The 57,042-nt window shown below is 55.1% G+C and carries 52 protein-coding genes and 6 pseudogenes; 33 read left to right on the top strand and 25 right to left on the bottom strand.

Annotated features, from left to right (window positions below):
• Positions 1 to 98: 98 nt before the first annotated feature.
• Positions 99 to 875 carry a nitroreductase family protein gene (locus AAHB66_RS12425; protein WP_347113111.1) on the bottom strand — a complete coding sequence of 259 codons (777 nt, stop codon included), beginning with the start codon at positions 873 to 875 and terminating at the stop codon, positions 99 to 101.
• Between the two features lie 204 nt (positions 876 to 1,079).
• Here AAHB66_RS12425 and AAHB66_RS12420 point away from each other — a divergent pair, with 204 nt between their 5' ends.
• Together AAHB66_RS12420 and AAHB66_RS12415 are read left to right on the top strand one after the other, a co-directional pair.
• Positions 1,080 to 1,982 carry a LysR family transcriptional regulator gene (locus AAHB66_RS12420; protein WP_347113109.1) on the top strand — a complete coding sequence of 301 codons (903 nt, stop codon included), beginning with the start codon at positions 1,080 to 1,082 and terminating at the stop codon, positions 1,980 to 1,982.
• A 49-nt stretch (positions 1,983 to 2,031) separates the two neighbouring features.
• Positions 2,032 to 2,469 carry a GNAT family N-acetyltransferase gene (locus AAHB66_RS12415; RefSeq protein WP_347113108.1) on the top strand — a complete coding sequence of 146 codons (438 nt, stop codon included), beginning with the start codon at positions 2,032 to 2,034 and terminating at the stop codon, positions 2,467 to 2,469.
• A gap of 41 nt (positions 2,470 to 2,510) precedes the next feature.
• Here AAHB66_RS12415 and AAHB66_RS12410 read toward each other — a convergent pair.
• Positions 2,511 to 5,580 (bottom strand): annotated as a pseudogene (locus AAHB66_RS12410) (efflux RND transporter permease subunit).
• Positions 5,577 to 6,617, bottom strand: coding sequence for an efflux RND transporter periplasmic adaptor subunit (locus AAHB66_RS12405; RefSeq protein WP_347113106.1), 1,041 nt, complete (start codon positions 6,615 to 6,617; stop codon positions 5,577 to 5,579). Before AAHB66_RS12405 ends, AAHB66_RS12410 begins: the two are co-directional and overlap by 4 nt.
• A 292-nt stretch (positions 6,618 to 6,909) precedes the next feature.
• On the opposite strand from AAHB66_RS12405, the gene AAHB66_RS12400 reads away from it, so the two are divergent.
• Genes AAHB66_RS12400 through AAHB66_RS12390 form a run of 3 tightly spaced genes read left to right on the top strand, consistent with a single transcriptional unit; the run spans position 6,910 to position 9,249 of the window.
• The gene (locus tag AAHB66_RS12400) at positions 6,910 to 8,031 is read left to right on the top strand and encodes an efflux transporter outer membrane subunit (RefSeq protein WP_347113105.1); all 1,122 of its coding nucleotides are present in this window, start codon (positions 6,910 to 6,912) and stop codon (positions 8,029 to 8,031) included.
• A gap of 43 nt (positions 8,032 to 8,074) precedes the next feature.
• A complete protein-coding gene (locus AAHB66_RS12395; RefSeq protein WP_347113103.1) occupies positions 8,075 to 8,329 on the top strand; it encodes a TolC family protein in 255 nt (84 codons plus the stop codon).
• Between the two features lie 29 nt (positions 8,330 to 8,358).
• Positions 8,359 to 9,249 (top strand): Mig-14 family protein, encoded by an 891-nt coding sequence (locus tag AAHB66_RS12390; RefSeq protein ID WP_347113102.1) that lies wholly within the window; start codon positions 8,359 to 8,361, stop codon positions 9,247 to 9,249.
• A 262-nt stretch (positions 9,250 to 9,511) separates the two neighbouring features.
• On the opposite strand, the gene AAHB66_RS12385 is transcribed toward AAHB66_RS12390, so the two are convergent.
• Both AAHB66_RS12385 and AAHB66_RS12380 read right to left on the bottom strand, forming a co-directional pair.
• Positions 9,512 to 10,699, bottom strand: coding sequence for an ATP-binding protein (locus AAHB66_RS12385; RefSeq protein WP_347113100.1), 1,188 nt, complete (start codon positions 10,697 to 10,699; stop codon positions 9,512 to 9,514).
• The gene (locus AAHB66_RS12380) at positions 10,696 to 11,382 is read right to left on the bottom strand and encodes a response regulator (RefSeq protein WP_347116477.1); all 687 of its coding nucleotides are present in this window, start codon (positions 11,380 to 11,382) and stop codon (positions 10,696 to 10,698) included. Before AAHB66_RS12380 ends, AAHB66_RS12385 begins: the two co-directional genes overlap by 4 nt.
• Positions 11,383 to 11,485: 103 nt before the next feature.
• Here AAHB66_RS12380 and AAHB66_RS12375 point away from each other — a divergent pair, with 103 nt between their 5' ends.
• Positions 11,486 to 12,262 (top strand): MipA/OmpV family protein, encoded by a 777-nt coding sequence (locus AAHB66_RS12375; protein ID WP_347113099.1) that lies wholly within the window; start codon positions 11,486 to 11,488, stop codon positions 12,260 to 12,262.
• 52 nt (positions 12,263 to 12,314) lie between these two features.
• On the opposite strand, the gene AAHB66_RS12370 is transcribed toward AAHB66_RS12375, so the two are convergent.
• The 3 genes and pseudogenes from AAHB66_RS12370 to otnK all read right to left on the bottom strand — a co-directional run bounded on the left by AAHB66_RS12370 (position 12,315) and on the right by otnK (position 15,589).
• Complete coding sequence (locus tag AAHB66_RS12370; protein WP_347116476.1) at positions 12,315 to 13,628, bottom strand: SLC13 family permease; 1,314 nt, start codon at positions 13,626 to 13,628, stop codon at positions 12,315 to 12,317.
• Between the two features lie 69 nt (positions 13,629 to 13,697).
• A pseudogene (locus AAHB66_RS12365) lies at positions 13,698 to 14,337 on the bottom strand (aldolase).
• A complete protein-coding gene (otnK, locus tag AAHB66_RS12360; RefSeq protein ID WP_347113097.1) occupies positions 14,330 to 15,589 on the bottom strand; it encodes a 3-oxo-tetronate kinase in 1,260 nt (419 codons plus the stop codon). Before otnK ends, AAHB66_RS12365 begins: the two are co-directional and overlap by 8 nt.
• A 324-nt stretch (positions 15,590 to 15,913) precedes the next feature.
• Between otnK and AAHB66_RS12355 the strand changes: the two genes are divergently transcribed.
• From AAHB66_RS12355 to AAHB66_RS12320, 8 genes are all read left to right on the top strand, one after another.
• Complete coding sequence (locus tag AAHB66_RS12355) at positions 15,914 to 16,984, top strand: isocitrate/isopropylmalate dehydrogenase family protein (protein WP_347113095.1); 1,071 nt, start codon at positions 15,914 to 15,916, stop codon at positions 16,982 to 16,984.
• A 51-nt stretch (positions 16,985 to 17,035) separates the two neighbouring features.
• Entirely contained in the window at positions 17,036 to 17,689 is a 654-nt protein-coding gene (locus AAHB66_RS12350; RefSeq protein WP_347113094.1) for an arylsulfatase, read from the top strand.
• A 1-nt stretch (position 17,690) separates the two neighbouring features.
• Positions 17,691 to 18,530, top strand: a complete 840-nt coding sequence (locus AAHB66_RS12345; protein WP_347113093.1) for an amidohydrolase family protein — start codon at positions 17,691 to 17,693, stop codon at positions 18,528 to 18,530.
• A gap of 14 nt (positions 18,531 to 18,544) precedes the next feature.
• Positions 18,545 to 19,924 (top strand): MFS transporter, encoded by a 1,380-nt coding sequence (locus tag AAHB66_RS12340; protein ID WP_347113091.1) that lies wholly within the window; start codon positions 18,545 to 18,547, stop codon positions 19,922 to 19,924.
• Positions 19,911 to 20,588, top strand: coding sequence for a transporter substrate-binding domain-containing protein (locus AAHB66_RS12335; protein WP_347113090.1), 678 nt, complete (start codon positions 19,911 to 19,913; stop codon positions 20,586 to 20,588). Before AAHB66_RS12340 ends, AAHB66_RS12335 begins: the two co-directional genes overlap by 14 nt.
• A gap of 124 nt (positions 20,589 to 20,712) precedes the next feature.
• Positions 20,713 to 23,361 (top strand): aconitate hydratase AcnA, encoded by a 2,649-nt coding sequence (gene acnA / locus AAHB66_RS12330; protein WP_347113089.1) that lies wholly within the window; start codon positions 20,713 to 20,715, stop codon positions 23,359 to 23,361.
• A 2-nt stretch (positions 23,362 to 23,363) separates the two neighbouring features.
• Positions 23,364 to 23,948, top strand: a complete 585-nt coding sequence (locus AAHB66_RS12325) for a LysR family transcriptional regulator (protein WP_347113087.1) — start codon at positions 23,364 to 23,366, stop codon at positions 23,946 to 23,948.
• Complete coding sequence (locus AAHB66_RS12320) at positions 23,869 to 24,306, top strand: LysR substrate-binding domain-containing protein (protein WP_347116475.1); 438 nt, start codon at positions 23,869 to 23,871, stop codon at positions 24,304 to 24,306. The genes AAHB66_RS12325 and AAHB66_RS12320 overlap by 80 nt, the downstream gene beginning before the upstream one ends.
• Here AAHB66_RS12320 and AAHB66_RS12315 read toward each other — a convergent pair.
• Positions 24,274 to 25,365: a lactonase family protein gene (locus AAHB66_RS12315; protein ID WP_347113085.1), complete on the bottom strand. Its 1,092-nt coding sequence runs from the start codon at positions 25,363 to 25,365 to the stop codon at positions 24,274 to 24,276. The genes AAHB66_RS12320 and AAHB66_RS12315 overlap by 33 nt on opposite strands.
• Before the next feature lie 310 nt (positions 25,366 to 25,675).
• Here AAHB66_RS12315 and phbB point away from each other — a divergent pair, with 310 nt between their 5' ends.
• Both phbB and AAHB66_RS12305 read left to right on the top strand, forming a co-directional pair.
• Positions 25,676 to 26,419, top strand: coding sequence for an acetoacetyl-CoA reductase (gene phbB, locus AAHB66_RS12310; protein WP_347113083.1), 744 nt, complete (start codon positions 25,676 to 25,678; stop codon positions 26,417 to 26,419).
• A gap of 73 nt (positions 26,420 to 26,492) precedes the next feature.
• Positions 26,493 to 27,830, top strand: coding sequence for a CitMHS family transporter (locus AAHB66_RS12305; protein ID WP_347113082.1), 1,338 nt, complete (start codon positions 26,493 to 26,495; stop codon positions 27,828 to 27,830).
• Positions 27,831 to 27,875: 45 nt separating this feature from the next.
• Here AAHB66_RS12305 and AAHB66_RS12300 read toward each other — a convergent pair whose 3' ends face one another.
• Positions 27,876 to 28,769, bottom strand: a complete 894-nt coding sequence (locus AAHB66_RS12300) for a GntR family transcriptional regulator (protein ID WP_347113081.1) — start codon at positions 28,767 to 28,769, stop codon at positions 27,876 to 27,878.
• A 153-nt stretch (positions 28,770 to 28,922) separates the two neighbouring features.
• Complete coding sequence (bdcA, locus tag AAHB66_RS12295; protein ID WP_347113079.1) at positions 28,923 to 29,636, bottom strand: SDR family oxidoreductase; 714 nt, start codon at positions 29,634 to 29,636, stop codon at positions 28,923 to 28,925.
• Between the two features lie 73 nt (positions 29,637 to 29,709).
• Between bdcA and AAHB66_RS12290 the strand changes: the two genes are divergently transcribed.
• Positions 29,710 to 30,303 (top strand): TetR/AcrR family transcriptional regulator, encoded by a 594-nt coding sequence (locus AAHB66_RS12290; protein WP_347113078.1) that lies wholly within the window; start codon positions 29,710 to 29,712, stop codon positions 30,301 to 30,303.
• A pseudogene (locus tag AAHB66_RS12285) lies at positions 30,287 to 30,569 on the top strand (transcriptional regulator); the annotation flags it as partial. The gene AAHB66_RS12290 and the pseudogene AAHB66_RS12285, both read left to right, overlap by 17 nt.
• Before the next feature lie 252 nt (positions 30,570 to 30,821).
• Here AAHB66_RS12285 and AAHB66_RS12280 read toward each other — a convergent pair.
• On the bottom strand, positions 30,822 to 31,343 hold the full coding sequence (locus AAHB66_RS12280) for a hypothetical protein (protein WP_347113076.1): 522 nt from the start codon (positions 31,341 to 31,343) through the stop codon (positions 30,822 to 30,824).
• Between the two features lie 240 nt (positions 31,344 to 31,583).
• Here AAHB66_RS12280 and AAHB66_RS12275 point away from each other — a divergent pair, with 240 nt between their 5' ends.
• The gene (locus tag AAHB66_RS12275) at positions 31,584 to 31,820 is read left to right on the top strand and encodes a hypothetical protein (protein WP_347113075.1); all 237 of its coding nucleotides are present in this window, start codon (positions 31,584 to 31,586) and stop codon (positions 31,818 to 31,820) included.
• A 75-nt stretch (positions 31,821 to 31,895) separates the two neighbouring features.
• Here the strand turns inward: AAHB66_RS12275 and AAHB66_RS12270 are convergent, their stop codons facing one another.
• Positions 31,896 to 32,810, bottom strand: a complete 915-nt coding sequence (locus tag AAHB66_RS12270; RefSeq protein WP_347113074.1) for an AraC family transcriptional regulator — start codon at positions 32,808 to 32,810, stop codon at positions 31,896 to 31,898.
• Positions 32,811 to 32,908: 98 nt separating this feature from the next.
• On the opposite strand from AAHB66_RS12270, the gene AAHB66_RS12265 reads away from it, so the two are divergent.
• The 3 genes from AAHB66_RS12265 to AAHB66_RS12255 all read left to right on the top strand — a co-directional run bounded on the left by AAHB66_RS12265 (position 32,909) and on the right by AAHB66_RS12255 (position 34,928).
• Positions 32,909 to 33,655 carry an SDR family oxidoreductase gene (locus tag AAHB66_RS12265; protein ID WP_347113073.1) on the top strand — a complete coding sequence of 249 codons (747 nt, stop codon included), beginning with the start codon at positions 32,909 to 32,911 and terminating at the stop codon, positions 33,653 to 33,655.
• Between the two features lie 102 nt (positions 33,656 to 33,757).
• Positions 33,758 to 34,489, top strand: a complete 732-nt coding sequence (locus AAHB66_RS12260; RefSeq protein ID WP_347113072.1) for a DUF1571 domain-containing protein — start codon at positions 33,758 to 33,760, stop codon at positions 34,487 to 34,489.
• Positions 34,452 to 34,928 carry an SRPBCC family protein gene (locus AAHB66_RS12255; protein WP_347113071.1) on the top strand — a complete coding sequence of 159 codons (477 nt, stop codon included), beginning with the start codon at positions 34,452 to 34,454 and terminating at the stop codon, positions 34,926 to 34,928. Before AAHB66_RS12260 ends, AAHB66_RS12255 begins: the two co-directional genes overlap by 38 nt.
• A 5-nt stretch (positions 34,929 to 34,933) precedes the next feature.
• On the opposite strand, the gene AAHB66_RS12250 is transcribed toward AAHB66_RS12255, so the two are convergent.
• From AAHB66_RS12250 to AAHB66_RS12235, 4 genes and pseudogenes are all read right to left on the bottom strand, one after another.
• Positions 34,934 to 35,311, bottom strand: coding sequence for a RidA family protein (locus tag AAHB66_RS12250; RefSeq protein WP_347116474.1), 378 nt, complete (start codon positions 35,309 to 35,311; stop codon positions 34,934 to 34,936).
• A 104-nt stretch (positions 35,312 to 35,415) separates the two neighbouring features.
• Positions 35,416 to 35,931, bottom strand: coding sequence for a GNAT family N-acetyltransferase (locus AAHB66_RS12245; RefSeq protein ID WP_347113069.1), 516 nt, complete (start codon positions 35,929 to 35,931; stop codon positions 35,416 to 35,418).
• A gap of 23 nt (positions 35,932 to 35,954) precedes the next feature.
• Positions 35,955 to 36,581 (bottom strand): DUF2268 domain-containing putative Zn-dependent protease, encoded by a 627-nt coding sequence (locus AAHB66_RS12240; RefSeq protein WP_347116473.1) that lies wholly within the window; start codon positions 36,579 to 36,581, stop codon positions 35,955 to 35,957.
• 82 nt (positions 36,582 to 36,663) lie between these two features.
• Positions 36,664 to 37,583: pseudogene (locus AAHB66_RS12235) on the bottom strand (LysR family transcriptional regulator).
• 103 nt (positions 37,584 to 37,686) lie between these two features.
• Here AAHB66_RS12235 and AAHB66_RS12230 point away from each other — a divergent pair.
• A pseudogene (locus AAHB66_RS12230) lies at positions 37,687 to 38,896 on the top strand (MFS transporter).
• A 70-nt stretch (positions 38,897 to 38,966) separates the two neighbouring features.
• Here AAHB66_RS12230 and AAHB66_RS12225 read toward each other — a convergent pair.
• Entirely contained in the window at positions 38,967 to 40,016 is a 1,050-nt protein-coding gene (locus tag AAHB66_RS12225; protein WP_347113068.1) for an NAD(P)-dependent alcohol dehydrogenase, read from the bottom strand.
• Positions 40,017 to 40,129: 113 nt separating this feature from the next.
• On the opposite strand from AAHB66_RS12225, the gene AAHB66_RS12220 reads away from it, so the two are divergent.
• From AAHB66_RS12220 to AAHB66_RS12195, 6 genes are all read left to right on the top strand, one after another.
• Positions 40,130 to 40,552, top strand: coding sequence for a helix-turn-helix domain-containing protein (locus tag AAHB66_RS12220; RefSeq protein ID WP_347113067.1), 423 nt, complete (start codon positions 40,130 to 40,132; stop codon positions 40,550 to 40,552).
• A 133-nt stretch (positions 40,553 to 40,685) separates the two neighbouring features.
• Positions 40,686 to 41,075, top strand: coding sequence for a copper-binding protein (locus AAHB66_RS12215; RefSeq protein WP_347113065.1), 390 nt, complete (start codon positions 40,686 to 40,688; stop codon positions 41,073 to 41,075).
• Positions 41,076 to 41,121: 46 nt separating this feature from the next.
• Positions 41,122 to 43,140 (top strand): thioredoxin family protein, encoded by a 2,019-nt coding sequence (locus AAHB66_RS12210; RefSeq protein ID WP_347113064.1) that lies wholly within the window; start codon positions 41,122 to 41,124, stop codon positions 43,138 to 43,140.
• A gap of 32 nt (positions 43,141 to 43,172) precedes the next feature.
• Entirely contained in the window at positions 43,173 to 43,895 is a 723-nt protein-coding gene (dsbG, locus tag AAHB66_RS12205) for a thiol:disulfide interchange protein DsbG (protein ID WP_347116472.1), read from the top strand.
• A 120-nt stretch (positions 43,896 to 44,015) separates the two neighbouring features.
• Positions 44,016 to 44,987 (top strand): helix-turn-helix domain-containing protein, encoded by a 972-nt coding sequence (locus AAHB66_RS12200; RefSeq protein ID WP_347113062.1) that lies wholly within the window; start codon positions 44,016 to 44,018, stop codon positions 44,985 to 44,987.
• A 141-nt stretch (positions 44,988 to 45,128) separates the two neighbouring features.
• Positions 45,129 to 46,214, top strand: a complete 1,086-nt coding sequence (locus tag AAHB66_RS12195; RefSeq protein ID WP_347113060.1) for an LLM class flavin-dependent oxidoreductase — start codon at positions 45,129 to 45,131, stop codon at positions 46,212 to 46,214.
• Between the two features lie 46 nt (positions 46,215 to 46,260).
• On the opposite strand, the gene AAHB66_RS12190 is transcribed toward AAHB66_RS12195, so the two are convergent.
• Both AAHB66_RS12190 and AAHB66_RS12185 read right to left on the bottom strand, forming a co-directional pair.
• Entirely contained in the window at positions 46,261 to 46,809 is a 549-nt protein-coding gene (locus AAHB66_RS12190; protein WP_347113059.1) for a cysteine hydrolase family protein, read from the bottom strand.
• 102 nt (positions 46,810 to 46,911) lie between these two features.
• Positions 46,912 to 47,895, bottom strand: a complete 984-nt coding sequence (locus AAHB66_RS12185) for a GlxA family transcriptional regulator (protein WP_347113058.1) — start codon at positions 47,893 to 47,895, stop codon at positions 46,912 to 46,914.
• Between the two features lie 118 nt (positions 47,896 to 48,013).
• Between AAHB66_RS12185 and AAHB66_RS12180 the strand changes: the two genes are divergently transcribed.
• The 3 genes and pseudogenes from AAHB66_RS12180 (at position 48,014) to AAHB66_RS12170 (ending at position 49,858) form a co-directional block, all read left to right on the top strand.
• Positions 48,014 to 48,436, top strand: a complete 423-nt coding sequence (locus tag AAHB66_RS12180) for an OsmC family protein (protein WP_347113056.1) — start codon at positions 48,014 to 48,016, stop codon at positions 48,434 to 48,436.
• Positions 48,437 to 48,591: 155 nt separating this feature from the next.
• Positions 48,592 to 49,764: pseudogene (umuC, locus tag AAHB66_RS12175) on the top strand (translesion error-prone DNA polymerase V subunit UmuC); the annotation flags it as partial.
• Entirely contained in the window at positions 49,730 to 49,858 is a 129-nt protein-coding gene (locus AAHB66_RS12170) for a DUF4113 domain-containing protein (RefSeq protein ID WP_347116471.1), read from the top strand. The pseudogene umuC and the gene AAHB66_RS12170, both read left to right, overlap by 35 nt.
• Positions 49,859 to 50,297: 439 nt before the next feature.
• On the opposite strand, the gene AAHB66_RS12165 is transcribed toward AAHB66_RS12170, so the two are convergent.
• Positions 50,298 to 50,975 carry an SOS response-associated peptidase gene (locus tag AAHB66_RS12165; RefSeq protein WP_347113055.1) on the bottom strand — a complete coding sequence of 226 codons (678 nt, stop codon included), beginning with the start codon at positions 50,973 to 50,975 and terminating at the stop codon, positions 50,298 to 50,300.
• Positions 50,976 to 51,434: 459 nt separating this feature from the next.
• Here AAHB66_RS12165 and AAHB66_RS12160 point away from each other — a divergent pair, with 459 nt between their 5' ends.
• Positions 51,435 to 51,884, top strand: coding sequence for a DMT family transporter (locus AAHB66_RS12160; RefSeq protein WP_347113054.1), 450 nt, complete (start codon positions 51,435 to 51,437; stop codon positions 51,882 to 51,884).
• A gap of 5 nt (positions 51,885 to 51,889) precedes the next feature.
• Here AAHB66_RS12160 and AAHB66_RS12155 read toward each other — a convergent pair whose 3' ends face one another.
• The 4 genes from AAHB66_RS12155 to AAHB66_RS12140 form a co-directional block, all read right to left on the bottom strand.
• Positions 51,890 to 53,716, bottom strand: coding sequence for a glycoside hydrolase family 15 protein (locus tag AAHB66_RS12155; RefSeq protein ID WP_347113053.1), 1,827 nt, complete (start codon positions 53,714 to 53,716; stop codon positions 51,890 to 51,892).
• Between the two features lie 57 nt (positions 53,717 to 53,773).
• Positions 53,774 to 54,655 carry an SDR family oxidoreductase gene (locus AAHB66_RS12150; RefSeq protein WP_347113052.1) on the bottom strand — a complete coding sequence of 294 codons (882 nt, stop codon included), beginning with the start codon at positions 54,653 to 54,655 and terminating at the stop codon, positions 53,774 to 53,776.
• Positions 54,656 to 54,773: 118 nt separating this feature from the next.
• On the bottom strand, positions 54,774 to 56,186 hold the full coding sequence (locus AAHB66_RS12145; protein ID WP_347113051.1) for a hypothetical protein: 1,413 nt from the start codon (positions 56,184 to 56,186) through the stop codon (positions 54,774 to 54,776).
• Between the two features lie 201 nt (positions 56,187 to 56,387).
• Positions 56,388 to 56,975 carry a DUF4142 domain-containing protein gene (locus AAHB66_RS12140; RefSeq protein WP_347113050.1) on the bottom strand — a complete coding sequence of 196 codons (588 nt, stop codon included), beginning with the start codon at positions 56,973 to 56,975 and terminating at the stop codon, positions 56,388 to 56,390.
• Positions 56,976 to 57,042 lie beyond the last annotated feature (67 nt).

Genomic DNA, 57,042 nt, shown 5'->3' with positions numbered 1-57,042 from the left:
GGAGTTCAGGCGAGGATGGATAACAATAATGAGCAAATAAAGAGGAAAGAATAAATATACCGCCAGCCCTGTTCGGAACTGACGGTATAAGGAGAGAACTATTTTAACGAGAAACCTCGCTGGATAACCGTTTCACGCAACGCCTTTCTGCCGCCTAAATAATCCATGCTGGTCGCTGATTCAACCACGGCGCCCGCCCATGTTTTCTCACTCATATTCTGACGCTTACGGAACGTCTGATAAGCCGCTTCGTAATCGCTAAGCCAGGCACGATCAGGATCCTGTTGGTACTGGTTATAATGCAACACCGCAGGCTGAGCAGGCCGTGGGCGAATACTGCTGCTCCGTGCGGGATCGGGCACGCCTGCCGCCATGCCAAAGGTGATAAAGCTGTGCTGAGGCAGGTTTACCATCTCCGCCAGCTCTTTCGCAATGTTACGCATCACGCCGAGATAGACGATCCCAAGACCGAGCGATTCTGCTGCCACTGCGGCATTCTGGGCTGCAAGCGCGGCGTCAATGGAGGCCATCAGGAAGGAGTCGAGGTAGTCGAGCACCACCGGCTCTTTCCCGGCACCCTGTGTGATTTCGGCACCACGCGACAGGTCCGCCACCCAGAGTAATAACGCGGGGGCCTCTTCAATCCACGGAATACGCGCCACCGGTACCGAACGCGCTACCCGGTCTGCGATTTGCTGTTTTAGCGCCGGATCCGTTACTGCCACCAGGCTCCACTGGTTCAGGGAAGAGGAGTTGGATGCTGACTGCGCCGCAGCGACCATCGTCTCAATGGCTCCCTCGGGAAGCGCTTCAGGCAGAAATGACCTGACGGATTTGTGGCTCAGCAGGGCTTCGACCTGCGGCGTCCAGAGCATATTCTCGGGTTTCTGCTATTCTGCTCCGTAGCGTGCCTCGAGCAACGCCTGCTGTGTCGGGGTAGGGGTGGTCATCGTTTTGTGCTCCTGTTGCCTGATTGATGAGCGCAGGATAACGGGCTTATCGACTCAGATAATCTCCTGAATTGCGGCTTCAGTATTCATAGCTGTGCACAATCGGCTGGCATCTTATAGAATGGCTTTATGGATCATCTGTTAGCTATACGCACATTTCAGCGCATCGTTGAGACGCACTCTTTCACAAAGGCCGCAGCACACCTCGGATTGCCGCGCTCCACTGTCAGCAAAATGCTCAGGGAACTGGAAGCACATTTGGGCATAAAGCTTCTGCAACGTACGACCCGTTCGATCACCTTAACGACCGAGGGGGCCGAGTATTACCGCAAGGTCAGCAAAATTGTCGCGAAGCTGGATGAGACCGAGGGTGCCCTGCGGGATATGGGGGCCGCAGCGAAAGGCAGGCTGCGAATCGATCTTCACTCCTCATTGGCCAACTTTGTCCTGCTCCCCATCCTGGAGGAGTTTCGCGAGCGTTATCCCCGGATCCAGCTGGCGCTGGGGATAGGCGATCGCCCGGTAAACCTCATCGAGGAAGGTGTTGACTGCGTGATTCGTGCCGGTGAACTGGCGGATTCGTCATTGGTAGCGCGAACCTTATATAAAGATCGCTTACTGACCTGCGCCAGCCCCGGCTACCTTAAGCAGTATGGCGTCCCCGAAAACCTGTCTGAGCTTGAAAATGGGCACAGGATCGTCGGGTATTTCAGCGCCGCTACAGGTGAGGCCTGGCCTCTGCGTTTCCGCGGTCGGGGAGGGGATAGCCTGATCGCCCGCTTCGATATTGCCGCAAATGACAGCGCCACGCTGACAGGTATGCTGCTTCACGGCATGGGGATCGGACAAACACATGCTTCCGTCGCCAGGCGCTTTGTGGAATCAGGCGAGCTTGTACCCATTCTTGAAAACATAACCAGCACGCAATTTCCGGTCTCACTGATCTACCCCCCGACCAAACAGCTCAATGCGCGCCTGCGATTATTCATTGACTGGATGGTGGAGCGGTTCTCCGGCGATCGGCCCAACTAACCGCTAACGTTATGCGCGGTTAGCATTCATAACAGAGGAGTTAATGGCAATGGCCTTAACAAGGGCGGCAGCGTTAAACGATATTCCCTCTCTGCAAACGCTTTTTCTGCAGTTGGGCTACCAGACAGAGCCTGAGAACCTGAAACGACACATTACTGAAGCAAATACCGGTTTCAACGTGTTAGTGGCTGAAGCAGAACAGGGCGTTTGCGGCGTGATTGTGGTGAACTTTATCACCCCTGTGCATGAGAATGGCCTGTGGGCATTGATCTCCGCCCTGGTGATCGATGAGTCTGCAAGAGGAACAGGGATAGGCCAGAAACTCCTTATCGCCGCTGAGCAGCACGCCCTTGATAAAGGCTGTACGCAGATGGAGCTTTCGAGCAGTGAAAGACGCGTCAGGGCGCACCATTTTTATGAAAATAACGGTTATCAGGAGGTCAGGAAGCGCTTCGTTAAGCGCCTCGCCGATCCTCCTGCTGTGTGATAACTCTCGCCGGGGTTATATCATCTGCACCCAATTCCGTTTCAGCGGGTCTGTTTTCCCGGTTGTTTTGCACGTTCGTACTCAAGCAAATAGCTGAGCAGTGCCGGAAGCAGGGTGAGGGTAAAGAATGTCGCCGCAACCAGTCCGCCGATAATCGCAAACGCCATGGGGCCCCAGAACACCTGTCCCGCGATGGGGATCATGCCAAATATCGCCGCGCAGGCAGTAAGCATGATCGGCCTGGACCTGTGCAGAGTGGCACGTCGGATTGACTCGCTATCGCCCAGTCCTGCTTTGAGGTTTTCATCGACTTCGCTAATCAGGATGATGGCATTACGGATGATCATGCCACTCAGCGCAATAACGCCCAGCAGTGCCACAAAACCTAATGGCGTCCCGCTCGGAAGGAGCGCACCGACAACACCGATAAAGCCGAAAGGGGCCATCAGGGTGGCGAGGATGATGCGCGAATAGCTCTGGAGTTGGATCATCATCACCCCGAGCATGATAATGACGGTGACAGGCAGAACCGACATCAGCGAATCATTCCCCTTGTCAGACTCCTCAGACACACCACTTACGGCCAGCGAATAACCGGGAGGGAGTCGTTGTCTGAACTGCGCGATAACCGGGGTTAAATCTGACACCACGCTGTCCACATTTTGCCCACTCGTCACATCGCCTTGTACCGTCACTGAAGCTTCCCGATCGCGGCGCTGAATCACAGGATTTGTTAGCTCCCATGAGAAAGACGCCACCTGCGAGAGTGGGACTTTCGCGCCGGTCTGGGTGGTGAGCAGCGTGCCTTCCAGATTAAACAGATCGCGCCTGTCGGTATCATTGCCCTGCAACACCACCTCGGTCTGACGGTTCTGTTCGCGCAGCGCGGTCACCGGCAAACCGGTATAGAACATATTCAGGAGGTTTGCGATCTGTTCGTTGGTGAGGCCAGCCATGCTGGCTGAAGCCTGATTGACCTTCACATCGACAGTACGCTGCGGATCCCCGGCGGTCAGATTCAGTCCCGTGATGCGGCTATCCTTCGCCAGCAGAGCGGATAGCTGGCGGGCAGAGATTCGGGCCTGGTTGAAGTCAGGCCCGCTCACCCTGTACTTCAGCGGCCATCCTACGGGTGGCCCCAGCTCCAGAGGCGAAATGCGAGTCACGATATCGCTGAACCGATCGCGCAGAATAGCGGAGAGTTTCGTTTGCAGAGTATTACGGGCGTCCAGGTCTTTCGCGACGACAACCAGTTGGGCAATATTTTCGGCATCGGACAACAGATCCATCGGCAGGTAAAAACGCACGGCACCGGTCCCGATATAGCTGGAATACTGCTTCACGCCTTCTTCTTTGCTGAGGATCGCCTCAAGCCGGTGGGTTTCCTTTTCCGTTAACTGCTGGGTGCTGTTCTCCGGTAGCGTCAGGCTGATCAGCAGTTCCGGACGGTCAGAGGCCGGAAAGAATTCGCTTTTCAGCCACTGGCTGCCCCAGAGAGAGAGTCCCAGCAGCACGACGGATGAAAGCGTAACGGCCAGGCGGTATTGCAGCGTGAGCGTGATGATGTGCTCCCAGGCGCGGAAGAACCGACCCTGACTCTTCTCATGATGCTGCACCCTCGCGCCAGAAAGCAGCCAGACGCCACTCAGCGGCGAGAAAAGCACCGCCACAATCCAGGAGCTGATAAGCGAAATCAGGATCACCGCGAACAGGGAGTAGCAGTATTCCCCGGCCATCGATTTGGCAAACCCTACGGGGATAAAACCCGCAATCATCACCAGGGTTCCGGTCAACATGGGGAAGGCCGTTTTAACGAAGGCACTGGACGCCGCCTTGCGTAAAGGCTCTCCTTTTTCAAGGTGAGATATCATAGATTCGATGGTGATCATGGCATCATCCACCAGCAACCCCAGCGCAATGATCAAGGCCCCCAGAGAGATACGCTGAAGGCCGATTCCGGCGAGTTCCATCCCGGTGAAGGTGAGGGCCAGAACAATCGGGATCGCCACGGCAACCACCAGCCCGGCCCGTAGTCCAAGTGAGACAAATGACACTGCGAGAACAATCACAATCGCCTCCATCAGCACATGCAGAAAACCGTCAACGGCTTCATCCACAATGGCGGGCTGATTGGCAATTTTGGTGATGGTGATTCCATGCGGCAGGCCGGACTGGATCTTCGCCAGCTGCAGGTCGAGATCCTGACCAAACTGAAGCATATTCCCGCCGGGCAACATCGCGACGGCGATCCCCATCGCTGGCTGCCCGTTAACATGAAAGACCGGGGAAGGCGTGCTCTCCGGTTTTCTCTCAACGGTGACAATATCGCTAAGGGCCAGGGTTCGGTCGCCCTTACGCAGGGTGATATGTTTCAGCGTTTCTTCAGTCATTCGCGTCCCGGTGACATCCACACTCAGGCGATCGCGCTCCGTGCGCAGTGTCCCTGAGGGGGTGACGGCGTTGTTGCTCCGGATTGCGGCGATAATCTCATCAGGGGCGATCCCCATAGCGGCAAGCTGGCGGGCAGAGAAACTCAGCACCAGTTGTTCGGTCTGTATGCCAACCTGGATTGTTCTTCCGATATCCTTAACGCTTCTGAGCTAACGCTGAATATTATCAACTACATCCCGCGTTTCACTGAGAGAAAATCCCTCTGCGGTAATACCGTAAATTGTCCCGTAGGTCGCATCGTATTCATCGTTCACCACCGGCGGGCTGACCTGCTCAGGCAGCAAAGCCGTGATGTCCTGCATCTTCTTTCTTAACTGCTGCCAGACAGGTTTGACCTGGTCTGGCGGGGTATCATCCCGCAGATTCAGCGTGACTTCAGTGGAACCCTTTCGGGTCTGGCTTTCCACGCTGTCGAACCAGGGGGAGCTCCTGAACAGCCTTCTCAATGGGATCGGTGACCAGACTCACCATCTCCTCCGGTGTTGCCCCCGGCCATTGCGCAGAGATAACCGCCGTTTTGATGGTGAAGGCCGGATCTTCATCGCGTGACAGTGAGGTGAATGAGAGGTAGCCGCCAGCCATAATAATGAGCAACAGGAAGCTGACCAGCTGCTGGTGGGCGATTGCCCATGACGAGAGGTTGAATTTAACGCTACTCATTTTGTCTCTCCAGCGATAATCGCCACGTTCTCGCCGCTTTCCAGGGTACTCACACCCGCAGTGACAACGCGCTCGCCTGAAGCCAGCCCCTGAGAAATCCACACCCTGTCTGCTGAATAACGGTCGATAACAACCTGTCGAAATTCAAGTTTGCCGGTCTGAGGGTTAACGACAAAAACGGCAGGGTGGTTCCCTGAGCGCGTCAGGGACGAGGCCGGGACGGGGAAATAGAGTTTGCCTGAGGTCTTCAACCCGATCGTTACCGCCCGGCCAAATACTGGCGCATCATCGGAGGAGTCCAGCTTCGCCCTGACCAGGCTGGTGCGGGTGACGTTATCGAGTTGCGGGGAGACATAGCGAACCCGGGCTTCAGACCAGACGCCATCCGTATTAACTGACAAAACATCGCCCGGATGCAGGTGAGTGCTCACATGCGCCGGAACGCTAAACTCGACTTCCGCCGTATCAGAGGCAATTTTGACCACATCCTGCCCGGCGGCGATATTTTGCCCGGGAGAGAAGAAATAACGCGTCACGACACCTGCGAATGGCGAGGTCAAGGCGCTGAATCCCGACTCATTGAGTGCGCCTGATTTTTGCGCCTGCGCCCGGATTTTGCGGGCAGAAAGCGTGGCCATCGATGCCCGGGCTTCCTCCAGCTGCGCACGCGAAGCGGTGCCAATGGTATAGAGCTTTTGTACCCGCTCCAGCGCCAGTCGGCCGCTATGCTCAGCGGCCAGTGCCTCCTGATATTCCGCAAGGATAGCGGCCGTATCCTCTTTGCTCTGCGAACCGGTAAGCGTGGCCACCACCTGGTCCTTTGTTACTCTGCTGCCCACATCCACGGGCCGGGTCGCCAACCGGCCATCCAGACGGAACTGCAGCGTCACTTCCTCTGCAGGCTCAATGGTGCCCGTCCATGTTGTCGCGGGCAGGTGCTGCTGTGTGGCAACCCAGGTCCTGACCTGACGCTGTGGCGGTGTCTCACGGACAGGTTCGTCGCATCCCGTGAGAACCAGACCTGTGACAATCAGCAAGGCTACAGGGGCCCGGCTTAATAATGCGTAACATCTTTTGCGGGCGTGAGTTGGGTATGGCATTGAGGGGCTCTCTGTAAATTTAATCTCCGCATCTAACCGCATAAAGAACAAGGAACCTTTCAGGGATTATCAAGAAATGGTCAACCTGGGCCCGTTTCCTCAAAAATTCGCCGCATATTGCATCCCCCCTTGTATGGCTCTTGATTGTTCATTGACAGAGTTCGGGATAATTATCCCGGCGGGCGCATCGGGTTGTCTGCAGAACATTTAACGGACAACAGGAGTGGAAATGGTGGTTCCGGTAGCGATAAAGCTTCATGTATCAGCCATTGTGGCAATGACCTCTTTATTACTTTCTGGCTGTACGATGGTACCGGCCTATGAGAGGCCGCACGCCCCGTTACCGCTATCCTGGTCAGCGGGAGAGACGTCTGTCGAAGAGGGCAGTACGCAGGCTTTAGCCGGGCCTTTTTTCAGGGACAGCAAGCTACAGCAGCTGATAACGCTGACCATCGCCAACAACAAGGATCTCGAACTCTCGGCGCTGAACCTGCAAAAATACGGCGTACAGTACGGGGTTGAGAAACTGTCCGGGCTGCCGGGTATCACTTTGACGGCAGAAGAAACCGCCGCACATGAGCCCGCAGGTATTTTTGATACCCTTGATACCGGGTCGGTGACTTACCATCAGTACGACGTGAAGCTGGTCTCCGCTTCCTGGGAGATCGATTTCTGGGGCCGTTTGCGCAGCCTCCGGGAAGCCTCCCTTAATAACTATCTGGCGGCTGATGCGTCATCCCGAGCCCTGAAAATCAGCCTTATTGAGCAGGTGGTCAGCGCTTATCTGATCTATCTTGCCGATCGGGAAAACATCGATATTGCTCGCCAGAAGCTGAACAATGTTCTGCAACTGCGTCACATGGAACAACGGGCCTTCGCGGCCGGTGGCCTGACCCAAAATAACCTGATGGATGCCGACAGTGCCGTGAACGACGCACGCATAGGTTTGTATCAGATGCAGTTGCAGGCGCAGCAGGATCTTAACGCGCTTCAGCTACTGGTCGGCTCCCCGCTGCCCGATTCGCTGCTCATTGTCTCCCCGGAGCATGACTGGGCGTTTCCGCTACTGAAAGCCGGGATCCCGTCCGAGGTGTTGCTTAAACGCCCCGATATTATTGCCGCGGAGTATCAGTTAAAAGCGGCCAATGCACGTATCGGCGCGGCGAGAGCAGCGTTTTTCCCTTCTGTTTCCCTTTCCGCCGAAGGCGGTTCGTCTACAGCTGACCTGAGCAAACTGCTTTCCGCTGGCACCGCTAACTGGATCTTTGTCCCCACGATCGCGCTACCTATTTTCGATGGCGGTAAGAATCAGGCCAACCTCAGCATGGCTGAACTCAATAAAAAAGAGTGAGATCGTCAGTTATCAAAAAGCGATACAGCAGGCGTTCAGAGATGTGTCTGACGCTCTGGCGGGGCAGTTATCCCTGAAAAAACAGACCCTCCAGGCAGCAGCGTCTTTTGATACTGCCCGGGAGCAGTACCGGATGGCTGAAGCCACGCGGGATGCCGGCCAGATCAGCAACGAAGCGGTACTGCAAAAAAACAACGAGCTGCTTGCGGTGCGGCAACAGATGCTGGATGCGCGGCTGAAATACCTGATTCAGGGTATAAAACTTTTTTCCGTCCTCGGCGGGGATAATTCAATTTAAACCGTTAATCTCACTATCAGGTTATTATTATGAGTCTGAAGCACGCCATTACAGGGTGGGAGTCCTGTGGTTTTGATGTTTATGCTGAAACATACCAGAAGTATGGCGGTAGCGTTAATATGCACCCCGGCATTGTTGAGTTTTTTATGAGAAAAGGTCAGCGTGATTTTTCCTTCTGGCAATACCGTAAAAATGGTGCAGTCTGCGCAGCGTATTTTACAGTTAATAATAAAGAGGTGGGGCTGAACGTCTGGCGGGAATATCCGGTATCCTTCGATGAAGTCATGCTTCCTGTTTCGGCAGAACAGAAAATCTGGTTGCCTGATAAGACTAACCGTTTGTCATCCCGTCATCGTGACAACATCATTAATTCAACTTTCTTCTACAGAACAAAACGGCGGATATGTCGGGTGAAAACCGCGTTTTCAGGCAAAACCAGCAAGAAACGAAACGGAGAGTTGAGAAAGTTTATGGGCATGGGCGGGCAGTGCTATCGCCTGTCAGATATGTCACCAAAAGAGATAGCCGGGCTGTATGTACGACTGTTTAAGCTGCGGTTTGCGGACAGGGTGCGCTGCTATGAAGAGGAGAAGATTGAGGCACTGCTATCCGCCGTACCGCAGCTAATTTTTGGTAATGTGTTGTTCTATGCCGATGCGCCATGTGCGATTGATCTGGTGCTCAGTGCGGGTAGTGATAGCCTGGTCTATTTTGACGTGCCAAACGGCGGCGTTGATCCGAAATATTCGACATTCAGCCCGGGAAGCATGCTGATGTGGGCCAATATTTCAGATGCGCGTAACCTGTGCTCTGCTCAGGAAAAAGAGATGGTGTTCTCTATAGGGCTGTATGAGCAAGAGTGGGAATATAAATTACGGTGGGCCGATACCGCGAAGACAGGTAAAGTGATTGGCTTTTAATGAGTACTACGCTGTTGCCCTTTATTCTCTGTCATGTCTGCTCAATCGCGCCTCCAGTACGGCGACGATAATAAGTTGAAAGACGAAACCTGATAGGGCGCCTGCAATAATATAGACGTTTTCATCGTTAATTCGATTAATCGCCGCACTGATACAGTCGAAAAATAACCACATGGTAAACTCCCGTTTACCATGTATTTAATCAGCGGATTATCAAGATTCCGTGTGCCTGCTGTGAAGGAACCCTCAAAGGTCAGGAAGATTACGCTTTTCTCAACGATACCCTGAAGACCAGTCCACCTTTTTCATGCTTCTCAACCTCCAGCCTTCCTCCGTGGGCTTCACAGATTGCCCGCGCAATAGAAAGCCCCAGCCCTGAACCCCCTGAATGCCTCGAGCGGGAGACCTCTTCCCGAACAAAGGGTGTGAAGATATCGTCAAGCAGTTCATCCGGTACGGCGGGACCTTTGTCCCTGAAAATAACCGATACGGTGTCAGGCGTAGCCTCATAGCTAATTTCAAGCACGCCACCCTCTGCGGCATACCGTAGTGCGTTATCCATCAGGATCAGGAAGACCTGCCCGATACGATAAGGGTCTACCATGCCGCTAAGCATCAGGTTCTGAGTGTGTTGGATAGACATCCCAGCGCGCCCGGCAGAAGGCGCAATCCAGGCCATTTTCTCCCTGACAATCTCACTCAGACCGGCAGGAACAATGTTCAGATTCAACTGGCCGGCATCAGCAAGCTTCAATAAGTGCAGATCTTCAACCAGCCGGTTTAGCTCGTTAAGCTGTCGCATAACCATTTTTAACTGGGTTTCGTTGGGCTCAAATACGCCGTCGAGCATCCCCTGGAGCCTGCCTGTTGCGGCGGTCAGCGGAGAACGGAGTTCATGAGCCATGGCAACATGGGATTTTTTGAGCTCCTTTTCATATCGTTCAAGCTGCATCGACATGCCGTTAAAACTTTCACTAAGGCTGCGTAATTCCAGAGGCAGGTGCTCCGGGATGGTGACGTTATTGCCAAAACTGCCCTGGGCAACCGATTTAGCGGCATTTGCCAGCGCGCTTATCTGCACGGAAAGCGGGCGGGCGGTTCTCAGCGTCAGCGTAAAAATGACAGGCATGACAATAAGGACCAGCACCGCGAGGATTAGCCAGTCAGTGATCCCCATCCCCGGTGGCCAGTAATCAACCCCGTACCAGCGATCGATGATCGCGTGATAGCGATTGATGTTCTGTTCAGGATCCTTAACCAGCCTGGCCAGTTCTGCCCTGACGTCAGCTGGCATCCGATACTCATGCCACTTGCTGTCGATATAAAAGCGCAGCCACATACAGAACGCGATCAGGATAATACTGCCGACGGCCAGCGAAATCACCTTGCGGCAAATCCAGTTCCACAGGGAGCTATTTTCACTTTTTGAGGCAAAGCGTGTGCGGTTCATGCGTTGGCAAACCTGTAACCGATTCCGCGGACGTTGATCAGCAGGTCTGGCTGACCCGCTGCATCGAGCTTTTTACGCAGGTTATAAATATGGGTATCCACTACCCGCTCGAGGGCATCACTTTCCGGCAGGCAGGCTTCCAGCAATGCCTGGCGGGTAAAAGCTTTGGAGGGCGATTTCAGGAACGTCATCAGCAGCGACAGCTCTGTGGGGGTCAGCTCCAGTGGCAGCGGGGGAACGCCCTCTTTTTCCACGGTGACAATCATGGAGTCCATATCGGCTTTAATGTTTCTGAACTGGAGAATATCCCCGCTGCGCTGGCCAGAATAACGCCTGAGGACCGCATGAACACGGGCAACAACCTCGCCTGGATTATAGGGCTTAACCACATAGTCATCGGCGCCGTAACGGAGCGCGCTGATTTTATCTGCTCCGTCACTAATGGCGGTGATCATGATCACCGGAGTGTCGCTGCGGCGCCTGACCGCAAGCAGGACATCCGTTCCGCTCATGGAGGGCAACATCACATCAAGGAGGATGAGATCGGGCTTCCAGCTGAAAATCAGATCCAGACCACGCTGCCCGTCACTGGCAATCGATGTCTGGAACTGTTCACGTTTGAGATAAGCCTCAAGTACATTGGCTGCATCCAGATCGTCTTCAATGATTAAGACACGTTTCACATAAGCACCTTGATTAAACCTTGATAAAGTCTTGCAGAGTTCTTGATTATTAGTGGGCATACTCCCGTTCCTGTTACGCAGCATAATTCATTCCGGGAGTTTTATGAAGGAATTAAATACCATCCTGTCCACGCTATTTTTATTGCCCTCTGTAACTTACGCCGCTTCTGAAATAAATAAATCCGAGATTACCGTTGGTATTGGAACGCAATATGCACCGCAATATATCGGGGCGGATAAATATGATGCTACGGTGGCGCCTTATTTTGACTGGACTAACGGAACCTGGTTCGTCAATTCAGAAAAAGGTGTTGGGATAACGCACTCCTTCGATAATGGCTTATACCTGGGGCAGGCGCTGGGCTACACATGGGGACGCACGGATGATGATGATTCATGGTTGCAGGATGGATCGAAACATCTTAAAGGCATGGGGAAAATTAAAACAGCGTTAAACTCAACAACCACCATGGGGTGGTGGATGGCTCCCTGGATTGGATTTGAAGGGAATATTATTGCACCGCTGACGGAAAGTCAGGGGGTGCTGTATAACATCGGTTTGAATGTGGTTTTGTTTAATGATGACAGCGACACCCTCACCGTCAGTACCATCAGAAATTATGGCGATGCGCGGTATAATAATACCTGGTTTGGTGTCAGTGAAAAGCAAAGTGCGAATACAGGGTTCAGGCAATTTAATGCCGACTGGGGATTAACCAGCGTCGATTATGGTATTAACTGGCAGCATTCATTTAGTCAAAACTGGTCTGGTTACGCAGACCTGCGATACACCACTCTGGCAAACCGCGTAAGCCATAGTCCTGTCGTGGATAAAGAGGATTATTTTGTGCTTACGGTAGGGGCGTTTTATACCTTCTGATTTAACCCGCACGCGGGGGCAGATCGTCCTCTGCCCCTTTTTAGTGCTGTCTTTACAGCGGAATAATCCCGAACGCCAAAGCAGCGAGAAGGGCGCAGACACTCATTACCCACACCTTAGCCATAGAGTGACGGATATGTTCATCAACGCGCAGGTTAAGCAGGCTCAGCCCGAGATGCGTGGCCGGTATCACCGGGCTCAGCAGCAAGCCAATCTGCTCGGTGATAAGCATGGCAATGGTCACGTGCAGAGGTGATACGCCGAAGCTCTGGCCCAGGCCGACCGCGAGAGGTAACAGCGCAAAGTAGAACGCATCGGAACCTATCAGAATAACGATTGGCACGCTGAAGGCCGCGAGAATAAGGTACAGATAGGGCCCCAGGCTGGTGGGGAAAATTTCGGCAATCTCGTTAACCAGCACTTTAATAATGCCGGTGTTTTGCAGAATGCCAACGAATACGCCGATGGTCAGGAAGATGACGATCACCGGGAATATTGTCAGCGCATACTCTTTAATTTTCTGCTGGGCTTTCTTCGCGTCAGGATAATTAATAATGACCGCCAGCGAGAAAGCGATCATAAACAGATAATTCCCGGCTACCAGGCCTGATACCAGAATAACGATGGTGGCGATGACTAAGGAAAAATTCAGCTTCAACAGCCAGGGGTTATGATCGGTTTTGCAGGTGAGCATATCGGCGCGCATAAGGTGAAACTCATCCGGGGAAATACCCGAGCCGCTTCTGTTTTCAATCTTTGCCATAAACCAGCAAAGTATCACGCCCAACACAAAAAGAATGGCCTGCAGCGGGATCAGCCGGTAATAGACGTCGAGAATATCCAGATGCGTCACCGCGATCGCTCTGTTGAGCGAGCCGCCCCAGGGGGTGATCCCTGTTACGCCCACACCCACGGTGATCAGCAGTAACAGCGTCTTTTTACTGATGTTCATCTTCTCATAAATGGGCAGCAGGGCAGGCACCGTCACCAGCAGAGTGGCGTAGGCATTACCGTCAAGACTGCAAATGGAAGCAATCACCAGCGTCGCGAGTAGCACCGAAAAGGTGGACGGGGTAATGAAGCGCAGGATGAAGCGAACAATCACGTCAAACACCCCGGCTTCTTTCATCAGGGTGAAAAACATGGCGCTGAAAGCAACGAGCGTCGCCGTTCCCACCACCGATTTCAGCCCCTGGGCAACATAGTCGCCTAACTCTTTAAAACCGAAACCACACACTAAGGCGGCAGCGGTAGGCAGGAGAATAAATAAGATACTGGGGGGAAATATGTTTTTCAGAAGACACCAGGTTAATATGACAAACATAACTATCCCGGTGATAAGCATAAGAGACATAAGCGACCTTATTATAATTTGGGTGACACAGGCAGGGCTAACCCTGCGTCATAATTTAACGCAGGGGCTTCTCGTTATTATTTATTTCATATTAAATGTGGCGTTGAGTTCGTCGACGTTTTCCTGAGTCAGGGTATTCATGCCAAAAGGCTTGAGCATAAAATAAAGTTTTGCCGTCTCCTCTAACTCTTCGGCATTAAATACCGCCTCGCGGATATTTTTGCCAGAAATAATCGGGCCGTGATTAGCTAATAGAATAGCATTATGTTCCGCTGCCAGCTTTTCAACGTGCTCAGCAATCAGCGGCGAGCCCGGACGAATATAAGGCACCACGGGCAGTTTACCCACGCGCATCACGTAATAAGGGGTGATTGGCGGCAGGGCATTTTCAGGGTCGATACCCGGCAGGCACGACAGGGCGGTAAGCCAGGGAGAGTGCAGATGGACGATGCCGCCGCAGTGCGGGCGCTGGCGGTACATCGCCAGGTGCATCAGCACCTCTTTTGAGGCTTTCTCCCCGGACAGGAGCTCCCCCCTGCATGGTGACTTTACTCAGCGCGTCCGCATCGAGATCGCCGAAGCTGGAGTTCGTCGGCGTCGCCAGAATATGACCGTCCGGGAGTTTCAGGCTGATATTGCCCGCGCCGCCGCTGCTGTATCCGCGTTCAAACATGGAGCGTGCATAGCGAACCATATCCTCTCTTAACTGTTTTTCACTCATGATAATGTTCCTGTGCTTTCTGGAAGAAATCCTGGCTGCCGAAGTTCCCGGATTTGAGAATGACCCACTGCGGTTTGTTGAGGACCTGAGTCCAGGGCACGCCAGGCGCGACCGGCTCACCGATTACCATCCCCTCAATGTTCAACCCCTGCGTCACCGCACCGGAGGTTTCGCCTCCTGCGACAATGAACTTGTTAAAGCCTGCCAGGGTCAGCGACCGGGCCAGCGTCGAGAAGAAGGTTTCAATCCTGTCGCTGACGAATTCAGCACCGTAGTGTTTCTGGATAAGTTCAATAATTTGCGGCGGCTGGGTGGCGTAGACCATCGGTGCCAGCGGTTCCGCGGCATGGGCGACAACCCATTGCGAGACGGTTTCCAGGTAAGCGGGATCGTGGATGATTTTTTCCACATCCAGTGCCAGGGAGGAGGCGCGTTGTTGATAGAAATCCACCTGCTGATTGGTCATAGCGGAACAACTGCCTGAGAGCACCACCCCGGCCCCGCGGGCATCAATGTGCATCAACTGCTTCCCGGACGACGCGCGTTGTTCATCCAGGGTGGCAATGGCGTAGCCCAGCCCGGCGGCGCCGGTGACAAGCGGGAAGTTCGCCGTGGCCCGGGCGACAGTCAGCAGATCCTGATTATCGAGCACGTCCAGGATGAAATAACGGGCCTTGTTTGCCAGCTGTTTTTCAATCTCAGACGCTATTTCTTCCGGGTGGTTTTTCACCTTATCCAGATTAATCATTCCGCACAGCCCCACCGACTGCGCCTCCATCAGCTTTTTCAGAGAGGAGTGCATCATCGGCGTGACGGGATGGTGCTCCATGCCGCTCTCATTAAGCAGTTCCCCTTTAACGAACAGATGGCCATGCACAATGGTGCGGCCATTATCCGGAACCGCCGGGCAAACAAGCGTCGCCGGGGTATTGAGGAACTTCATCAGGGCATCGGTCACCGGGCCAATATTGCCCTGAGCGGTCGAGTCAAAAGTTGAACAGTACTTAAAAAGCTGTCGCTGGCACCCCTGGGCCTGCAGCCACGTCGAGGCTGATAATGACAGCTCCACCGCCTCGTTGACCGGGATCGAACGGCTCTTCAGAGCAATCACAATAGCGTCGGTATCCTGCGCGTCGAATGCGCCCGTAGGCACGCCATTAAAAAGCACCACTTTCCAGCCGGCATTGACCATAAAGCTGGCTATGTCGGTAGCCCCGGTAAAGTCATCGGCGATAACGCCTAACTTGGTCATGTTCATTCCTCATACACCCGTTAATGTCGCTATACTGCTTTTATGTATTTATAAATGCAAATACGATGATTGTTAAAGCGTGGTTAAGATCACACTTTTCACCTTATTTGAGACATCAGAGCACTTGTGGCCCAATGGAAGGGATGTTCAGAGAAGACAGGCGCTTGGTGCGGTAAAAATTTACGGTACGCAAGTGCATGAAAGGTAAACAAAATGCTAAATCAAAAAAGATTAATCAGATAAATGTGATCGCCATCACCTTGTGCTATATGCATTTATTGATATAAAAATGCAATCGAAAGCAAACAACCTATTGGAGTTTTTATGCGCATTCTGGTTCTGCCATGTGACGGTATCGGCCCTGAAATCACCTCAGCAGCAGTAACAGTGCTGAATTCACTGGATAAAGCCTTCGGCCTGGGTTTTGAGTTTGATTACGAAGACGTAGGCTTTAAGAGCCTGGAAAAATATGGCACCACGCTCCGCCAGGACTCTCTGGATAAAGCAAAAACTTACGATGGCATCATCCTTGGTACCCAGTCACACGCGGACTATCCCGCGCCTGAAAAGGGTGGACGTAACGTCTCGGCGGGCTTCCGTATCGGTCTGGATCTCTATGCGAACGTGCGTCCAGCACGCACACGTCCGTTCCTGACGTCGAACATGAAAGAGGGCAAAACCATGGATCTGGTGATCATGCGTGAGGCCACGGAAGGTTTTTATCCGGATCGTAATATGACCCGCGGCTGGGGAGAGGTCATGCCGAGCCCGGATATGGCGCTGTCCACCCGCAAAATCACCCGCCATTGCTCTGAACGTATCGCGCGTAAAGCCTTTGAACTGGCAATGCAGCGCAGGAAAAAAGTGACGGCTATCCACAAAGCCAACAGTTTCCATATGACGGATGGTCTGTTCCTCGAAGCCGTGCGCACCGTAGCAAAAGAGTTCCCGGAAGTGCAGCTGGATGACCTGCTGGTGGACGCCTCCACCGCACACCTGGTGCGTAACCCGGAACGCTTCGACGTGCTGGTGGCGACCAACTTCTACGGCGACATTATTAGCGATCTGGCCAGCGAACTCTCTGGCAGCCTGGGCCTGGCGGGTTCCATTATGGCCAGCGACACCCACTGCTGTGCTCAGGCACAACACGGTTCCGCGCCGGATATTCAAAATCAGGACAAAGCCAACCCGGTTTCAATGATCCTCTCTGCGGCGATGATGCTGGCCTGGTATGCCGAGAAGCATAACCAGCCGAAGTTCCTGAAAGCGGCGGACGAAATCAGCCGTGCAGTGGACGAAGTGCTGGAGAACCCGGCGACCCGCACCCCGGATCTGGGCGGCACATGCGGCACCAAAGCCTTTGCGGAAAAAGTGGCAGCGGCTATTCGCTCCTGAGTAGGGGTTGTGGCTGCCCGAACCCGGGCAGCCTGTTAACTGGAGAGAGCCATGAGTCAACGTATTGTCCTGATCCACGCTACCCCTCTGGCCGTAACGCCGATCAATGACACCTTTAAACAGCTGTGGCCGGAAGCCGAAATCAGCAATCTGCTGGACGACGCCCTGAGCGTCGATCGCTCAAAAGAATCCATACTCACCCCGCGCCTGTATCAGCGTATTGATGCCCTGGTGAACTATGCCACCAGCATTGATGCCGCCGCGGTGCTGTTTACCTGTTCGGCCTTTGGCGCTGCCATTGAGGCCTGCGCGAAGGTAAAAGACTTACCCGTGCTAAAGCCTAACGAAGCCATGTTCGAGGATGCGCTGGGGAAAGGGCGGAATATCGTCATGCTCGCCACCTTCGGGCCTGCGGTTAAAGGGATGGAAGAGGAGTTCAGGGAGCTGGCGGCGGCGCGTCAGGTAGATGCCACGCTGAGCAGTTATGTGGTGCCGGGGGCGCGAGATGCTCTGAATGCTGGCAATGCCCCTCTTCATAACCAGCTGATTGTCGAGGCGGCCCTGCAGCATCAGGACGCCGACGCCATTCTGCTGGCGCATTTCTCGATGGAGATCGCTTACCCGCAGGTCAGTTCTGCCGTTTCCTGCGCGGTATTAAGTAGCCCGCAGTCCGCGGTAAATAAATTAAAACGGGTGATGAATTAACGTGCTGCCCGATGTCGTATTACCCGCGAACAGCTGTGACTGCCACCATCATATTTTTGACCGGCGTTTTCCGTATGCGCCGGACGATAAGCGCAATTTACCCGACGCCACCGTCAGCGATTATCGCGCGTTTAAGCAGTGGCTGGGTTTTACGCGTCATGTGCTGGTTCAGCCTTCCTCTTATGGGGCAGATAACCGCTGTTTGCTCGATGCGCTTCGTGCATTTGGGGCGGCGGCGCGAGGCGAAGCCGTGGTCACCGATACCGTCAGCGACGCTGAACTGGACGGCCTTGCTGCCGCCGGGGTGACCGGGATCCGCTTCAACTTTGGTGCGGGCTGTATCACCACGCCAGAGATGCTGCTGCCGCTGGCGTCCCGGGTGGCCGAACGCGGCTGGCACGTGCAGATCCACGCCACCGCTGACCAGCTATGGGCACTGCGTTCTTTGCTTAAACAGGTCCCCGGCAGGCTGGTGGTAGACCATTTCTTTCGGCTGCCGCAGCCCGAACCGATGTCGCATCCGGCCTGGAAACTTGCCTGGGACTTAATCGGGACGGGGCGCTGCTGGGTAAAACTGTCGGCGCTTTACCATCAGTCGCAACGGGATGACGTGGCTGATATGGCGGGGGTGATCAAAGGATTTTTACATGAAGCCACCGAGCGCGTGCTCTGGGGAAGCGACTGGCCACACCCGAACCTCATCAGTGCCAATAAGAACATGCCCGATGATGCCCTGATCCTCTCAAGGATTTTTCACTGGGCAAGTCATGACCGGGTGCGGCAGAGATTATTTGTCGACAACCCGGCTGAACTTTACGGATTTAACGCTTCGTCTTCCTGATAAGGCCGAAAAGAATGACAACTCCTGACTCTGTTTCTGCAAAAAAGAGACCCACACACTATCGCTATATGATTTTGCTGATGGTGTTCTTAAGTATCGCCTTAAACCACGACGATCGCGCCACCTTCTCCATTGCCGGGACCGATATGGTCATAGCCGCTGGCCTGGATATTGTGGCGCTGGGTTATCTGATCTCCACCTTTACCTGGGCTTACGTCCTTGGGCAGTATCCGGGCGGCTGGTTACTCGACCGTTTTGGATCAAAACGGGTGCTGGTCACCGGGGTCTTTACCTGGTCGCTATTCGTTTTCCTGGTGGGGTTCAGCACCTCGTTTGACAACGTCTGGGTTACCCGAGTGATGATGTTCGGCTTTATTTTTATGATGGGGTTAATTGAAGCCCCGACGCTTCCGGCCAACTCGCGCTTTCTGGCAGCCTGGTTCCCGGCGCGCGAACGCGGCAAAGCCTCCGGTTTTACCACCGCTGCGCAGTACTTCGCGCTGGTGGTCTTTTTACCCCTGATGGGCTGGTTCTCGTACCGCTTCGGCTGGGAGTCGGTGTTCTGGTTTATGGGCGGGCTGGGGATCCTGGTCTCCCTGCTTATGCACCGGGTACTGGCCGATACCCCAAAGGTCCATCCGCTGGTCAACAGTGAAGAGCTGGATTACATCCAGTCTGGCGGGGGGCTGACCAACCTGAAAGCCAGCAAAAAGGGTGACACAGCGGGCAAGGGCTATACCCGTAAACTGCTGACCAACCGACTGGCGCTTGGGGTCTATATGGGGCAGTTCTTCTTTACCGTGCTCTCGTATTTCTTCCTGACCTGGTTCCCGGTTTATCTGGTTCACGATCGCGGGATGACCATTCTGAAAGCCGGGTTCGTCGCCTCGTTACCCGCGCTGTGCGGTTGCGCCGGTGCGCTGTTGGGGGGCGTACTGTCGGATTACATGCTCTCCCGCGGCTTTAGCCTCTCCGCGGCCCGTAAAACGCCGATTGTGATCGGTATGCTGTTGGCCGTCAGCATGGTGATTTGCAACTACGTGGACTCTGCGTGGATTGTGGTGGCCATCATGTCCCTGGCCTTCTTCGGTAAAGGATTCGGGGCGATGGGGTGGTGTGTGGTCTCCGACTTCTCTCCGAAAGAGGCGATCGGCTTAAGCGGCGGGCTGTTTAATATGATCGGTAATATTTCGGGGATCTTCACGCCGATTATCATTGCCTACATTATTAAAGACACCGGCTCATTTAACGGCGCGCTGATTTTCGTGGGCGTCTGCGCTTTCCTGAATTTGTGCTGTTATTTATTCGTCGCCGGCAAAATTCAGCGCCTGAGTTTTGACACCGAAAATCATGACCGCAACCGTCTTCCGGAGGAACCCCATGTCAGCCATTGAACCCCTGCGTTTTGCCATTAATCTGGGTAATGCCGTACTTGCAAAGGAACTGCCGGACGGCAATCCAGGCGGGATCACGGTGGAACTGGCGCATAAAATCGCCGCGGAGTGGGGCAGAACGGCGCAGTTCAAAACCTATCCGACCGCCGGAAAGGTGGTGGACGACGCGCAGAAGGGGCTCTGGGATATCGCGTTTCTGGCGGTCGACCCTCAGCGCGAAGAGGTGCTGCACTTTACCCAGCCCTATATCCAGATTCAGGGAACCGTTTTGGTTAACGACAGTAGTCCGTGGCACAGCGTGGCGCAGATGGATAAAACCGGGGTGGTGATTAACGTCGGTAAAGGTGCGGCCTACGATCTTCATCTGACGCGCGAGCTGAAAAACGCCACGTTGAACCGGCTCGCCTCATCTCAGGCCGCCATCGATGCGTTTCTTAACGGCGAAGGGGATATGGCGGCCGGCATTCGCCAGCCGCTGGCGCGCGCCGCCGTGGAACACCCCGGATACCGGGTCTTGCCGGACAATTTCGGTCAGATAAACCAGGCTATCTGCGTTCCGCGGGGTAACGATGAACGCTTTCAGGACCTCGTTGCGCTCCTGACCCGATGGCAGGCGGAGGGCAGCGTGCAGCAGATTATCGACAGAGAATTAGCCGTTTCGTGACTCTCCTCTTAGCGTTCTCCATCGGAGAACGCTATCTTATCAAAAGTTCAATTTTCACCGCATCCCGGGCATGGCAACGTTATCCCCATACGAACATAACAATACTGCTGTGACGGAAGATCCTATGACATCAACCCTGCCTCTCGAACGTTCAGATCTGGTGATTGATCATCAGCGCTATCACTTTGTGGATCTCACGCAGCTGCTGCCCCTGGCGCAGCTGGAGACAATCCCTTTCAGCCTGCGTGTGCTGCTGGAAAACGTCGCGCTGCGCTCCCCGAACGCACTCCCGCGGTTTTTACAGATGCTGGCCGGGGCGGCAGACAAAGGCGAGGTGGAGTTCTATCCCGATCGGCTGATGTTCCACGACACCACCTGTCTACCGGCGCTGGCGGATTTCGCGGCGATGCGCGATCTTACGACCGAGTTGGGCGGCGACGCCACGGCGATAAACCCGCGTATTCCGGCGGTGCTGACCATCGACCACTCGGTGATTGTCGAAAGCTATGCCTCCACTTCGGCGCTGGAAGAGAACCTGCAGTTCGATTTTCGCCGCAACGCGGAGCGCTACCGCTTCATCCGCTGGGCTGAAAAGAGTCTGGATAATTTCCGCGTCATTCCGCCGGGCACCGGGATCATCCATCTGATGAACCTTGAGGCCATTGCCGAGGTGGTCACGGTGGATACCACCGCGCCGGTGCCGCTCCTGCATGCGGACTGCATGATCGCCACTGATAGCCATACTCCGATGATCAACGCCCTCGGTATTCTGGGGTGGGGCGTGGGCGGGCTTGAAGGGCAGGCCGCGCTGGTGGGGGAACCCGTCACCCTGAGCTTCCCCGAGGTGATCGGCATTTCGGTATCAGGCACGCTGTCACCGGATGTCAGCGACAGCGATTTGGCCCTGCATATTACCCGTCTGCTGCGCGAAACCGGCGTGGTCGGTAAATTTGTTGAGTTCACCGGGCCTGCGTTAGCCAGCATGTCCGTTGAATCCCGGGCCACCATCGCCAACATGGCCCCGGAGTACGGCGCGACGGTGGTGTTCTTTCCCTTTGACGAACGCAGCGAGGAATACGTGGCCTTAACCGGGCGTAGCGAAGAGAAACAGGCCCTCATCAGGACTTACATGCAGGCGCAACACCTTTGGCGCACGGCGGATGGGCCGCAGCCTGAATTCAGCCAGCTGATTGCGCTCGACCTGTCGACCATCGAACCCTGCATGGCCGGGCCGGTTAATCCTCATCAACAGATCCCGCTGGGCCAGGCGGCCAGCAGCTTCGCCGACACGCTTAGCCCGAACGCGAAGGATCGCCACTGGGCTCGGCCTGAATACCCGGAGCCGATCCGTCAGGGCGCGGTGGCCATCGCCGCCATTACCACTTGCACCACCACCGCAAACCCCTGGCTGATCGTTCAGGCGGCACTCTTTGCCCGCAACGCAGCGAAACACGGGCTCAGACCAAAGCCGTGGGTCAAAACCTCATTCTCGCCGGGCTCCCGGGCGGTCACCGACTATCTCAGCGCGTCGGGTTTGTTGTCTGAACTGGAGAAGGTGGGCTTTGACGTCACTGGCTACGGGTGCATGACCTGCATTGGCAGTTCGGGGGCCCTGCAACCGGCGATGGAGACGCTGGTCAGCGAGGGGCTGCAGGCGGTGTGCGTTCTGTCCGGCAACCGTAACTTTCCCCGCCGCGTGAACCCTTCACTCGGGCACGGCTATCTCACCTCCCCGGCGCTGGTGATTGCCTGGGCGATCGCCGGGCATATCTCCCACGACATGGTGAACGACCCGCTGGGCGTTGACGATGCCGGGCGCCCATTGACCATGCGCGATTTAATGCCCTCCCGGGAGGAGATCGAAATGTGGCTTGGACGGATCATGACGCCGGAGCACTACGTAAAACGCCGGGACATTATCTGGCAGGGAACTCCGCACTGGCAGCAGATTGAAGCCCACGGCAGCGTGCACTATCCCTGGGAGGCGACCTCCACCTATCTGCGTCGTCCGGGTTATCTGGAACGCTTACCCCGGGATCCCGCCGCGCCCCTGACCCTCTCCGGCGCGCATCCTTTCCTGTGGTTAGGCGATGATGTCACCACCGATCATATCTCACCGGCCGGGGCGATCCCGCTTGCGAGTCTGGCAGGGCAATGGCTGGTTGACCATCATGAGGATCCGCAGGACCTGAACCTTTACTCCACGCGGCGCAGCAATCACGAGGTGATGGTTCGCGGCGCGTTCACCAATACCGCCCTGGTCAACCGCCTGCTCCCGCCGGCGCAGCGCAGCGGCGGCGGCAAGGCCTGGGATGCGCAGCATCAGCAGATCCTGCCGGCGTATGACGCGGCGCAAAGCTGGCTCCAGCGTGAGACGCCGCTGGTGATCTTTGCCGGGGAGCGTTATGGCGCGGGCTCCAGCCGGGACTGGGCGGCTAAAGCCCAGGCGCTGCTCGGCGTGAAAGCGGTGGTGGCGCACAGTTTTGAGCGTATCCATCGTACCAACCTGATCGGAATGGGGATTTTGCCTTTGCATATCGCCCCTGACGAGGCGGCGGGTTTACCGGAGATGGACGGGCGAGAGGAGATTGACGTTGACGGGCTGGATAATCTACAGACGGGTTGCATGCCCCTGAGAATGCGTATCCGGCGCGGCACAGACCTGCTGGGCGAATTCAGGCTGACGCTGACCCTGGATTCGCAGCAGGAGTTGCGCTATCTCCGGCACGGGGGCATTTTGCCTTACGTCATTCAGCAAACACTGAAGCATTAACTATGGATAAAACGATGCGCTTTGATCTGGTCTCTTTATCACTCTTCGTGGCGGTCGCGGAGACGCAAAACCTCACCCATGCAGCCCGCAGGAAGCACACGGCGGTATCCGCGGTGAGCAAGCGTATCGCCGAGCTGGAGCAGCAGGTGGGCACCCAGCTGATGCTGCGTCTGCCGAGGGGTATCACCCTGACCCCGGCGGGTCACTCCCTGCTCTATCATGCGCGTCAGGTGTTCCGCAATCTTGAGAAGATGGAGGAGGAGCTGAGTGATTATGCCGCCGGTATCCGCGGGCATATCCGTATTTACACCATCTCTGCGGCGCTGATGAACCATCTGCCACGGGTGGTGAGTGACTATCTGTCGCTCTATCCGCAGACCGACATTGAGATCGAAGAGCAAACCGGGATGAACGTGGTGCAGGGGTTACTGGCAGGAGAGGCCGATGTCGGCTTCTTCTCAAGCTGGACGCCCGCGGCAGGGATCGTGTTCTGGCCCTGGCAGCACGATCTCCTCTCGGTGCTGGTGTGGCCCGATCACCCCCCTGGCCGCGCGCAGCGAGCTGACCTTTGCCGACATCGTCAATGAGAAACTGATCGGTTCGCACCGCAACAGCGCCGTGAGCCATATCCTTGAACGGCAGGCGCGCGCCTTGGGTAAAACCCTCAACGTTGGGCTGCGCGTGAGCAGCTTTGTCTCGATGGCCGAGCTGGTGGCGCAGCAGCTGGGGATTGCCGTGCTGCCGGTAAATGAAGTGGCATCCTCAACCCTGCACAGTGGCGTCAGGGTCATTCCATTAGCGGAGCCCTGGGCGAAACGGGAGCTGCTTGTTGGTGTCCGGGACTACGGGCAGGCTTCTCCGTCGGTAAAAACGCTTATCGGTAGCCTGCTCCCGACGGAGCAGGCTGCGGGATCAGACAAAACAGACGCAGGTTGGGCTGGCTGAAGGAACTGAAATCTCTGTTGCTGACAGCATCCCGGTTTCCCCGTCGACATCGAACACCTGAAGGGTGTCGGAATCTTCATTGGCGCTGAAGAAGCGTGCGCCATCGGGTGACAAGGTGGTGAAGCGGGGCGTTTTCCCGCCGCACGGCACCCATCCAGTGGGCGTCAGCGAGCCATCCTGCTGATTGATGCTGAACACGGCGATGGAGTCGTGGCCCCGATTGGCGGCATAGACAAAACGCCCGGACGGATGCACCTCTATCTCACTGGCATCGCTCCGGCTGGCATAGCCCGCAGGCAGTGCGCTGAGAGTTTGCTGGAGCGAAAGCGTCCCCTTTTCCCGGTCAACATGACAAACCGTGACGGTGCTGCTCAGCTCGCTGATGCCATACAGCCACTTGCCGTTAGGATGAAAATCAACGTGACGCGGCCAGCTACCTTCCGGGAGCTGAACCTCATCGGCCAAACAGGAGCGGGTCCGCTCCCAGTGATAGAGGCGGATCATGTCGATGCCGCTCCCGGCCTTTCGGCCCTGAACCGGCACGGCAAAAAGCGCGCTTCCTGGGGCAAAAACGATTTCATGCGGACGCGACAGGGTGGCATGCGCGGCGGTATGGCCTTCGATGGCGGTAAGATGCACTGGCGGCTCCAGGCCCCGATCGCTGACGGGCAGGGCGGCAATGTTGCCTCCTTCATGATTGGCGATCAGCAGGGTGTTGCCGTCGGGCGTCAGCGAGGCTCCGACCGGATTGTTTCTGCGGGCGGGATCCAGATCCGGGTTGCTGTGGCGGGGGCCGGTGGTTTGATCCTGATACAGGCTCAGCAGGCCGGTGTCAGGATCGCGGTTAAATACCGCGACGCGGTCGCCATCGCCGTGCAACACGTAGAGACGGTTACGCGGCAGATCGAGCGTCAGCCAGGAGGGGTTATCCTGCACGGAGGCAACGCATTGCAGCAGTTCCCAATGACCCGAATCTGCAATCCGGTACACGCTGATCCCCTTTCCGCGCGCGCCGCGCCATGCCGAGGTCCGGCAGCCAACATAAGCATAGGTTGTCATGATTACTCCCATTCTGTTTGCATTTTTTATATAACAAATGCATTTAACATGTTGTGATATTTCTCTCACTTCTCTGCCGGTCCTCCCTTTGCTCGTGGCTTAAAGCGTTATTCAGCCTTGTTCAGAGAAACCAAAAGCGCAGGTGCAGTTTTTGGCACCTCGCTTAAATTGCATTTGAATGATGATAAATGCAGAATTTGAACGATCCTGCTCACATTTCCAACAAGGTCAGGTTGCGGAATCACACGGTGCCCCGCTTAATGTTAATAAGAAGTGAGCGAATGTTAATAAACTGCAACGGGAGAGGGGTATGACCCAACGTATCGCGTATGTCACATCTGGAATGGGTAGTCTCGGTACGGCTATTTGTCGTCGGTTAGCGCAGGATGGCTTTATTGTCGTGGCCGGTTGCGGGCCCAATTCAAAAAGAAAGGATGCCTGGCTGGAAGATAACAGGAAGTTAGGTTTTGATTTTATTGCCTCTGAGGGCAACGTTGCAGACTGGAATTCAACGGTGAAAGCCTTTGAAAAAATCCGCGCCGAGGTGGGTGAGGTGGATGTGCTGATTAATAATTCCGGGACCGCGCGCAATGTGTTATTTCGCGATATGCAGCCTCAGGAGTGGCAGGCGGTTATTGATACCAACATGAACTCTTTATTTAACGTGACGCGTCAGGTGGTGGACAGCATGATGGCGCGCGGCTGGGGGCGCATTATTAATATCTCCTCCCTCAATGCGCAGATTGGCACCGTCGGACAGGTTAACTACTCCACTGCAAAATATGCCGTGCGTGGCTTCACGCGGGCCCTGGCGCGCGAGGTTTCGGCGCGCGGCGTGACGGTAAATACCGTCTCCCCCGGGTATCTGGCCACCAGCAAACTGAAAACGGTCACCCCCGTTCAGGTCATCGATAAAATTGTTCAGGAAATACCGGTCAGGCGTCTGGGCTCGCCAAAAGAGATCGCCTCCATTTGCGCCTGGCTGGCTTCTGATGAGGCGGGTTATGCCACCGGGGCTAATTTCTCCGTCAATGGCGGCATGCACATGAGTTAATTGCTTCCCCAAAAAATTTAATAACGTAAATTCCTTCATTACGCAGTTAGCAATATCTGCGTCGGAGACCCTTATGCTCTCGTTACTGGGTTACGGCATGATTGTGGTCTTTATGATCCTGATCATGACCAAAAAATTATCCGCTCTGACCGCCCTGACTATTATTCCTATCCTGTTTGCGCTTATTGCCGGTTTCGGTGGCGAAATGGGCGATATGATGATTGAGGGATTAAAGAAGGTCGCGCCCACCGCGATTATGGTTATTTTCGCGATTCTCTATTTTTGTACCATGTTCGACACGGGTTTATTCGATCCGATAATTCGTTTCTTCCTGCGCATTATTGATGGCGATCCGGTCAAAGCGGTGATGTGTACGGCGCTGCTGGCGGCGATGGTCTCTCTCGACGGGGACGGTTCCACCACCTACATGATTTGTGTTACGGCGATGCTTCCGCTGTTTAAACGTATTCGTCTCGACCCGCTGGCCCTGACCTGTGTGGTGTTTCTCTCCGGGAGCGTCACCAACCTGCTGCCGTGGGGCGGCCCGCTGGCGCGCGTCTCAGCGTCATTAAAGGTGGAATCCAGCGAGCTGTTTATACCGCTGATCCCCTCGATGATCTGCGGCCTGGTGGGGGTGCTGGTACTCTCCTGGTATATCGGCATCCGCGAACGTCGTCGGCTGGGCAAACTGAGTATTCAGACCAATGGGCATGGTTCGGTGACTGAAGAAGATGCCGAAAGCTATCTGCCGGCCATCAATGAGGTGAATGATGAGCTGCGTCGGCCGAAAATGTTCTGGTTAAATGCCGCCTTAACGCTGGCGCTGATGGCCTCGCTGGTAATGGAACTGCTCCCGCTCTCCGTGCTGTTCATGGTAGCCTTTGCCATCGCGCTGCTGATTAACTATCCGCATCTGGATGCACAGCGCCAGCGCATTGCGGCACACGCGCCCGCCGCGCTGAATCAGACCTCTATTTTCCTCGCGGCGGGGATCTTCGCGGGGATCCTGTCGGGAACGGGTATGGTTACCGCCATGTCCAACACGCTGCTGGACGTTCTGCCGCAGTCCTGGGGTCCGTATCTGGCACCGATTACCGCGCTGATCAGCCTTCCGGGCACCTTCTTTATGTCCAACGACGCCTTCTATTATGGCGTGTTGCCGGTCCTGGCCGAGGCGGCAAAAGCCTACGGCATCGATCCGGTGGAGATTGGGCGGGCATCGCTGGTGGGGCAGCCGGTACATTTGTTAAGCCCGCTGGTGGCCTCGACCTATCTGCTGGTGGGGCTGGCAGGGGTTGAGTTCAGCGACCATCAAAAATACACCTTCAAGTGGGCATTCCTGCTGTGCATGGTCTTCCTGGGATCGGGATTATTGCTGGGGCTTTACCCCGTCTATTCGGTCGCCAGTTAACAGAAAACCGGCTCACAGAGTGAGCCGTTTTTTTTTGGGGAGGGTTTAACTTTCCGCGCTGATTCGGCGCATTTTCTTATTATCGAGGGCGACGGAGAGGTGCTGCTTCATGGTATAGGAGGCCTCGATGCGCTGCCCGGTTTCGATCAGAGCCAGGATCCGCATATGGTCTTTCACCTCAGCGTAATAACGGTTGCGGTCATCCATGATGCGATAGTCCATCAGCCGACGCATACGGTTAACGTTGCGCAGCGAGATCTCAAAAAAGGGATTGTTGGAAAAGGCGATAATGGTTTCGTGGAAGCGGTACCCGGCCAGCTGCAGCTGGGTAGGGGAGAGACGTTCAATCCCGCTCTCCAGCAGCATCTCCAGCTCGCGGCGGATCTCATTGATCTTCTCCTGGGGCGCATTAAAGGTGGGCTCCAGGATGGCCATCGGCTCAATAACCATACGGAAGCTGAAAATCTGTTCCAGCGCGGTTTTGGTTTTTGCCACCGGTAAAAAACGCCAGCCGTAGCCCTGTTTACGCTCAACCCAGCCCTCGCTGATCCCGCGCGCGAGCACGGTGGACAGCTGGCTCTTGGTGAGGTTATAACGCTTCATCAGGAACAGCTCGGTCACTTCCGACTCGATTTCGTCCCGCAGCCAGTCTTCGGCAAGCTGGTAATACTCTGGCAGATCAAGTTCCTCGGACAGCTCTTGCTTCGTATCCGCCTGCGGGGCGTAATCCTCTTTGACGAAAAACCCGCGGTTTTGCTTTTGCAGCAGGACCCCTTTCTGTTCCAGATACACTAAGGCTTCGCGGACCGGGGAGCGGGAGACATCGAAGGTATCGGCCAGCTTCGGCACGCTGAGATGCGATCCCGGAGCAATATCACCGTTGTCGATTAAGCCCATGATTTTCTGTGAAATACGTTCAGTGAGTGCACTAATTTTCATGCAGGCGCCCTGAGTCAGGAGAGATAAATGCAAATTTAAAAAATATTATTGCATTTATTTTTATTTAAAAGCAATGTGCGGCGCGCCAGCTTTAGCGGGGCGTCACAACTATAGCCGGTACGCCCCGTTACACTTCACTTCAACGTTTAACCATTACGCGCCAAACGCGCCGTCGATGGTGTGCATTGCTCCGGTCACGAAGGAGGCTTCCGGGCCAGCCAGCCAGGCGACCATGCCCGCCACCTCTTCCGGACGCCCGTGCCGTTTGATGGCCATAAAGCTGTGCATCAGCTCCTTCATGGGACCACTCTCCGGATTTGCATCGGTGTCGATGGGGCCAGGCTGCACGACGTTAACCGTAATGCCGCGTGGACCGAAGTCACGTGCCAGGCCGCGCGCCAGCCCCTGGAGTGCGGATTTGCTGACCGCATAGGAGGCCATGCCCGGGACGGGCATGCGATCGCCGTTCACGGAACCGATGACAATAATCCGTCCGCCGTCCGGCATCTGCCGGGCAGCCTCGACCGCAGCATGGTAAGGCGCGTGGATGTTGATACGGAACAGACGATCGACGGCATCGCTGTCCAGCTCCAGGGCATCACCGAACAGAGCGATCCCCGCATTGACGATCAGCACATCCAGCGGCCCGCGGTCACGCACCAGTTTGATCACCGCATCCCGGTCGGCGCTATCGGCCTGTACCGCAACGCTTGCGGTTTCAGCGGCCAGCTGCGCGGCGGCGTCTGGCGAGCCGGCGTAGCTGAAGACCACCGATGCGCCATCTGCCGCAAAGCGCCGGACGATAGCCGCGCCGATCCCACGACTCCCGCCCAAAACCAGTACCGATCTCTTTTGTAATGCAGCCATAACCTGTGCCTCATGATATTGTAGTGAGGGTTACAATATTCGTCGGCAACGCGTGCCGTCAAGGAGTAATGTAGTGGTCACTACAAAAAATAGTCGTACCCCAGGGCGGCCTCGCCGGTTTGATCCTGAGCAGGCCATTGAAACTGCACAATATCTCTTTCATTCCCGCGGGTATGACGCGGTCAGTATTGCGGACCTGACAAAGGCGTTCGGCATCAATCCGCCCAGCTTCTATGCGGCCTTTGGCAGTAAATTCGGGCTCTATACCCGCGTCCTTGAGCGTTATAACCACACCGGCGCGATCCCCTTAACGTCGCTTTTGCGTCACGATCGTCCGGTAGCTGACTGCCTGATGGACGTTCTGAACGAGGCGGCCAGACGCTATGTTGCCGATCCGACGGCGGCCGGGTGTCTGGTGCTGGAAGGCACCCACTGCAACGATCCCGAAGCGCGCGAGGCGGCGTGCGGTTTGCATACGGCTGCTGAAAATAGCATTCGGGCTTATATCGCCGAACAGCACCCGCAGGAGGCCGTTCGGCTGACGGACTTTATCAGTACGCTGATGTCGGGTCTGTCCGCGAAAGCCCGGGCCGGAGATAGCCTGGCGCGTCTGCAGGAGACCGTGCGGCTGGCAGGTCTGGCAATGGAGCAGTTACTTCCGCGCTGACGTGGCGCGAGCAGGAACATCGCCGGAGACCGACAACCTGATTGCCGGGCTGTCCCGCCAGAGCCCTGAGTTCGATGCCTGGTGGCGCAACAATGATGTCGGCAGTCATGGTTCCACAGGTCGGGGCGATAGACCTTGAGTTTTCGACCTTTACGGTGGAGGGGCGACCGGATCTGGCGATGCTGGTGTTTAACCCGGCAACAGAAGAGAGCCGGCAAAAAATTGAGGCTCAGGTTGTACTGACCGGTAAAAAAGACGGAAATTAAGGCGGCCGGTTCGCCAATCAACGTGCGAGAGTTTGTGCCTGCTGCAAGACTGAGCTAACTAACGTGAGAAGAAGGTAAAAGGCCGGAATGTCCGCTTTGTGCCAGAAGCGGACATGATATACCCCATGATATGGTTATTGATGAGTGAGTCAGTCCAGTTGATGTCATGCTCCCGACAAAATGGTAAGCCATAAACTGGATTGTTAGCGCTCTCTGAACTGGAAGTTACCCATTGAGAATAATGGGTTTTAATTAGCCGATCTTCCAGAATGGTCGGCTACAAATTTTTTTAACATTCCAGTATCTGACCGGGTTCATGCCATATTTTTTGACTACTTCATCGGAGTTTATTGACGCGTCAGGAACGAAGTCGGTAGGAACCTCAACAGCCTTGGTTCCCGAGGCTACATAGTAATATTTTCCCGCTTCTGGAATGAGTGAGGAGTGAGTGCTTTGAACGAAATGTCCGGAACTTTCGAGCTGCGACACTGAGTACAGGACATCAGGTTTGACCTTACTTATCACTATGTTCCCTTTAGCTTGAAAAACATTTGAGTCAAGTTCATAGCGATCGGACATATCGTAGCAATTATCTTTGCTGTTCCAGATGTAAGACCCCAGATAGATGGTGCCTACATTTCCCTGCCGGTTAAGAACATACAATGTCGCTGCGTCACTTCCATTGTAATTATCATAATCAAGAGGTAATACCTTGGCACATCCTGTAAGGCCAATAAAGATAACGCCTAAGATTAGGATTTTATTAAATTTCATATCGTCCTTAATTCAGTGGATTATTTATCCGTATTTAATACAATAATTTTCCAGTAATTTCAAAGGGTAATTCTCAGGATTCATGGGTGTGTAGCCTGAAGATTTTGTTAATTTTAGGATTATCCTCAGGGGTGTTTATGGTCCAGGATTCAGTGAGGAGAATATATCTGGTCGTATCATAGTTAAATTTTTTATTATGCTTACGCAAAGCATTCTTTCGCTGAAAAAAGGTATTCGTATATGTCCAGAATTAAATTTGAAATGAGTCGTGGAAGTGACGTGTTACGCGATGGTATGTACCTGGAACTCTCTGTTAGTGATACAACCCCTTTACGGCAAGTTGCTGAAGTCTTTTATTCTGACATTACCCATGAATTCTTTTTGACCTGCTACGAAGAGAACATCCCTCTTGCAGCAGTGGAAAAATTGATTTCGGAGGCCAGGCGATCTCTCCCGCCAGTGAAGATGGAGCAATAATAATCCCCATAGCGCTGCTTACATAACAAGGACCGCTTCTCGCTCACAGTAGACCTGTACCCCGGCATGACGAACCTACCCGCTGTTTGTTACCGCCGCGCGATGCTGCGCGTATTTCCCCGGGGGAACACCGACATAGCGGGTAAAGGCCACGCTGAAGGCACTGGCAGAGCCGTAACCCGTGCGCTCTGCCACCTCCGCGACCGTGACGCCGGTCTGGCAAAGCTGCTGCATGGCGAGCGTCATGCGCCAGGAGAGGAGGTAGCCCATCGGCGTAACGCCGGTCAGCTCCGTAAAGCGCTCAAACAGCGTCGAGCGCGATAACGCGCAGCTGCTGGCCAGCGCGTTCACCGTCCACCGCCGGGAAGGATCCTGATGTATCAGCCGTATCGCCTGGCCGATACGCGGATCGGCCAGGCCGCGCACCAGCCCGGGCGTGGCGAGGGGCGTGGCAGAGCGGATGGCCTCAATAAACAGCAGCTCAATGATGCGCGCCAGAACGAACGCTTTTCCGGCGCGCTGCGCCTGGGCTTCATCTTTCAGTAACCCCACAAACAGCGAAAGACGCTTTTCATCACGCACAACAACAAACTCCGGCAACAGAGATACCAGCAGCCCCGCATCGGGCGATTCAGACATGCAGTGGCCGACCAGCGCCAGCATTTCCGGGGCAGCTTGCGTATCGCCAAGCCTGAAATGCCGGTCTGCGATTTCGACGGGCGTGGTGTTTACCTCCGGCGACGCAGGCGGAACTAAGCTCGTCAATGCAAAGTGATACGCAGCGGGGATCAAAATGAAATCACCGGCATGAAGCGTGAGGGGATCGTGGCCTTCCAGCTCAAGCCGACACGCCCCTTCAAGCACCGCGCAGTAGAATGACAGCCCGGCGTCTGAACGGCGCACTCGCCAACTGCCCGCGCCAGTCACCGTTTTGGTCAGCACGGCTTTAAGCTTCAACATGGCGATGGCTTCGGCTAACGGGTCGTTCATTTCCGGACTCCTGCTAATGAATAATGGATTTTTGAATATAGTTCGTCCGGAGAAAGCTGTCTATTATTTGCTCAGGTCAACCCCCATCAGGAGTGAATATGAAAACGGTTATGATTACTGGCTGTTCATCCGGTTTTGGTCTGGAAACTGCGCGTTACTTTCTTGAGCAGGGCTGGAAAGTGATTGCGACAATGCGCACCCCGCAGGAGGGGCTCATCCCGCAAAGCGATCGTTTGCGCCTCCTGGCGCTCGACGTCACCTCTCAGCAGAGTATCGATCGGGCTGTCTCAGACGCTGGCGATATCGATGTTCTGGTAAACAATGCTGGCGTCGGCATGTTAAACGCGCTGGAAGGCGTCTCCCCGGAGGCGGTGAGGGAGGTTTTCGAAACCAACACCCTTGGCACCATCGCCATGACCCGGGCAGTACTCCCGCAGTTCAGGCAACGACGTTCTGGCACGATCGTCAATGTCACGTCCGCTGTCACCCTGAAACCGCTGCCGCTGCTGGCGGTTTATAGCGCCAGTAAGGTGGCGGTTAATGCGTTCACCGAATCGCTGGCGCTTGAGCTTGCGCCCTTTAATATCCGCGTGGGCCTGGTTCTGCCCGGACGCTCGCCCGAGACCCGTTTCGGCGAAAATGCGCAACGCGTCATGGGGGCGATCCCCGAGGCGTATGCCGCGTTTAGCCAGCAAATCTTCCGCGGCATGCAGGATGAGCGCGCGAAGGTGACCCGCTCCGGGGAGGTGGCACAGGCCATCTGGCAGATGGCAAACGATCCGGATACGCCAATCCGTTTACCCGCCGGAGAGGATGCGTGGGAGATGGCAGGGAACCGCGTTTAACGACCTGCCCGGCACATTCAATGGTTATCCGACATACTGATCCTATTCCCGGTCATGTTATTGCAGGAGACCATCATCAGCGGCTTTCTCTCTGTGGCAGTCATGCTGACAACATTACTGCTCTTTAGCGTTCACGAGCCTGCGCACGCCGCGGACAGGATGGTGGTGGCCGCAGCTTTTTTGCAGGGCTCGACCGCCGCCGATCCCGTTGCGCGCGGCCTGCAACGTTTTGCCCAACTCCACTCTTACCAGGTGATGGTGCGTTCCGTCTCCTCGCAGGATGAAACCAAAGTCATCCGCTATAGCTACCGAAAACCGGGCTATGTGCGGATGGATTTTTCCACTCCCCATGCCGGGGCGGTGCTTATCTATAATCCGGCCAACGGCAAAGTGAAGCTGTGGCCCTTTGGCGCGGGGACATTCCCGATGTTGAACCTGTCGCCCACGGATTCACTGATCACGGATGAAAATGGTCATCGGGTGGATCAATCCGACATTGGCGTACTGCTGAATAACATTCGTCGACTGCAGCAGGGGGGCACCACCGCTCTTCCCGGTGAAGAGACGGTCGCCGGGAAACCGGCCATACATCTGTCGGTGGTCGGCCCGGAAGGTAAGGCCGTCGATGCGGTTCATCGCTATGAGGTGTGGTTCGATAAACAATCCGGATTGCCTGCCAAAGTGGTCAGCTATGGGCTGGGGGGGCAAATTACTGGAAACCGTGCTGATGGAGGCCATGACGATCAACGTGCGTTTCCCTCCGGATTTCTTCGCACCCTGACAGGAGAGGTGGGCTATGGCGGACTATCGGTTTTCCACCGTCTGGCGGGTTGAAGCATCGGTTCAGGAGGTCTGGGAGATCCTGTCCCATCCGGATGATTGGCCCGAATGGTGGGGCAGCCTGGTGCAGGTTATCGAAATCAGGAAAGGCGATGTGCGGGGGATTGGCGCCCTGCATCGCTATACCTGGAAGGGCGCGCTCCCGTATCGCATCACCTTTGATATTCACGTCTTAACGATCCAGCCGTTATGCCTGCTGGAAGGGGAAGCCAGCGGCGAGGTGGAAGGGCGTGGCCTGTGGTCGTTGACCGAACGGGGGCGGGAGACCCTCGTCCGCTATGACTGGGATATCCGCACCAATACCCGCTGGATGAACCTTGTTGCGCCGCTGGCAGGGCCCGTTTTTCGCTGGAACCACGACAGGGTGATGCGCGACGGCGCGAAAGGGTTAGCCCGGCGATTAGGTCGGCGGGTAGAGGTGGATGAAGGGTAAAAGAATCAAAGGCCGAATACAGCCTCAATTTCAATTAAAAGATCGGGTGAGAAGAGACGGCTCACTTCCACGAGCGAACTGGCTGGCAAGTGTTCGCCGTAATTCTGGAACAACACCTTACGTAGCGCGTCGATCTCCGCAAAAGAGGTGATGAATATGGTCACTTTAATCAGGGCGGAAAAATCAGTGCCTTCTGCGCTGGCGATTTTTCTGATTTGGCTGAATATCTCTTCAGCCTGCTCAGTAATACCCTTATGCTGAGCCGCGGTGCCAAAGGCAGTAAGACCGGAAATATAGAGCGTGTTGCCATGCTTTACTGAATGGACGTACGGTGCCTTGACTTCACCTAATTCAGGATAGTTCGTTCTTATTACATTACTCATGTCGCAGGCCTTCTTTAAAGTGAATAAGCCACCAACTGAAATAGTGACGATTCGGTTGCAATATGGAAATGGCATAACCCTCGTTTGTACGGGGTAGCCAATACTTAAGCAGGCCTGCGTATATTAAGCTCATATACCACACATGGCACATCGTAATGCTGCTCTATTGCTTTGTAAGTCATACCTAACCTCTGCATCACACGCTGCGAGGGGATATTTTCAGGATCGGCAACAGCAACCAGATACGTTGCTCCTACCTGTTCCGCCGCGTAATTAACGATCGCTTTAGCTGCCTCTGTTGCATACCCCTTGCCATTGTGTTCCGGGACGAGACGCCAGCCAATCTCTAATGGTGCGCCATCCACGTTTGCCAGGTGCTGGAGGCATGCTGCACCAACGATCGCGCCAGAGGACTTCTCTCTGATAGCCCACCATGAGAAGTTGTACTTATCCCAACGAGCCTGGACTCTTCTGATACCTTCCCAGGTTTCTTCAGGCGTTTTAACGATACCTCCGGTGATATAACGCATCACACCGGCATCACTATCCATTACCCTCAAGCCTTCGTAATGAGAGTCATCATAAGGTTCAAGTTTTAAACGGGGTGTTTCTAAATCCATCTGCTGTTCCTCTTACGTGAAGATTAAAGAAATGCTTTCAACTCATCTGCATTTACATTCGAGAGCATTGAAGAGCGCAGATGGGGTGTCGTTGCAAAATACCTGGAAACCAGATTAAACCCTGCGGTATACCCTAACCACTGTGGCAAATCACCCGTACCGAAAAACCACCTGTTGTGATCGTAATCGGTACGGTCCCAGAATGCTTTGAATTGTGAATTGTAGGTTTGAACAATATCTGAATTAATGCTTTCCCAGGGTTCCGGTTCACCGCCAAAAAGCTCAAGAACAAAATGTCCTGCCAGGCCCTCAGAGACCATAGCCTCGCCTAAGGTTACGCCATATCCAGGCCCAGCCCATCTTGCCGCATGGTGCAGTTCATGAGCAAACATGCGTTCAAAAGACTTAGCGGCATTTTTTCTCAAGGCAGGGTTTTCAGGATCAACAGTTAAATACACCAGTCCGGGCTCGGGACAATATCCAAGATGCCCTTTTTCCGGAATGACAAATTTTCCCGTTTTTACCACCACATCAAGTGGAGGGATGTGCATTACTCTTTTTGCTTGTTCGTGAGTAGCAGTCAGGCAGGTATGAAGCCATTGACTGTGAGCGGTGAGTTTCTTCTGAGCATCCAGAATATGCAGGATCATTTGAGACAAAAGCTTCCTCCCGACGTGTAAGAAAATAACATCATTGTAACACTGGGTCTCTCTGTGGCTGTTTAATGTATCCTTAGGTTGCTAAGGATGTATTGCTCAAATTCTGCTTGATGTATTCAATAAGCGCTCGTGTTTTAGCTGGCAAATAACGCCTGTCTGAATAAAGTGCGAACAATTGAAGTGGGGCTGGCGGTTGTTCCAACTTAGTCTCGATCAGCCGTCCATCGTCGATGTAGGGTTGACAGGCCTGTTTCGAAAGAATAGCGAAACCAACACCCGCTACCGCTGCGCGTCCTGCCATCTCTCCACTGTTTACCCGGTAATGGCTTTTAACCTTTATAGTCTCGAATCCCCCCCTTTTTATTCACAAACTGCCAGGGAGCACCTTTAAGTGCATTCACCGTGGTAATACAGGGTAATTCTTCAAATTGCTGTATACGAGAAGGTATGCCATAACGCTGAATGACGGAGGGGGGCTGCAACGATAGTGCAAGGGATCGTCACCAGGTGACGGGCTATGTAATCACCGTCATCCATCTGGCCACGGCTCACGATGATGGCTAAATCCAGATCGTCTCTCAGGGATTCAAGACCAGACAAATTTGTGACACAGTTTATTTCCAGATCCGGGTGCTGGCAGGCGAAATCGGCGATCACAGAACCCAGCAGTGCAGGACCTATTTCATTGGGAATACAGATACGGAGTGGCCCCTTGAGCTGCATCTGCTGCAACGTTAATTCTGTTTCAGTCTGCTCAAGTGCATCCATTAATGGCTTCGCCCGGGAATAGAGCAGGTGCCCCGCTTGTGTGAGCTTCATATGTCGGGTGCTGCGCTCAATGAGCTGAAGATTCAGTCTGTCCTCTAACTGAGAAATACAACGACTCACGTTTGATGTCGGCATTTCAAGGACTTTAGATGCCCCAATAAAACTTTCTCTTTCAACCACCGCAATGAAAACTTTCAGGGTATTAAAATCAAGAGCTGGCCGCATCGACTGTCCCACAAATGATAACAATAAATGCCATTTTTACCATCTACTGAACAAGATTGATAGCAATTAAACTCGGATATCTTTTATCCACAGGTCGCTTGCTATGTCATTAGTCACAACAACGTTTAATCATAAAGCCCTCATCCGGATAGCGTTTGTCATGGCTTTTATCCAGTTCACAAATGCACTGGAATATATGATGTTCAATCCTGTTTTTGCTTTTATGGCAGCAGACTTCGCCGTTCCCGTATCATTCTCAGGCTACGTATCCGGCATGTACACCTCCGGGGCGGTCCTGTCGGGAATTATCGCCTTTTACTGGATTGGTCGTTTCAATAAGAAACGTTTTTTAATCGCCAATATGGCACTACTCGGCCTACTGACACTTTTGACGACATTTAACTCCAGCTTTAGCCTTCTGCTTACATTACGATTCTGTGCCGGATTGGTTGGAGGCACAACGATGGGGGTGAGTATCAGTATATTGATAAATCTCGCACCAACTAACTTGCGAGGAAAAATGTTGGCGACGGTAATTGCATCATTTTCGATGGTAAGCATTGTCGGAATGCCCACGATACTATTTTTGTGTGCTCATTACGGCTGGCATGTCGCTTCGTGGCTAATCAGTACGCTGTGTTTGTTGGCATTGCCACTGATTGTTTCCATCATCCCTCAGGATCCAGTCTCTTTCGACACACCCCACGCACTGCCTCTCGACGTTAATACTTTACTGTTCGCTTCCAGTAATGCGCTGGTACAGTTTAGCCCGATGCTGGTCATTCCTGTTTTGGTACCATTAATGACCCAACAGCTGGGGGGGCTCTCAATACCTGCTGCCATGGCTGTTTTTCGCCGGGGGCGTTGCAGGATACCTGTCAACAAAAATGACAGGCGCGTTAATTCCGCATTTTTCTGCTGTGAGTCTGGCTACAGCGTCAACTTTCGTTTTTTTACTCGCTTTGCTAATACCTGTTATGGGCTATTCGAATCCGGCGATATTTATTATTTTATTTCTCGGTGCATCTTACAGTCGTCTGGTTTCCTCTTCGGCGGTGAGCATTCAGTTTCCTGATGACATGCAACGAGCGGGATTCTCTTCATTGCAGTCATCAATAATGTACCTGATCACAACAGTCGCATTTTTTCTGTCTGCTTTTCTATTACGTGGGCACGCCATAGCACCACAAAATATGAACACGTTGCTGGGGATATGTGCAATTTCCGCATCAGGGTTCCCCATCATCGTTATTATTCTGCAAAAGAAACTGGCTAAGCGTACGCTCCAACCAAATCATCTCATCGATGATTAGCATAACGTCCGCTTCTGGCACAAAGCGGCCTGAAATGGCCGCCCGGAACGTCTACGAGTCTGTCGCGTCACTACCAGCTCGTTGCCTGCATATCAATAACAAAGCGATACTTAACGTCTCCTTTAAGCATGCGGGCGAAGGCAGCCTCGATCTCCTCGCCAGCAATCATTTCAATATCGGCGGTAATATTGTGCTCGCCGCAGAAGTTCAGCATCTCCTGGGTTTCCTGAATGCTGCCAATCGACGAACCGCTGATGCTTAAACGTCGGAACACCATCGGCGTAATATCCGGTGCGTTGTGCGGCTGGTCCGGAATGCCCACCAGCACCAGGCGGCCATTGGTTTTCAGCGTGGCCAGATAAGGATCCAGATCGTGCGGTGCAGCTACGCAGTCAATGATAAAATCCAGCGAGGTCTGGCAGGCAGCCATTTGCGCGGCATCGCGCGATACCACGACCTGTTTTGCCCCCATTCGACGGGCATCTTTTCCCTTCTCCGGGGAGGTCGTAAACAGCGTCACTTCCGCTCCCATCGCACTGGCAAGCTTCACTGCCATATGGCCTAATCCACCCAGCCCCACAACACCCACACGGTCGCCTGCTTTGACGTTGAAATGGCGCAGCGGCGACCAGACAGTGACGCCCGCACACAACAGCGGTGCCACCCCGGCAAGCGGCAGGTTTTGCGGTACAGAAACAACAAAATCTTGATCGACAATCACGCTCTGCGCATAGCCGCCCCGGGTTCTTTCGCCGGTATATTTATCCATGCCGTTGTAGGTCGCCGTAAAACCCGACTCACAGTACTGCTCTTCGTGATGCTTGCAGAAATGGCACTCGCGGCAGGAGTCGACCATCACGCCCACTCCGACGATATCACCGGGCTTAAAACGGGTGGCTTCGTCCCCAACGTCCACGACGCGTCCGACGATTTCATGTCCCGGCACCAGGGGATACTGGCTCACCGCCCATTCGTTACGCGCCATATGAAGATCGGAGTGGCACACGCCGCAAAAGGGGATCTCGATTTTGATATCCTGCTTTTGTAACGCGCGCAGCGAAACCTGGCCTGATGTTAAGGGTTGTGCCGCGTCATGGGCGACTAATGCGTTGATTTTCATCTTACCTCAGGAATGTGCTGGTTCTTGCTAACTCAAGGGGGGCAGACTATAGTCAACAGGATCCCATATTGATAGTAGTTACCATTTGGTGACCATAAGCAGAGGACAGAACAGTGCCAGCCTGGGTTGAGGGTAAACTCTTTTTCTATGCGGACTCGCCGCCGCGCCGCCTGATGGAACTCTTTTCAGTTAAGTGGAGCACGATGGTGCTGCACGCGCTGTATCACTGGCCGGATGAACGCGCCCGCACGGGTGAGTTACAGCGTAGCCTGCAGGGGATTTCCAAAAAAATGCTGTTCCAGACGCTCAAAGAGCTGGAGATGCGGGGTTTGATTGCCCGCCATGTGTATGACGTGATCCCACCCAAAGTCGATTACCGTCTGACCCCACTTGGCAGAACCTTCGCCGAACCCATTGAGCAAATGTACCAGTGGGGATTAGATAATCAATCCGCACTGGATGAAATGGAGGCCTGTTATCAGGCGGCGTCGTCTGAATCCGCTGTGGATCCCAGCCTGCAACCAAAAAAGCCGTAAGCAGTTTCCCACTTACGGCGACAGTAGCGGTTGAAAGAGAACCTGTGACAGGGGGGAATCAACCACTCTGGTTGGCATTACTTTACAAATTGCCGCTTGCCCGTAGCCGGGTCGCTCACTATTCTCATTGCCCATGACTATCCTGACAGGTCCGGCTCATCATAAAAACAGGCAACTGAAAGCGATCGTGCTTCTGGTGGTTGCCTGTTTTGTCATGCTGATCTGTCTGACCCAGCGGGCCAGTATTTTGCATCATATGCAGGTCAAAGCCGCCACGCTCTCTTTGACTGCTGATAACAGCCCCCAGGAACTTACGTCGCCAGGGTTGTCCCCCTGTGAGCTCAGTGCCCACTCGCTGCTTACCGCGCAGCCCCTTCATTTCGATACCGTCCTGCTTTTACCCGGTCTGCTGGTTCTGCTGTTAGCGGTGCTGATCAACATCAGCGTCCTGCCGAGACCGGTGATCCTTTTTCGACCCCCTTTACTGCGAATACACCTCAAAAACTGCGTTTTCCGTGAATGACTGAACAGGACGTTCCTGTTTAGTTAATTTTTCACGGAGAAAATATATGAAAACCTTTTTCAGGAGCCTGTGGTTCCTGTTATTCAGCCTGTCTGCGGCCTCAGCTGCGGTACCGGGCTGGTCGATGAAACCTGAAAATTTCCATGCTCAGGTTCATGTCTGGCATGATGCGCCCGCAGAGGGGAAAGTTCGCCTGCTGCTGGACGTGACCCCCAATGAAGGGTGGAAAACCTACTGGCGAACCCCCGGTGACGGCGGCTTTCGGCCAACCATCGCGTGGGAACCGCAGGCAAAAACGCAGTGGCACTGGCCCCGGCCGGTCCGGTTTGATTCCGCCGGCTTCAGCTCAGTCGGCTACGATCGCCGCGTCGTGTTTCCGCTGGAAGTGACCACCGGCCAGCTGCAGCGATTGCGCGGAAAACTGACGCTTTCGCTGTGCAGCAATCTCTGCGTGGTCAATACCTTCCCGCTGGATATCAACCTGGCCTCCGGTTCGTCAGCGCACTTTGCCGAGGCCTGGGACAACGCGATGGGCGCTGTTCCGCCAGATAACGGCACTGTGGCTCTCAAATCCGTCACCGCTGACAATGACACGCTGACCGTCAAACTGACCTCGCCGGAGGGCTGGTCTCAGCCCGATCTCTTTCCTGACAACCCGACCGGGGTGAGTCTGTCGCCGCCGCAGACCGAGATCCTTGGTGACACGCTGACCGCCCGGTTTAGCGTCAGCGATAAGCAGGGCAAACCGCTGGAGGCCTCCCGGTTGCAGCAGCTTTCTCTGCTGGTCAGCAATGGTGAGCAGAGTCAGCAGCTTAGGGTTGATATCAGCCCGTCCACGATGCTATGGCAGATCATGGCCGTGGCGTTAGCGGGTGGCCTTATCCTCAACCTGATGCCCTGTGTTCTGCCTGTACTCGGGATAAAACTCGCATCACTGATGACCCTGGCAGAGAGTAGCCGCCGTCAGACGCGGCTGCGTTTTCTGGCAACGGCAGCTGGGATCATTTTCTCGTTTCTGGTGCTGGCGGCGGTCATTACCGGCCTGCGGCTGTCCGGTGCCTGGATTGGCTGGGGCTTCCAGTTCCAGAGCCCGTGGTTCATTGCCACTATGGTTCTGGTGACGTGGATTTTTTGTTTCAGCCTGGCCGGCCTGCTTGAGATCCGCCTCCCTTCCGGTCTGTCCACCCGGCTGGCTACCGCCGGTGGGAAGGGTATCGGCGGGAGTTTTCTTGAAGGCGCGTTTGCGACCCTGCTTGCCACCCCTTGCACGGCGCCATTCCTTGGCACTGCCGTGACGTTCGCGTTAGCGGCGCCCGTGCATCAGCTGTGGCTCATCTTTTTTGCGTTGGGTGTCGGAATGAGTCTTCCCTGGCTGGCAATCAGTATTTTTCCCGGCGTGGCGCGCTGGTTGCCTAAACCCGGCCCCTGGATGGGAAAACTGCGTCTGGGGCTGGTGCTCCTGATGCTGGGCTCCTGTCTCTGGTTGATGTCGCTGCTGGTGAAAGAGTGGGGCGCACGCTATGTGCTGATCGGTGGCGGTCTGATGGTGGCGTTTTTCCTTTTCCGCTGCGCGAAGGCCATGCCGAACCACCGGGAGAATCTGCGCAGCCTGGTGTTTGGCGTGCTGTTTGGTGCGGGACTGTATGCTTTTCTGGCTCCCCAGCCTCAGGGGAAGGACGACTCCCCCCTGAACTGGCAACCGCTCAGTGAAGCGGCGCTCAGCGAAGCGCTGAATGCCAGAAAGCGCGTGCTGGTGGATATTACCGCCGACTGGTGCCTGAACTGCCGGGTTAATGAAGTGCTGGTGCTTCATCGCCCCGAGGTGGTTGCTGCCTTAAACCGCGACGACGTTGTGCTGCTGCAGGGTAACTGGAGTCAGCCTTCTGCTGAAATCGAGCAATTCCTGCGCCGCTACGGCGCAAGCGGCATCCCTTTTAACGCCATTTTTGGCCCTGCAATTCCGCAGGGGCATGTTTTGCTCTCCCTTCTTAACAAAGACGCGCTGCTGACCACCCTGATGAGTGCGAGTGCGGCCACGTCACCTGATTTCACTGAGGAAAAATAATGAACAAGATCCTGTCACTGTTAATTCTGCTGATGAGTGCGACCACTCAGGCGCAGACCGCTGACTTACCTGAACCGGTTAAACAAATGGAGAAGCAGGGCATTGAAATTATTAAGCCGTTCAGCGCACCCGGAGGTGTGGAAGGGTGGTTGGGTAAATATCAGGACATGGGCGTCACGCTTTATCTCACCCCGGATAAAAAGCATGTGATCTCAGGCTATATGTATGATGCCGAGGGAAATAACCTGAGCGAGAAAATCATTAATGATGAGATTTATATTCCTGCCGGGCGCGAGATGTGGAAGCAGCTCACCGCCGCGCCAGGGATCGCCGAAGGCAGCGCGGACGCGAAGTGCCAGGTGGTTGTATTTGCCGATCCCTTCTGCCCCTACTGCAATAAGTTCTGGCACCAGGCCCAGCCTTTTATCAAAGATAAAAGCATCAGTACCAAAACGTTGCTGGTTGGCGTGATCCGCCCGGACAGTGCGCAGTACGCGGCGGCAATCCTCTCCGCGAAGGATCCGGCTAAAGTCTGGTATGACCTTGAGAGTAGCGACGGAAAAACAAAGCCGGCGCTGCAAGGTAGCACCCCGCCTGCCGTATTTAAGCAGATACAGCACAATCAGCAGCTTATGGAGCAGACAGGCGCCAGCGGTACGCCTGCCATTTATTACCTGAATAAGGCGCGTACTTTGCAACAAATCATCGGCTTGCCTGATGCTGAGCAAATGGCCGATCTGGTTGCCTGTAAATAAACCTCTCCGGTGATTAACCCTGTCCGCGACTTGCTAAAGATCGCGGACAGGCGGCGAAGTATGTTATTGGTACAGGGCTCTGCTGTCCTTTATGTCCCTGTTTTTGTCTGAGAGGTTTCCGTGTCTGCGGTTCGTATTGTGGTCCTGGCTTTTGAAGGAGTCAGTCTGTTTCAGCTTTCTGTGCCTGCCGTTGCCTTCGGCGTTGTGAATAAGCCCGCAGGTTTCCCGGCCTATGATGTGCAGTACTGTGCCCAGTCCCCGGGGCTTATCATCAGCGATCAAGGGCTACCGATTAGCGTTTCATCCGGTCTGGAGGCGATGGAGGAGGCCGATATTGTCGTGGTTCCGGCCTGGAAAGATCCGGAAGAAGAGGTGCCGGATGACATTATTGAGGCGCTGCAAGCCGCCAATGCGCAGGGGAAACCGATAGTCGGGTTTTGCCTAGGAGCCTTCGTACTCGGCGCTGCCGGGTTGCTTGCCGGGCGGGAGGCGACGACCCACTGGGTTGCCCGCGAGATTTTTGCCCGCCGTTTCCCTGACGCGAAGTTTCGACCGGATGTGCTGTATGTGACGGATGGCAATATCGTGACCTCCGCTGGCACCGTTGCGGCGTTTGATTGCTGCCTTGAGATGATCCGCCAGCAGCACGGCTCCGATATGGCTAACCGGATCGCCCGCCAGCTGGTCACGCCGCCGCACCGACAGGGCGGGCAGGCCCAGTATATAGAACAACCGGTTCCGCAACTGCCCTGCGTCGGACGACTGGTTGAAGTGCTTGAGTGGGCCCGGGAACATCTGTCTGAACCTTTAACCCTCGATATGCTGGCGGGCGTTGCGAAAATGAGCCGCCGTACATTTACCCGTCGCTTTCGCGACACCACCGGCACTACCGTCACTAAATGGTTAAATGCCGAGCGCGTGGCGCGGGCCCAGCAACTGCTGGAGATCACCGATCTGCCGGTAGAGTGCATTGCTTCTGAGGTGGGGTTTGGGACGCCGATGTCTTTACGTCTGCAGTTTACGGCGCACCTGGGCACCTCGCCTTCAGAATACCGGCGTACCTTCTGCCAGCGGCGCGGCACACAGGCCTGAATACATCCCAGCGATTGGCCCAATATTTTCTGATATTGTCATTCAGGTCAATTGTGCCCTGACGTTATTCTCCGCAAAATTTGTCGCCTGTGCGCTACGTCATCCAGACGTAGCCGCCTTATCATTTTGAGGAACGACAGTGTGAATCAGGTTATTTTTGGTACGCGCCGGGGCGGGGCTCCGGTTCCACTTTCCGTGCTGGACTTCGCTATGGCGGGAAAAGGGGTAACGGCGCATGAGGCGCTCTCGGGCAGCATCCGGCTTGCCCGTCTGGCTGATAAGCGTGGTTTTACCCGTTACTGGCTTGCGGAGCACCATGCCATGCCTGGCGTCACCACCCCTTCGCCGCCGTTATTGCTGGCGCGGTTAATTGGTGAAACGACCCATATCCGGCTTGGTGCGGGCGGGATGATGTTACCTAACTTTCCGCCGCTGGTGGTGGCTGAACAGTTCGGATTGCTGGCCTCCCTTGCGCCGGGGCGTATTGATCTGGGCGTCGGGCGTGCCCCGGGAACTGATATGGCCACGGCGTCGGCGCTGCGGCGCGGTGACGTGGGGGCAGACAGTTTCCCGAAACAACTTGATGAGTTAATGCACTTCCTGAAAGGCGATTTCCCGAAGGGGCATCCATGGCAAAAGGCCGGTGTGTATGCCGTTCCCGGCCCGCTGCAGGATAAAGAAAATGCGGTGCCAGGCGCGTATCAGCGCCCCCCCGTCTGGCTGCTGGGTTCTTCCGACTATTCCGCCCGACTGGCTGCGCAAATGGGGTATCCGTTTGCGTTTGCTGCGCATCTGGCCGATCAGAACGTCATGATGGCCATCAAGGTCTATCGCCAGAACTTCCGTCCTTCTGCAAATCTTGACCGGCCTTATGTTATTGCCAGTTTTGGCGTGATGGCCGCGGATGACCAAAATGAAGCCCGGCGTCAGGCGTGGGCCTATTCCCACGCGATGATGCGTATGAGCACAGGCCGCTCATTTATCGTCCCAACGCCGCAGGAAGCCGAAAACTACGGTTATTCTTCGGGAGAGTTGCAGCTGATTAAAATGTGGAATGCCAAAATCATGAGCGGCACCGGTAACCAGGTGGTTGACCAGCTGGCCGTCTGGCAACAGCGCATTGATGCTGATGAGATTATACTGCTGAATCTGGGGCACTCTCAGGAGGCAATTTATCGCTCGGCGGAACTGATTGCAGATGCCTATGATATGCCTGTCAACCTTTAACCACACCTATTAAAAAGCGTCCCTGAAAAGGGACGCTGGCACGGGATTACGCAGACAGATAGTCTGAGGTTGACTGGACTTTGCCATAGCCGAACTCAAATGCGGCCATCATGGCAGCATGAACCTGGGCCGCCGGTACCGTGACGCCGCCAAAGGACAGGTCAAGGGTGGCGCAGGCATCATGCAGGACGGTGACCGGGTAGCCCATATCTGCCGCCGCCCGCACACAGGCGTCCACACACATATGGCTCATCGCCCCCACGATAATCACCTCTTCAACACCTTTCGCATCGAGCTGCGCTTTTAAGTCTGTGTCGCGGAAGGAATTGATAAAATTCTTCACGATCACCGCTTCATCCGCCGCGGGTTTAACGGTTGGCTGGATCTCCACACCCGCAGTCCCGGGAACAAAAACCGGCGCTTCGCCATGAGCAAACTCATGACGAATATGGAATACGGGGATCCCTTTTGAACGTGCGTCAGCAATCGCAAGCGCTGCGTTATGCGCTGCTGCCTCGATGCCGGTCAGGGGTAATTTACCGGTTGGCAGATATTCGTTTTGCAGATCGATGACGATTAAACCGCGTTGTTTCATTATCTCATTCCTGTTTTATGGCTCATTGAAGCACAAGTTTGACAGCGAAAGGGAAGGGGCTGAAGTGGCGTAAACGACATATTAAGTGGCAATATCGCCATTTTATGCGATCTGTTCCTTTGCCTGGCTGGCGCTAAAGCGACGGCGATACTCCCCGGGGGTGAGCCCGACAATGCGGGTAAAAATTTTACGTAGGGCACCTGGATCGCTGTAGCCCACTTCCCACGCGATGCGATCAAATGAATCACTGCTGAACTGTAAAAGCTCCTGTGCCCGGCCAACACGAAGATGCTGACAATATTCCGTGCTGGTCATCCCGGTTGCCTTCTGAAAGCGGCGCAGAAACGTGCGCTCTTCTAATCCAGCCTGAGCCGCCAGGGTCGATAGGGTGACATCTTTTGCCTGGGTTGCCTGGAGCCAGTGTTGCACCTTAAGGACTGCCGTGTCGCCATGGGTCAGACACGGCGAGAAGACGCTGTAATAGCGTTGCTCGCGGCCGGGTGGATCGACAAGCAGCATGCGCGCGGTATCGATCATGACTGTCGGACCCAGCAGCCGATGCACTAATCGCAAACCGAGATCTGTCCAGGACATCAGCCCACCCGCGGTGATGATCTCACCGTCATCAATAATCAACTGATTCACGTCGACTTCTATGTCGGGGAAACGCTGGCTCAGTAAATCGGCATAGGCCCAGTGCGTAGTCATTTTCCGCCCGTTCATTAATCCTGTTGATGCCAGGACAAACGCACCAGCGCACACGGAACTCAGGATAACCCCCTGCTTGTGCAGACCGGTAAGCCATGACGTTAATGCCGGGTTCGCGTCAACGATGGCAGGCTCGCGTAAGGTCGGCGGGACGATCATCGCCGAGAGCAGCGTCGGGTCAGCTTCAGGTTCCGTATCAAAAACGCGCACCGGAAAGTCGTTCGGGCCAGGCTGCTGCCAGTGTGTGACTCTCAGCAGGTTCGCTTTATTTTCCTGATACTTTTGGGAAAACATGTTTGCCACACAAAAGAGATCGTTCAGCCCAAGCACGGCTGCCTGCTGAACGCCAGGGTAAAGATACAAACCAATTTCCAGCATAGTTACCTTCGCGCGCTGTCGTTATTGCCACTTAGAATGTCGTTTTCGACGCTTGTTACCTTAACACTGTGCAGACACACTGAGCAAAGATTCAGGTAGCTAATTGAAAGAGGTCGCTATGACAACGTTGCAAATGAACTGGAATGGATTAACACAAGGCTCAGGAACCATTGAAGCAGAAAAAATGACATTACCCGTCGCCATCCCGGCGCATTTTGGCGGTACAGGTAAGGGCGCAAACCCTAAGGAGTTGCTGGCGGCATCGGCGGCGTCCTGTTATTTGATGACCCTGGCTGCAATGCTGCAGGGACACAAAATTCCGGCATCAGGCATTAACATGACGACGGAATTAACGGGTGATAAACCTGCTGATATGCATATTTTGCACAGGGTTCAGATCCTGCTGCCGGAAGTCAACCTGGCGGATCTTAACCAACGCGTACAGGCGTTAATTCATAATGCGGATAAGTCATGCATGATCGGTAATTTAATTAAACAATCCGGCGTGCGAATTACGATAGAAGGCAAGGTTGCGCACTAAATCTGCGTCAGCACCGCTTTCGTTGAATCAGCGGGCAGCGCCTTGATTTCTCCCTGAATTCATAGATACTGTATAAATATACAGTTAAATGGATTTGAGACTATGCCGTTCATCCTTCCGCGCCTTACCGCGCCTGTTAACGAGCGCCAATAATCATGTTTGCGCTTGTCGACGTGAATAGCTTCTATGCCTCCTGCGAAACCGTGTTTCGCCCGGACCTGAAGGGGCGCCCGGTGGTGGTGCTGTCGAATAACGATGGCTGCGTTATCGCCCGCAGCGCCGAAGCGAAAGGGCTGGTGACCATGGGAGCACCGTATTTCAAGCAGCGAGACATTTTCCGCCGCCACGGTATTGTGACCTTCAGCAGTAACTACGAACTCTACGCCGATATGAGCCACCGGGTGATGACCACTCTGGAGGAGATCGCTCCCCGGGTCGAAATCTACTCCATCGATGAGGCCTTTTGCGATCTCACCGGGGTCAGTAATTGCCTCAATCTGGAAGCCTTTGGCCGCGAAATTCGGCAAACGCTGCTGCAACGTACGCATCTGACCGTCGGGGTCGGTATTGCCCCCACTAAAACCCTCGCCAAGCTGGCGAATTTCGCGGCGAAAAAATGGCAGCGGCAGACTGGCGGCGTGCTCGATTTATCCAGCGTCGAGCGGCAGCGTAAACTGATGGCGGCGCTGCCCGTCGAAGAGGTGTGGGGCGTCGGGCGGCGATTGAGTAAAAGGCTTGATGTCATGGGCATTAAAACCGTGCTGGATCTGGCCGATACCCACACCGCCGTTATCCGCAAACATTTCAGTGTGGTGCTGGAACGCACCGTGCGGGAGCTGCGCGGCGAGTCCTGCCTGGGGTTTGAAGAGTTTGCCCCACATAAGCAGGAGATTATCTGCTCCCGCTCGTTCGGCGAGCGGATCTCAGACTACGAGGCCATGCGCCAGGCCATCTGCAGCTATGCCGCCCGCGCCGCCGAAAAGCTGCGGGCCGAGCACCAGTACTGCCGCTTTATCTCCGCCTTCGTGAAGACCTCGCCGTTCGCGCTGAACGAGCCTTACTATGGCAACAGCGCCTCAGTCAAACTGCTGACGCCCACCGAGGACAGCCGGGATATTATTAACGCAGCAACGCGCTGTCTGGATGCCATCTGGCGAGAAGGGCTGCGCTATCAGAAAGCCGGGGTCATGCTGGGGGATTTTTACAGCCTTGGCGTCGCGCAGCTTAATCTGTTTGATGAAACGCCTCCCCGGCGCAACAGCGCAGAGCTGATGGCGGTCATCGACAAACTCAATAAAAAAAGAGGGGCACGGCACCCTCTGGTTTGCCGGGCAGGGCATCGAACAGCAATGGCAAATGAAAAGAGAGATGCTATCTCCGCGATATACCACGCGTTTTTCTGATTTATTACGGGTGAGATAACTCTTTATTTTTCGAATATTCTGGATATAGAAAAGAAATATAGGCGAAATGGGACGTTTTTATACGATATATCCCTGGTCGATTAATAATTACTGTATGGTGGTCTTTCTATTCACTTGCCCGGAGGGGCTATTCCCAACCTAAAATTTGAGTGCCCGGTTTGCACAAGTAAGCGATTTCGTTTTACCACGTTTAGCCTGACGCAAACCCAACCTCATGGTGCTGTTTGTTCCGTCTGCGGAACCCGACTCACCGCCCACTCATGCGTGCCACTCCCGAAAAGGAGACGCTGGCCAAAACAGGTTGTTTAAGTGTAAAGCGGGGGGCCGATTTGGCCCTCCTGAATATTATTTGCCGCTTCGCTTACGACACTTTTTTATATTTATAGGGTGTTAGTAAATTCCGGTAAATTACGGTTAGCAATATTATCGGCTTTATTTTACGCGCCGCTGATTTCATCAATCAATTCTGGCCCCTGATTTTTCACATTTCCCACCGCCTTTGTCACGGCATGCCAGTGGAACTGGTCTGCAGGTACTGCGCCGGTCCGGGCGATCTCTTCTGCTTCTTGCCCGTTCACCGTCTCGCGCAGCCATTCCCGCGCCGCCTCGGGCGTTAATACCAGCGGACGCCGATCGTGAATATCCACCAGCCCTTTATCCGCCTCGGCGGTGACGATCAGGAACCCTTCAGCCTCATCCCCGCGTTCAAACGGCGTGCTGCCGATGGCGGCCATAAAAATGGGTTGCCCGTCGGCGCGATAGAGAAAGTAAGGCTGCTTTTTATCTCCCTCTTTTTTCCACTCGAACCAGCCATCGGCAAAGACAATCGCCCGACCATGGTTCCACAGCGGTTTAAACATCCGGCTGCTGGCGGCGGTCTCCTGGCGGGCATTGATCAGCGGTGGCTTGTCCCACCAGCCGGGGGCGTAACCCCAGAATACCGGGTCGAGATGCAACAGATCCTCGCGCTCGCTGAGCAGCAATACTTTGGTGCCGGGCGCGACGTTATAGCGCCCGATAGGTTGCGGGTCGTAGGGAATATCGCACTCCGCTTCATCGGCCAGAAAGGCCAGATACTCTTCCCGGGTCTGCGCCTGGGCAAAACGTCCACACATAATCACCTCCGGTGTTTTACTTAACTATTATAGGTTGTGGAAGTTCCGGAAACGGGCAGGTTGCACTTGTGAGAGAGGGTATGACAGGAAAAATAATACTCACCATGCTGGCGTTTGCCGCGAACTCCGTCCTGTGTCGGGTGGCGCTGACCGGTGGATACATCGATCCGGCGACCTTTAGCGATGTGCGGATCGTCAGCGGTGCCCTGTTCCTGGTTGTTCTGATGAGCGTCAGAAAAAAGCCGGCATCAAAAATACATTATGACTGGCGCAGCGGCCTGGCCCTGACGCTGTATGTCCTTGCGATGTCCTGGTCCTATCTGCAGATCGATACCGGGACGGGGGCGCTGCTGCTGTTCGGCACCGTTCAGACGGCCATGGTCATCTACGGCTGGCGGCAGGGCGAAAACGTCGGCTTGCTGAAGGGGGGCGGGGCTGTTTCTGGCAGTGGCAGGCACGGTGCTGCTCCTGCTCCCCGGCGCGCATGCTCCGGAACCGACCAGTGCGCTGATGATGATCGGATCCGGGCTGGCCTGGGCGTACTACTCGGTGAAAGGGAAAAGCATGCCGGAGGCGATACCGGCAACGACGGGGAATTTTATTCTCGCCGTACCCTTCACCCTCATTCTCTCTCTATTGCCGTCCGTGGACAGATTTGCCAGCGCTCCCGGACTGTTGTTAGCCATGACGTCCGGGGCGCTGGCCTCAGGCGCGGCTTACGCCCTGTGGTATACGCTGCTGCCGAGGATGAAAGCCATGACCGCCAGCACGGTGCAGCTGAGCGTTCCCTGTCTTGCCACCCTTGGCGGCGTGGTACTGCTTGGCGAAACCTTCAGCCTGCGCATGCTGCTGTCGATGTGTGCCGTGCTGCTCGGCATCATGATGGTGATCCGGGCGGGCCGCGCCTGAGTAGATTATTTCTTCTCCCGCTGATGCTCGCTGATGGCCTGTGCCGCGCAGATCAAGGCAAGATGGCTCAGGCCCTGGGGCATGTTGCCGACCCACTCGCCGGTGCGGGTATCAAACATTTCATTGAAAGTTTCAACGTTGCCGCGGTGGCACAGCGTCTTAAGTATTTCATCCATGCTCTCTGTGGCAGCCGCCGGTTCGCCTATCGATGCCCAGGCCTCTGCCAGCCAGAATGAACAGGCAATAAAGGTGCTTTCTTCCTGCTCAACGCCGCTGTAGCGATAGACCATTGCGCTGTTATGGCCCAGCTGCTGGTGGATGGCCTGATAGGTCAGCTTCATGCGTTTCGGATCCACCTTCACACCGTAGCGTGAAACCAGCGCCAGCGAGGCATCCAGCTGCCCGCCGTCGCCGACGTAGAAGCAGTAGGACTGATGGGCTTCCGACCAGCAGTGCTCCTCAACCCAGTCGCGGATCCGGTCCCGCTCGCGTTCCCAGCGCGCCTTCCATGTGGGTTCGATATGGCTGTGCTCCGCCAGCACCACCGCGCAGTCCAGTGCCAGCCAGCAGGACATTTTCGAGTGGGTGTAATGACGCTCTTCCGGCAGCTCCCAGATCCCCGAGTCCTTCATACGCCAGCGGTCGGCGCACTGATTGGCAAGGTGCCCGAGGAAACGCGAGGTGCCCGTGTCCAGGATATGGCCCGCTTCGACAAACAGCTTTGCCACCCCAAGCATATCGGCATACATGCTCAGCTGACGCTGGTTGCGGGCGTTATTGCCCACCCGTACCGGCTGCGAATCCCGGTAGCCCTGCAGTTCCACGTACTTCTCTTCCGGAACCAGCTCGCCTTCGAGGGTATAGCAGGCCTGCATCTCCGGGCCGTGTTTGATAATGGTTTTCGACAGCCAGGAAAATGCCGCCTTACACTCTTCAAGGGTGCCCAGATAGGTAAAGGCTTTAATGATCAGGCAGGCATCTCTTACCCAGGCAAAGCGGTAGTCGTAGTTTTTCTTACCGCCAATCCCCTCCGGCAGGGAGGTCGTGGCCGCCGCGGCCAGCGCGCCGGTTGGCGAGTACCAGAGGAACTTCAGCGCCAGCGCGGAGCGGATGACGTGATCTTTATAGAGGCCATCGTATTTAAGCCCCTGCACCCAGTCCCGCCAGGCGGCATGGCTGGTTTCGATACGGTTATCAATCGCCTGAATGTCCGGCACGGCCAGCGGTTCGCTCTGGGTCACGAGAAGGGCGACAACCTCCCGGCTTCCCTTTTTAAGGGTGATCTCCGCCTCGATCTCCTCGTCATCGGCGTGGGTGATGACGACGTTTTCGCTGGTGTGCAGCATCGCCATCAGGTCGCCAATGTGGTAAACGCTGCCCTTGAAGGTGTCGGACCGCCAGGGCGAGCGGGTTTCGACCATCGTCCCGAAGCGCAGATGGAGCCGGAAAGGCACGGTGCCGCGCACGCCTTCCAGCCGCCGGGCCAGCTCGCTCCAGGGCAGACGCCCCGCCAGGGTACTGTTGATGGATTCGGTTAACAGCACCGTGCCGTCATCCGTCTCATAACGGGTTTCCAGCACGTTGCTGTCCTCGCGGTAGGCACGCGAGACGGTATAGTCGACCGCGGGCGTCAGGCTGAAAAACCCGCCGATCTTCGGGTCAAGCAGCCGGTCGAAAAGGGGCGGTGAGTCCAGATTGGGCGCGCTCCACCAGTCAATCGAGCCATCCGGAGCGATAAGCGCCACGGAGCGGCCCTCACCGATGGCGGCATAATCCCCCAGACCAATAAATCCTTCCTCGCGTAACGGCATTGTGTACTTAGCATTTTTCAAATGAGTCATCCCTTTAGTCTGGCGCAGCAGGCCGCGTTGTCTTCTCGTTACGGATAATTAAAGCGTCCCGTTGCCACCGTCTGCACACCAGACCTGACCCGAGCAATAGCTGCTCTCATCCGAGGCCAGAGTCACATAAAGCGAGGCGATTTCTACCGGCTGCCCCGGGCGTGCCATCGGCGTGCCAGAGCCCATGCTGACGATCTTCTCCTGCGGCTGGCCGCCGCTTACCTGCAACGGCGTCCAGTAGGGGCCGGGTGCCACGGCATTAACGCGAATGCCTTCGCTGGCCAGCTGTTTTGCCAGCGATTTGGTAAAGGCCACGATGGCGGCTTTGGTCTGGGCATAGTCCAGCACGATGGCGTCTGGATCGAACGCCTGCACGGACGAGGTGTTAACGATCGCGGCGCCCGTTGAAAGATGGTTGAGGGCGGCGCGGGTGATCCAGAACATGGCATAGACGTTGGTTTTGAAGGTGGCATCAAAGTCGGCGGTAGAGAGGTTGCGAATCGAGGTGGAGAACTGCTGACGCCCGGCATTGTTCACCAGGATATCAAGCCCGCCCAGCTCCGAGGCCGCGCGTTCCACCAGGGTTTCGCAGAAGGACTCGGTGCGAATATCGCCGGGGATCGCGACGGCGTTACGGCCTTCCGCCTGGATAAGTTTGATCACTTCTGCCGCGTCGCTCTCCTCTTCAGGCAGATAGCTGATGGCCACGTCTGCACCTTCACGCGCGTAGGCAATCGCCACGGCCCGACCAATCCCCGAATCGCCGCCGGTGATAAGCGCTTTACGGCCTGCGAGCCTGCCGGTGCCGCGGTAGCTGGTCTCGCCATGATCGGCCTGAGGCGTCATCTGCGAGGCGAGCCCCGGCCAGGGTTGAAGCTGCTCAGGGAAGGGAGGGCGAGGGTACTGATCCGGTGAGTTGTTATGCGACATATCAGGCTCCTTATATTTCGGTGATGAATATAAAGCCTGGCATAATGTGATGGATATCGCGCTTTCAGGCGGAATATTTGAGAAATCAGCCCGTTAACGGGCTGATGTACAGGCAGGTTTAACGCGTCACCACGACATCGCTAAAGGTAAAGCGTTTCGGCTGAAAGTTGTCCTGATAGCCGATACGAATAAATACCCGCAGCGCTTCAAACCAGGCGTAGTCGCTGCTGGCTTCTTTTCCGTCACCGCGATCCTCTTTACAGATGTACTCCAGATAGCGCCCGGGCAGGTTGGGGTGAATATCGGCGGCGTTGTGCCACGCTTTGCCCGCCACACAGGTCTGGCTGAGGGTTTTATCCTGTTGCGGCTTGTCCCGGTTGGCAAGCTGGTTGAACCAGGAAAAGGCCTTGCCCGGCTGCAAGGGAAGCGTAATCCAGTTATCCAGTCTGGTGCTGACCCACGGTGCTTCGGACATGGTTTCCCATTTCTTCACATCCACAATGTTGAACAGGCGCTGGTACTGCGAATAAAACACGGCATTGCCGATAGCCATCCTGACGATGGTTAAGGTTGTGCCGTCTGGCTGGGCATCCACTCTGGCTGTCAGCCCGGGTCCCTCTGTTTCCGGGCCGCTCTGGGTATAGCTGAGAGAGCGGAAGGCCGGTTGATACTGCGGATCGGAGAAGGTTTTGTTGATCACAGCAGTGACCTCGGTCGGCAGCGCAAAACGCTGCAACGCGGCCGGGGTATTGTGTTCTAAATCCGGTTGGACAGGGGCCGTATCGGCCAGGTCTTTATTACGCAAGGTCAGAGTGCCGGTCCCTTTAAAGTGCGCAAGATCGGGACTTGCGCAGAGCGTTTTTGTCGCTCTCGTCATCTCCGGCGACAGCCCGGTCGCGGCCCCGGTGTCAGTCACCCGGCCCTGGGTATCCAGCGAGAAGGTGTTAAGGACGCGACCCTGGGCTGTTTCACAGTTGAGCTCGACGTCCTGGATTTTAATCGAGTAAGGCGCGCCGTATTTCTCATCGTGATGGACTTTGTCGAAATCCGTCGCCAGACGCGCTTTTAACATCGTCCCTTCGCGCAGGCTGCTGTTCAGGTCAATAAACTGCTTATCCCCCTGCTTCTCTGGCGAGGAGAGGCCCGCCCACTTCGGCGCAGGGATATTCTGCTTACAGAGATCCAGCCCGGGGGTGGTCATAAATGGGCTGTCAGCCTCAGGTTCGAACGGCGTGCCCGGCGTGAAGCGATCGATGGAGTCGGTACTGTAGACGCGCAGCCCTTTACCCGGCAGGGTGTTGATAAACAGCAGCGTTTTGTCCTGGGTCTGGCAGTCGGTGTGGATCCAGATCTCACTGGACTGGCCCGTCATCGTCGTCACGCGATAAGCCGCGTTGATGCCCTGCCCAATACGTACGGTACTGGCTGGCAGCCATTCGATGCTTTTAACGGGAGCCGGGGGAGGCATGTCGATAGCGAGGGCCGGTGCGGCAAAGAGCAATCCGAAAGAAAAGGCGACGAGCTGTTTCATCTTAATTCCGTTGTTAATCATTCCTTAAAGTGAGGCAACGATAGCGCAAAACGGCGGCGCCTTGTAACACCAGAATCGGGGGTGTTGGAGGGGGAGACAGCATGCGCCCTTACAGTAACAGAAGGGATCCTTCGTAATGTTAGCGCCATGCTGCCTGACGGCAGTCCGGGTCGCAGGACCCTGTGACCACCGAACAACCTGTTATTTATCTGCTGGCATCTTCATCTGCTCAGCCGACTTCAGATGCTGCTCAACGACCGGCGTGTGCGCATCGGCCAAGGCCTTCACATCGGGATCCTTGATGTTTTTGGCATCACTTTGCAGTTTCGACAACACCATCCGGTGATCTTTGGTGCCGGCGTTTTCCATATACATCTTGTCAAATGCGTCGCCACTCTCTTTTTCCAGCTTGTCGGCCATGGCCTTGTGCTGAGCGTCTGGCTCGGTCGGCAATGTCACATCCTTCTGCTTAGCGACCGTCTGGACTTTGGTCAGGGCATCGCCGTGGTCATCGACCATCTTCTGGGCGAAGGCTTTGACTTCGCTGCTCTTGGCCTTGCTCAGGGCGATCTTCGCGGCGGCAACTTCGTTGATATTGGCCTGCGCCATATCTTTTAACGCTTTTTCGTCGCCGGAGCTGAGCTTAGCCATCGATCCGGTCGAACTGGTCTGGGCTGAGGCGTCACTCTGCGCGGCGCTCGTTGACTGGGCCTGCACGCCGACAGTGCTGAACATCGCTGCGACTGCTGATGCAATCAGCAGTACTTTCAGTTTGTTACGCTTTTGCATGTTGTTCTCCTGATGGTCATGGGTAGGGTAGATGTCAAGTCATTCATCTTTCATATCCTGCTGACTA

Origin of the sequence: Leclercia sp. S52 (assembly GCF_039727615.1) — a bacterium.
Taxonomy (GTDB): Bacteria; Pseudomonadota; Gammaproteobacteria; order Enterobacterales; family Enterobacteriaceae; genus Enterobacter; species Enterobacter adecarboxylatus_B.
The sequence above is the reverse complement of the archived record's forward strand: the minus strand, read 5'-3'. Positions and strand labels throughout refer to the sequence as shown.

Bases quoted from the DNA above. Each gene is read 5' to 3' on its own strand.
- AAHB66_RS12425 (WP_347113111.1), bottom strand. From the start codon at position 875: ATGCTCTGGACGCCGCAGGTCGAAGCCCTGCTGAGCCACAAATCCGTC.
- AAHB66_RS12420 (WP_347113109.1), top strand. From the start codon at position 1,080: ATGGATCATCTGTTAGCTATACGCACATTTCAGCGCATCGTTGAGACG.
- AAHB66_RS12415 (WP_347113108.1), top strand. From the start codon at position 2,032: ATGGCCTTAACAAGGGCGGCAGCGTTAAACGATATTCCCTCTCTGCAA.
- AAHB66_RS12400 (WP_347113105.1), top strand. From the start codon at position 6,910: ATGGTGGTTCCGGTAGCGATAAAGCTTCATGTATCAGCCATTGTGGCA.
- AAHB66_RS12390 (WP_347113102.1), top strand. From the start codon at position 8,359: ATGAGTCTGAAGCACGCCATTACAGGGTGGGAGTCCTGTGGTTTTGAT.
- AAHB66_RS12385 (WP_347113100.1), bottom strand. From the start codon at position 10,699: ATGAACCGCACACGCTTTGCCTCAAAAAGTGAAAATAGCTCCCTGTGG.
- AAHB66_RS12375 (WP_347113099.1), top strand. From the start codon at position 11,486: ATGAAGGAATTAAATACCATCCTGTCCACGCTATTTTTATTGCCCTCT.
- otnK (WP_347113097.1), bottom strand. From the start codon at position 15,589: ATGACCAAGTTAGGCGTTATCGCCGATGACTTTACCGGGGCTACCGAC.
- AAHB66_RS12355 (WP_347113095.1), top strand. From the start codon at position 15,914: ATGCGCATTCTGGTTCTGCCATGTGACGGTATCGGCCCTGAAATCACC.
- AAHB66_RS12350 (WP_347113094.1), top strand. From the start codon at position 17,036: ATGAGTCAACGTATTGTCCTGATCCACGCTACCCCTCTGGCCGTAACG.
- AAHB66_RS12340 (WP_347113091.1), top strand. From the start codon at position 18,545: ATGACAACTCCTGACTCTGTTTCTGCAAAAAAGAGACCCACACACTAT.
- AAHB66_RS12335 (WP_347113090.1), top strand. From the start codon at position 19,911: ATGTCAGCCATTGAACCCCTGCGTTTTGCCATTAATCTGGGTAATGCC.
- acnA (WP_347113089.1), top strand. From the start codon at position 20,713: ATGACATCAACCCTGCCTCTCGAACGTTCAGATCTGGTGATTGATCAT.
- AAHB66_RS12325 (WP_347113087.1), top strand. From the start codon at position 23,364: ATGGATAAAACGATGCGCTTTGATCTGGTCTCTTTATCACTCTTCGTG.
- AAHB66_RS12315 (WP_347113085.1), bottom strand. From the start codon at position 25,365: ATGACAACCTATGCTTATGTTGGCTGCCGGACCTCGGCATGGCGCGGC.
- phbB (WP_347113083.1), top strand. From the start codon at position 25,676: ATGACCCAACGTATCGCGTATGTCACATCTGGAATGGGTAGTCTCGGT.
- AAHB66_RS12305 (WP_347113082.1), top strand. From the start codon at position 26,493: ATGCTCTCGTTACTGGGTTACGGCATGATTGTGGTCTTTATGATCCTG.
- AAHB66_RS12300 (WP_347113081.1), bottom strand. From the start codon at position 28,769: ATGAAAATTAGTGCACTCACTGAACGTATTTCACAGAAAATCATGGGC.
- bdcA (WP_347113079.1), bottom strand. From the start codon at position 29,636: ATGGCTGCATTACAAAAGAGATCGGTACTGGTTTTGGGCGGGAGTCGT.
- AAHB66_RS12280 (WP_347113076.1), bottom strand. From the start codon at position 31,343: ATGAAATTTAATAAAATCCTAATCTTAGGCGTTATCTTTATTGGCCTT.
- AAHB66_RS12275 (WP_347113075.1), top strand. From the start codon at position 31,584: ATGTCCAGAATTAAATTTGAAATGAGTCGTGGAAGTGACGTGTTACGC.
- AAHB66_RS12270 (WP_347113074.1), bottom strand. From the start codon at position 32,810: ATGAACGACCCGTTAGCCGAAGCCATCGCCATGTTGAAGCTTAAAGCC.
- AAHB66_RS12265 (WP_347113073.1), top strand. From the start codon at position 32,909: ATGAAAACGGTTATGATTACTGGCTGTTCATCCGGTTTTGGTCTGGAA.
- AAHB66_RS12260 (WP_347113072.1), top strand. From the start codon at position 33,758: ATGCTGACAACATTACTGCTCTTTAGCGTTCACGAGCCTGCGCACGCC.
- AAHB66_RS12255 (WP_347113071.1), top strand. From the start codon at position 34,452: ATGGCGGACTATCGGTTTTCCACCGTCTGGCGGGTTGAAGCATCGGTT.
- AAHB66_RS12250 (WP_347116474.1), bottom strand. From the start codon at position 35,311: ATGAGTAATGTAATAAGAACGAACTATCCTGAATTAGGTGAAGTCAAG.
- AAHB66_RS12245 (WP_347113069.1), bottom strand. From the start codon at position 35,931: ATGGATTTAGAAACACCCCGTTTAAAACTTGAACCTTATGATGACTCT.
- AAHB66_RS12240 (WP_347116473.1), bottom strand. From the start codon at position 36,581: ATGATCCTGCATATTCTGGATGCTCAGAAGAAACTCACCGCTCACAGT.
- AAHB66_RS12225 (WP_347113068.1), bottom strand. From the start codon at position 40,016: ATGAAAATCAACGCATTAGTCGCCCATGACGCGGCACAACCCTTAACA.
- AAHB66_RS12215 (WP_347113065.1), top strand. From the start codon at position 40,686: ATGACTATCCTGACAGGTCCGGCTCATCATAAAAACAGGCAACTGAAA.
- AAHB66_RS12210 (WP_347113064.1), top strand. From the start codon at position 41,122: ATGAAAACCTTTTTCAGGAGCCTGTGGTTCCTGTTATTCAGCCTGTCT.
- dsbG (WP_347116472.1), top strand. From the start codon at position 43,173: ATGAGTGCGACCACTCAGGCGCAGACCGCTGACTTACCTGAACCGGTT.
- AAHB66_RS12190 (WP_347113059.1), bottom strand. From the start codon at position 46,809: ATGAAACAACGCGGTTTAATCGTCATCGATCTGCAAAACGAATATCTG.
- AAHB66_RS12185 (WP_347113058.1), bottom strand. From the start codon at position 47,895: ATGCTGGAAATTGGTTTGTATCTTTACCCTGGCGTTCAGCAGGCAGCC.
- AAHB66_RS12180 (WP_347113056.1), top strand. From the start codon at position 48,014: ATGACAACGTTGCAAATGAACTGGAATGGATTAACACAAGGCTCAGGA.
- AAHB66_RS12165 (WP_347113055.1), bottom strand. From the start codon at position 50,975: ATGTGTGGACGTTTTGCCCAGGCGCAGACCCGGGAAGAGTATCTGGCC.
- AAHB66_RS12150 (WP_347113052.1), bottom strand. From the start codon at position 54,655: ATGTCGCATAACAACTCACCGGATCAGTACCCTCGCCCTCCCTTCCCT.
- AAHB66_RS12145 (WP_347113051.1), bottom strand. From the start codon at position 56,186: ATGAAACAGCTCGTCGCCTTTTCTTTCGGATTGCTCTTTGCCGCACCG.
- AAHB66_RS12140 (WP_347113050.1), bottom strand. From the start codon at position 56,975: ATGCAAAAGCGTAACAAACTGAAAGTACTGCTGATTGCATCAGCAGTC.